Genomic DNA, 52,110 nt, shown 5'->3' on the forward strand with positions numbered 1-52,110 from the left:
GAGACCAGTGCGCGGCGCAGCAGGACCGCACCCGGATCGTCGGCCCGGCCCATCTGGCCCATCAGCGTCGTCCATTCCTCGTCGCTGGCCGTATCGGCATAGTCCGCGACGCACTCGGCCGCATAGATGCCGGCGGAGACATCCAAGACGAGCCTGGCCGCGTAGGTCGGCGTGCCGCCCTGTTCCGCAAAGGCGATCAGTCTCTATACCACCTCGTGGTCATCGGCCGCGGCGCGCGGACGCCAGACATGCACGGTGAAGTGGTTCGGCGCATGGGCAGTCTCATCGCCATGAAGCACCCCCGCAAGACTAGAAATCGGCCAGTCCGTCGGCTCCGGAGAGAAGGCGCTGGTTTCGGTCGAGATGCCACCGATGAATACCCGTGCCACGTGTCGTCTTCGAGCTTCCGTGCCGCCGGGACCGCATCCGACACCATTGCAAATGCCAACTGCACATCCGACAGCTGAGAATTCAAAACGACCCGCAAACCCATTCATCCAGGGAATGTCACGGCGCCAAGTCGATCCCGAACTTCGCCAGGCCCATTGTGCACAGCACTCCTATCATAACATTGGATTATCAAGTTCGGCATCCTTTGAATTTGCCAAGCCTGCCCTGTCACCGGACTGTCGCCGTGCTGCGGTCTCGCGCGGCGCCAGACCAGACGGAGGGACACATGAAGCGCTTGCTCTGTTCGATCGCACTCGTGGCCACGAGTTCATTGGCCGCTCAGGCGGACGTCATTCATGCGACCTGGGGCGGTGGCGGCGCACTGACGCTGCGCGAACACATGCAGGCCCCGTTCACGCAGCGCACGAACATTCCGGCTCGCGTCGTGGAAGTCCCGAACACCGCCGGCGCAGTGCGCTCGCCGACCGCATCGCAGTACAGCGTCGTCGACCTCACCTACTTCGAGGCCGTGGGCCTCGCGCGGACCAATCTCGTTGAGACGTTCGAGGATTCCGAATTCCCGGCACTGACCAGCATTTCGCCCGAACTGATCGTGCGCAACCGGCAGGGCAAGATCGTCGGACTATCGACCCATTTCGCCTACTATGCCATCGCGTTCAACACGACGCTCGCCAAGGCCTCAGATTTCGCGTCCTGGAATGATCTGGGCGATCCCCGTTGGAAGGGGAAGCTGGCCGTGACGCGACCGATCTACGCCTCGTCCTACGATCTGACGATCCTGGCACGCGCCAATGGCGGGGACGCGCGCAACATCACGCCGGGCCTCGAGCCGCTGCGCCGGGTGATCGGCAATGCTCTGACAACCTACACGTCGCTTGCGCACATGAACACGCTGCTTGCCCGTGCCGAGGTTGCCGCGGTTCCCTTCTACTCAACCCGGGTCTGGCACCTGCGCAGGCAAGGGCAGACGAATATCGACATGGTCATTCCGCGCGAGGGTGCGCTGATGCTGCCCTATGTTGTGATGGTACCGAAGGGGTCCGCGAACCGTGCCCAGACGGTCGCCTATCTCAACGAACTGATCGACGCCCAGGCCCAGACACGCCTCTCGGCCCATACCGGTTCCATTCCTTCGAACAACCAGGCGGCGTTGCCGAAAGAGATCGAGGAAAGCGTCGGCATGACCCGCGCCCAACTGATGGAGCGCATGTACGTGCCCGACTGGAACGTCATCGTCACCAGCCACGAGGACCGCATCAACCAGATCGAGCAGATGGTGGCGGCCTCCCGCCGCTAACCCTCGCAACCCTCAGATCGCCGTCAGGAATAGTCTCGACCCGTGAGCATCGCCGTGACCATGCCCGCACCTGCACGCCTTCCGGGGCGTGATGCATCGGCCCTGGGCCAAATCGACATTGCCGGAGTATCGAAACGCTACGGTAATGCCGAGGTGCTCTCGAATGTCTCACTGACGATCGAGCCCGGCAGCTTCCTGACACTGCTCGGCCCGTCGGGGTGCGGGAAGACGACGCTGTTGCGGCTGATCGCCGGTTTCATCCAGCCCGATGGGGGCAAGATCCTCATCGACGGCCGCGACATGACCGGCCTTGCGCCCCAGCAGCGGCCGATCGGCATGGTGTTCCAGAACCTCGCCTTGTTCCCGCATTTCTCGGTTGCGGAGAACGTGGCCTACGGGCTGAAGCTGCGCCGTCTCGACCGGCGGGAGATCGACATCAAGGTCGAGCGCTTCCTCGATCTCGTCGATCTCGCAGGCCTCGGCGACCGCCGAGTCTCGCAGCTTTCCGGCGGCCAGAAGCAACGGGTGGCGCTGGCGCGCTCGCTCGTTCTCGAACCGTCCATCCTGCTGCTCGACGAGCCGCTCTCCGCCCTCGACCTGCAACTGCGCAAGCAGCTTCAGGTCGGCCTGAAGGACATCCAGAAGGCGCTGAAGACGACCTTCGTCTTCGTCACGCACGATCAGGAAGAAGCGACCCTGATGTCTGACAAGGTCGTGGTCATGAGCGCGGGCAATATCCAGCAGGCCGGCGCACCGCACGACATCTACCTCAGGCCGGGAAACCTGTTCGTCGCCAAGTTCATCGGCGATCTCAACGAGGTGCCGGCGAAGGTCGTCGCAGCCACGGGCGCGCGGGTTCAACTGGAAACGGGGCTCGGCACGCTCGACCTTCCCCGGTCCGCGGTACGCGGATTCGAACCCGGCGACGGCAAGCCTTGCAGCCTTTGCCTTCGCCCCGAAGTCATCGAGGTCCAGCAGAACTCTGCCGCGGCCGGTCCCGGCGCCGTCTCGATGCCGGCGACGGTCATCGACCGGTTCGCGGTGGCGGGCGTGACGCGCCTGCTGCTCGGCTGCGGCGAGCGGCGCCTCACGGCGGTGGCGATGACCCACGCGTCCGTATATCTGCCCCAGCCCGGAGATGCCTGCACAGTGAGCTTCCGTGCCGACCACGCTCAAATCTTCGAGCCGCTCGGCGCCGACATGGCGAAAGCCTTCGGGGAACGCTCGTGACCGCGCAGGAAAAGGCCCCCCGCGGCGCGGTGCTGCTCATCCTGCCGGTGCTGATCCTGCTCGTGTTGTTCTTCGGCTCGGTCATCCACCTGTTCAGCAACGGCTTTTACGACGACGGCGAGTTCTCGACGCGCTACTTCCGGCAGATCGTCGACCGCTCCGACTACCACATTGTCTTCCTGCGAACGGTAGTGTCGTCGCTGGTCGTCGCCGTGCTCTCGGTCGTCCTCTCCTATCCGATCGCGCTGCTGCTCTGGCGCTCCGACCGCTGGCGCAACACTCTGCTGATCGTCGTCTTGGTCCCATGGCTGGTGAGCCTCGTGGTGCGTACCTATGGCTGGATCGTGCTCCTGGGGCCGCGCGGGGTGATCAACGAGTTCCTCGCCTGGCTCGGGCTCATCGAAGCGCCGGTCAAGCTGATGTTCAACGATCTCGGCATCATCATCGGCCTGACGCACGTGCTCGTGCCCTTCGCGGTGATCTCCATTCTCGCCTCGTTGCTGGAGATCGAGAGCAATCTGGAGGAAGCGTCCGGCGTGCTCGGCGCAAGCTGGTTCCAGACCTTCCGCCATATCGTCTGGCCGCTGTCGCTGCCGGGCGCCTTCACTGCCCTGATGGTGATCTATCTCGCCTGCATCGGGGCGATCGTGACGCCGATCCTGCTCGGCGGAATGACCCATAATTTCGTCGGCTCACAAATCTACCAGGAGGTAATGTACACCTTCAACATGAGCAAGGCGGCGACCTGGTCGATCTGCCTGCTGGGACTGAGCTTCGTGTCCCTGCTGCTGTTCAAGGCGATCGAGCGCCGGCTGCTGAAGGGGCGGAGCTGATCATGACCCAGCGCAACAGCACGATGCGGCTTCTGGGCGTCGCCCTGCTCCTGTCGCTTCCCGCCCCGATCGTCATCGTCGCGGGCGCCTCGTTCAACGGCGGCGGCTACATCCAGTTTCCGCCCGACACCTACAGCCTGCGCTGGTATGTCGAGACCTTCACCGATCCGCGCTGGCCCAAGGCCTTCGCGGTCAGTCTCGGCATCGCCGCCGCCACCGCGGTCATCATCTCGGCGGTCAACTTCATGGCTGCGTACTACGTCGTGCGCTATGCGCCGCGGATCGCGTCGGCGCTCGAACTGGCGATCTTCTCGCCGCTGTTCTTCCCGCACGCGGCCATGGGCGTCGCGATGGTGGCGATGGTCGGCCAGTTCGGCCTGCTCGGCACGGCGCCGGGCATCATCCTCGCCCACCTCGTGATCACCCTGCCGTTCTCCTACCGGCCCATCCACATCGCGATGCGCAGCATCGATCCCGACCTGATCAGGGCGGCCAATGTCATGGGCGCGAGCGAGTGGCAGGCGCTCAAGGACGTGGTCCTGCCGCTATGCCGCTCGGGAATCCTGACCTCGCTCCTGTTCGCCGGCATCATCTCCTTCGACGAGGTGACCGTGACCATGTTCCTGATCGGGCCGAACATCACGACCCTGCCCGTGCAGATCTTCGCCTTCGTGCAGGATTCGGCCTCGCCGGTCCTCGCGGCGATATCGACCATCAGCGTGCTCGTGACCTTCGCGGCCGTCCTCCTGCTCGACCGGTTCGCCGGGCTGACCTTCTTCGCGCGGCGAGACGCTGCCTGAGACCGTCCTCTGGCACGACCTCAGGCGAGGCGCATTCTCAGGCTGGGGCCGGCGCGCGGATCGTCGCCCGCAGCCAGCGCCGCGATACGGCCGCGCAGATGGTCGAGGAACGTGTCGGTCAGGGCTGAACGCTGCCGGGCGCGCGGCAGGATCGCGTTGTAGGTGAACTCGATCGTCGGCTCGAACCTCTTGGCGCAGAGATTCGGCCAGAAGCCCTGATGCACGCTCATCGGCTCGACGATGGCGGCGCCCATGCCGCGCGCGACGAGCGCGTTGGCCTCGACCGAGGAGAACACCTCGCAGTTCATGCGCCGCATGATGCGCTGCTGCTCGAACACCGCATCGGTCAGGTGGCGCATGCGGCTGTTGCGTGTGAACGAGATGAAGTCCATGCCCTCCAGAGCCTGCGCCGTGACCACGTCGCGCTCGGCCAGCGCATGACCCCGGTGCACGACGCAGACGGCCTCGGCATGGAACAGCGGGAAGGTCGTCAGTGCCGGATGCTGGAAATGCGTGACTGAGAAGCCGACGTCGATGTTCTGGCCGAGCACGTCGTTGCCGACTGAACTGGAGACGTTGAGCGAGATCGCGACGGTCGGATGGGCCTCGGCGAAATCGGCAACGGCATCGGCGACGAGCGTGTGCCCGAGCGAGGCCGCCGACACGATCCTGAGTTCGCCCGAGCGCAGGTTCCGGAGATCCTTGGCGAAGCGCTCGACATCCGTCAGCGATTCGAACAGCCGCTTGACCTCCTTGTGCAGGAGGTGCGCTTCGTGGGTCGGAAGCAGGCGCTTCCGCTGCCGCTGAAAAAGCTTCAGGCCCAGGTCGAGCTCGAGGCCCGCGAGAATCTTGCTCATGGCGGGTTGAGACAGGCCCATGCGCTCCGCGGCGGCCGTGACGGTGCCCGTCTCCATGAACAGATTATAGGCTTCCAGCTGGCGATGGGTGATGCGCATGCGAAGGCCCCGCGACGGATAAGCCCACATATAACAGCAGCGAATGAAATGAGCCGAAAAAGAAATTTGCGGCTGGGGAGCGGGAGCGGGATGATCCTGGGCGTCTGGTGCCAAGTGCCAGATGCAACATGCCTCAAGGCCTTTCTTCCGGCTCCGTCAGCCGCTCGCTCCGGCGCCGTTCTGGATCATAACCTCTGGCATGTTCCTGAGCATTGCTGACTGGACCGGGTCGAATGGATAAGCAGACGCAAGCCTCCCTGCCGCTTTGGCCGGATCGATATGTAGCGAAGCTCGCGGCCCTGACGGTGGCCGAGCGCCACAAGGAGATGGAGGCTTTCGCGTTTCCGCAGAACATTCACGCGCTGCTGTGCCAGGCGGCGGACGAATGCCCTCAGACCCTTGCGTGGAACTTCTTCGAGACCGGGCAGACGATCACCTATGCCGAGCTGCGCCGTCAGGTCGACCGGCTCGCGGAAGCGCTGGTGCGCTTCGGCATAGGCCAGAGATCGCGCGTCGGGGTGATGCTGCCGAACTGCCCGGAAATGCCGCTGGTCTGGCTGTCGCTCGCGCGGATCGGCGCCGTCATGGTGCCGGTCAACCTGCGCTATACCGGCCGTGAGCTCGCCTATGAGCTGCTGATCAGAGCGCTCGCCTATGCCATCCAGGAGAAGGCCTTCGGTGGATTGTCGCTTGCTGCAACCAAGCGCTTGCAGGCCATCGCACGGGACGCCAAGGCGTCAAAGGCAAGCACGGCAAGCGAGGCGCGATCCTCGCAGCCACGGCGGCGGCTGATGCCGGGCACGCGGCTGATCCGCGAGTGGCAGGGCGTCATGCATGAGGTGATCGTCATTCCCGACGGTTTCCTCTGGCAGGGTGCGACCTACGCCTCGCTCTCGACGGTCGCCAAGGCCATCACCGGCACGAGCTGGAACGGCTGGGTGTTCTTCGGTGCGAAGCCCCCGCCAAAGAAGCCCAAGCGGACAGGCACGGATCCGAGCCCGTCAGGACTCACCAGTGTCGATGCTGGCGCCAGCGTGACCTTGAGCGGGAGCGACGCCCATGCGTGACGCTCGCTCCGCAACGCGATCCAATACCAGCAAGCCTCACGGTGCGGGTGCGAAGCGCTGCGCGATCTATACCCGCAAGTCGAGCGAGGAAGGTCTCGAACAGGACTTCAACTCGCTCCATGCCCAACGTGAAGCCTGCGAGGCCTATATAGCCTCGCAGCGGCATGAAGGCTGGTCGCTTGTTCCAACCCACTACGATGATGGCGGCTACTCGGGTGGGTCGATGGAGCGACCGGGGCTTGCCGCACTGATGGCCGATGTCGAGGCGGGCCGCATCGACATCGTCGTCGTCTACAAGGTCGATCGCCTGACGCGCTCGCTCGCCGACTTCGCCAAGATCGTCGAGCGCTTCGATGCCCGGGGCATATCCTTCGTCTCGGTGACGCAGGCGTTCAACACGACCTCGTCGATGGGGCGATTGACCCTCAACGTCCTGCTCTCCTTCGCGCAGTTCGAGCGGGAAGTCACCGCCGAGCGCATCCGCGACAAGATCGCGGCATCCAAACGCAAGGGCCTTTGGATGGGTGGCAACCTGCCCTTTGGGTATCGGGTGGAAAACCGGAAGCTGGTTCCCGATGAGATTGAAGCTGAACAGATCCGCGCGATCTTTGACCTCTATCTTGAACTGGGTTCCATCGGGGCGCTGAAGAAGGAGCTCGACCGACGAGGTAACCGAACGCGTGTCCGTTCGCTCGCGAGCGGCGCGGTCGTGGGCGGCATCCCGTTCGGGATCGGACCGCTACAGGCGATCCTCCGCAATCGGGTCTATGTCGGGGAGCTCGTCCATCGCGGCGTCCATCATGGAGGCGAGCACGCGCCGGTCGTCGACGGGACCACGTTCGACGAGGTGCAGCAACGACTGGATTCTCGACGCGGAGCCAAACGCGAGCGGGCCATGAATGGTGGTTCGCTGCTCGGAGGGCTGCTGTTTGACTCCAAGGGCAACAGGATGTCGCCGAGCCATTCCCGCAAAGATGGCGTCCGCTACACCTACTACGTGTCCCGCGCCCTGCTCGACCATCGGGCGAGCGAGGCGGGCGCCATCAGCCGCGTGTCGATGCCGGCGATCGACAATGCGGTGATCGCGGAGTGTGTGGCCAGGATATCCGCAAACCCAAGAGATCCGACTGAGCGACACTTACGTGTCAGGTCCACCATCGAACGTGTCGAGGTCCACTCCGACCATCTGGCCCTGGTGCTCAGGGCCGATCATCTGCAACAGCAGGATCGCGTCTCGAACGATGCGGCGATGGAGACGATCTCCGTTCCCTGGCGACCGGCATTCAGCCGACCGGCGAAGACGATCGTGGATGCAGCGACCAGCGGTCTCGAAGGTTCGTCGTCGCGCGAGAAGGATCGAGATCGGCTTCTGACGACGATCGCTCGTTCGCGCAATTGGATGGTCGAGTTGCTGAGTGGGCGATCGCCGGACCTCAAGGCCATCGCGCAGCGCGATGGCTTGTCCGTCCGGGGCGTGCGGTTGATGCTGAACCTTGCCTTCGTCTCCCCCCGCCTCATCGAAGCAGCGATGCAGGATCGCTGGCCAGCCGGGATCACGGCGTCGGATTTGGCGCGCGACCTGCCGGCTGCATGGGGAGAGCAGCTTCGGCTAGTCGGTCTGCCGTCCGCCTGAGCCTCTCAAGAACTAACGGCGCGTTCAGCATCGAGCCGCGAGGGCGTGGTAGGGCGACTATCGACGCGTTGTTCCAACCGCTCTGCACCGGCGGTCGAAACCGTCTCCTGCAATTGGCGCGGCGCTATCTCGGAAACGGCCAATCGCGCACGGAGAATGGCGCGTATCGCAGGCCACAGAATACGCACACTCTGTTCGTGCGCAGACGCCTGATCTGCCGTTCGTCGGGCTAAGTCGCGGAGGTCGCGCGACAAAATAAAAGCCCGGTCAATGGACCGGGCTCAGGCAGTGCGGGCTGGTGGAGCTAGGGGGATTCGAACCCCCGACCTCTGCAGTGCGATTGCAGCGCTCTCCCATCTGAGCTACAGCCCCGCCCGCGAGCGCGCCTTTTAGGGCGTCCCCCGGCAGCGGTCAAGACAAAGCGCGCGTCGTCAGGCCGCAAACCGCCGGATGCAGGCGCGATCTCTCGCGACCCTATCCCCGCTGATAGTCCCGCCCCTTGACCAGCCGCGCCGGCGAATAGATCATCACCGTCTCGCCACGCTGGTTCACGATGCGGTTGGCGGTCTTCACCATGCCCCGTCCGGGCTTGCTGGTGGCACGCGATTCCACCACTTCGCATTCGACGTGGATCGTGTCGCCGGCAAAGGTCGGCGCCTCCACCTTCAGGTCCATGCCGAGGAAGGACAGGCCGACGCCCTGCACTGCCGACTGCATGAGCAGCCCCTCGGCGAAGCAATAGACCAGCGCGCCCGGCGCCAGACGCTTGCCCGCGAACAGCGATTCCTTCTCAAGATAGTCGAGATTGGTGAACAGCACCTCGACCATGCCTGTCACCCCGACGAAGGCGGTGATGTCGGCGTCCGTCACCGTGCGGCCGATGGTCCTGAAGCGGAAGCCGACGGGAGTATCCTCCCATCGGAATCCGAGGCCGACCGTCGGCATGGCTTCGCTCGCCGTCATGAACCGCTCCCTTGAATCCGTTCCCCGACGCCGCTCACGGCGCATGGGCCGCCATCATGGCGGCGCGGGGCTCATCGGCAAGCGGGCCGACAGGCGCATGCCGGTGATCGCCACAAGCAGCGTGAACCAGATCGGATCGGCGCGCAGGAAGAAGAAACTCTCCATGCAGCCGAGATAGATGCCGAACATCCAGAGCTGCAGCCAGAGCGTGCGCGTCGCCGGATCGGCGCCGATGCGCCGCGCCTGCCCGTCGTCGCGAAACGGCTGGATCACCACATAGGCGACGGTGAGGACGAGGCCGATCAGGCCGAGGTTCAGCGCGGTATCAAGGAAGCTGTTGTGGCCGTTGGCGGCGCTGCCCGCCCATTGCTCGCTGTCCTCGACGCCGAACCGCGTGCTCTCCAGCGTCCAGAACGACTGGAAACCGAAGCCGGTCCACGGCCGCTCCGCGAATTTCTCCAGCGCGAAGGCCCAGACATCGGCGCGGCCGGTGAACGAGGCATCGACCGGCAGGGCCGCCACGAAGGCGCTGACCGCCGGGCTGAGCACGGAGCCGACGCCGATGGTGAGCAGGCCAACAAGCGGCGAATAGACGATGACCGCGCGCAGGAAGGCCGAACGGATGCCGCTGGCGAGTCCGCTGAGCAGCAACACCCCCGCAATGATGATGATCGAGCTCTTCGCGCCGGTCATGACCACGAAGGCCAGCGAGAGAATGGCGAGCAGCCCACCCGCGACCGGCAATCCCGCGCGCATTCCGAAAATGCCGATGAACACCATCGACGAGAACACGCCGCCGGCAATGTTCTTGTGGCCGAACACGCCGCGCCAGTCGCCGGCGAGCCGCTGCTCGACCAGATCGGTCGCCTGGTGAACCGTCAGCTCCGGAACGAGCAGCACGCCGGCATAGGACAGGACGACCACGAACAGGGCGGTGCCCACGATCAGCCTGGCGAAATCGTCCCGGTCGCGCGGCAGCAGGCAGACGAGGGCTGCGACCACCAGCACGGCGCATGACAGGACGAACCGCCGGAGCGAGGCGGAGAAGTCGACGGAGACGAGAACGTTGAGCGCGATATAGCCGAGAAGGACGATCAGCACGGGATCGAGGAAGACCGTCCAGAACGCCCGCCGGCGGGCATAGGCGCCGGCCGCGACGAGGGCTGCCGCAAGGCCGAACAACACGTAGGTCCAGAAATCGTTGCCGCTGGTCAGCGCGAGCAGATCGTTGCTGGACAGGTTGCCGAAAGCTTCGAGTCCGATCCAGACGAGGCACCAGATCGCCACGAACAGCACCGAGCGCAGCGCGCGCAGCAGCCCGTCCAGGCCGGCCAGCGGCGGAACGGCGAAGGCTTGCGGCAGCGTTCGATCGGTCGGCACGACAATGGGTCCTGAACCCGCACGCGGGCGGCAGCAGGCCGAGAGGTAGGGGCAGCCGCCGCGCCGGGCAAGCAAATGCTGCGCCTATGGTGAAGCGCCCGCCGTACCGGGTATTGCGAGAGCGCGGCGCGCGAGGGAACGGTCGCCCCCGAAACCGGGACGAATTCTCCCGCGTGTCTGGCGCAATTGCAGGCCCCGCCGCCATCCCGCCGCCAGGGGCGCGCGGGTCGAGCTGAGTTGTCGAAAATATTTACGACTGCGGTGCCATGGTGCCGTTCGCAACCGTCGATTGTCGCGGGGAAGGTCGCTGATGCAGGACGAGCATTCAGTCAGCCATGACCGGACAGGTCGCCAGGTCGATGGCGTCCTGATCGCGGCGCTCGAGCAGTCGATCGACGCCGTGGTGATCATCGACGGGCGCAACGAGGTCTCCTTCTTCAACGCCGCCGCCGAGCGACTGTGGGGCCGCGACCGGAACGAGGTCCTCGGCCAGAACGTCCGCATGCTGGTGCCCGAGGCGGTCCGGCCGCACCATGACGGCTACGTCAACGCCAATCGCGGCGGCGCTTCCGACAAGCTGGTCGGGACGATCGTCGAGGTGCCGATACACCGCCCGGACGGCACCAGGCGCGTCGGCTCGCTGTCGCTGTCGCGCATCAGAGCCGACGGCGAGATCCACTATGCGGCCTTCGTCAAGGACATGACCGACGATGTCCGGCGGCGTGAGGATCTCTACCTCCTGTCGCTGGTCGCCAACGAGACCGACCGGGCGGTGATCATCACCGACGAGCGCCAGAAGATCGTCTATTGCAATGCGGCCTTCACGCAGCTCTTCGGTTATCAGCGCGACGAGGTGATGGGCCGCATGCCGGTGGCCCTGCTCGCCGGTCGCCATAGCGATCGCGAAGTGGTGAGGCAGCTGAACCGGGTCGCCCGGAACCAGCACGGCATGACGCTGGAGACGATCAGCTACGGCAAGGATGGCCGCGAGATCTGGATTTCCGTCACCGTCAATCCCGTGTTCGACGCGGGCGGCGTGTTCCGCCACGCCGTCTCGGTGATCGCCAACGTCACCGAGACGCGGCAGACGCAGGTCCTGCAGCAGACCGTTCTGGAAGCGGTCGCCAAGGACCAGACCCTCCCCGAGATCGCGACGCTGATCTGCCAGCAGGTCGAGGCCATCGCGCCGGGCGTCATGTGCTCGGTGCTGCGCGTCGACCGCGACGGCATCATTCACCCCCTCGCCTCGCCGAGCCTGCCTGAGCACTACTCGCAGGCGCTGGAAGGCCTGATCGTCGGACCGCAAACCGGCTCCTGCGGCACCAAGGCGTCGGCCGGTGACGCGGCCTGCTCGCTGATCGTCGGACCGCAAACCGGCTCCTGCGGCACCGCCGCCTGGCGCGGCGAGCCCGTCGTGGTCGAGGACATCGCCACCGATCCCCTCTGGACGCCCTACAAGGAACTCGCCCTGCCGCTCGGCCTCGCCGCCTGCTGGTCGACGCCGATCAAGCTGAAGGACGGCCGCGTCGCCGGCACCTTCGCCTTCTATTTTCGCGAGAAGCGGGGGCCGAGCGCCTGGCACGAGCGCCTCGTGGAGGCCTGCGTCCATCTCTGCGCCCTGGCCATCGAGCGCCACGAGGAGAAGGCCCATATCGCGCAGCTCGCCTATTTCGACACGCTGACCGGCCTGCCGAACCGCACCCGGCTCGGCGGCGAGATCGACGAGTGCATCGCGCGCGCGGCCAACGAGAACCGGCGGATGGCGGTGCTCTTCCTCGACGTCGACCATTTCAAGGACGTCAACGACACGCTCGGGCACTCGGCCGGCGACGCGCTGCTCGTCGAGATCGCCCGGCGGCTGCAGAAGCAGCTGCGCGCCGGAGACATCGTCAGCCGGCTCGGCGGCGACGAGTTCGTGATCATCCTCGACGATTGCGAGGCGACCCATGCCTCGGCGGTAGCCGACCGCATCCTGGCAGCGCTTGCTCAGCCGATCGAGATCGACACCATGGCCCTGCCGGTCTCGGCGAGCATCGGCATCAGCCTGTTCCCCGAGGACGGTGGCGATCGCGAGGCGCTGCTCAAACACGCCGACACCGCGATGTACGAGGCCAAGAACGCCGGGCGGGGCACGCATCGCTTCTTCTCGCCGGAGATGAACCGGATCGCGCAGGAACGCCTGCTGATGGGCGCCGCTCTCAGCGAATCGCTCGCGCTCGGTCTGCTGGAGCTGCACTACCAGCCGCAGGTCGAAGCAGACAGCGGCGCGATCCACGGCGTCGAGGCCCTGGCCCGCTGGCGGCATCCGGCCTTCGGCGACGTGTCGCCGGCGCGCTTCATCGCCGTCGCCGAGGAATGCGGGCTGATCGAGGCGATCGGCGAATGGGCGCTGCGCGAAGCCTGCCGCCAGATGGCGGAGTGGCGCCGCCGCGGCCTCGAAATCCCCACCGTCTCCGTCAATCTGTCGCCGCTGCATTTCCGCAACCGCCGCCTGCCCGAGCTCATCGTCGAGGCGACGTCTAACGTCGGCCTGCCGGCCGGCGTGCTGACCGTGGAGATCACGGAAGGCATCATGATGGACGATTGCCCGTCGACCGCCGCCACCATCGAACAGGTCGCGGGTCTCGGCGTGCGCCTGTCGCTCGACGATTTCGGCACGGGCTATTCCAGCCTCGCCTCGATCTCCACTTTGCCGATCGAGGAGATCAAGCTCGACCGCAGCTTCATGCGCGATCTCGGCACCGACAAGAACGCCCGCGCCGTCGCCTCGGCGGTGGTGCGCATCGGACGCAGCCTGGGACTGACGGTGGTTGCCGAGGGCGTCGAGACCGAGGCGCAGCGCCGCTTCCTGCAGGGCCTGCGCTGCCACGTGCTCCAGGGCTATCTGTTCGCCCCCGCGATGCGGGCCGGAGAGCTTGAATCCTGGTTGGCCGGGCGCCGTGGCAACGTCGAGCACCAGGTCGCCTGAAGCGGGTCAGATCTCGATCCGGGCGGGCTCCATCACCGCCGCCGCCACGTAGCCGCGGCAGATGCATCCAGACCCGAGAGGGCATGTCTCGGCGTCGGCGCGCTCCAGCCGCACCCCGCAGATCATCCGCGCCAGTGCGCTCTCGCCCTTAAGGCCGAGGACCTCGCCCCTGACCCGGCTGGCGCGCGGCACCGGGCCGAAGAACAGGTGCGTGCGCACGAAGGGACGCGGCCGGCTCAGCACGGCCTCCGCGCGGGATCGCAGCGTCTTCATGCTGAACGGCCGCGCCACATATTCATGGACGCCGGCCGTCACCGCGCCGAGCACCGAGGATTGCGTGGTGCGTCCGCTGACGAGGATGACTGGCGTGAACTGGACACCGTTCGATGAGCGGCGGAGCAGTTGCGTCACTTCCGCGCCGTCGAGGCCGACCAGTCGCGAGCCGACGATCAGAAGGTTCGGCCGCTGCCGCTCGACCATTTCCAGCGCCTCGTAGCCTGTCCGGCACTCGATCACCTTGCCGAGGCCGCTCAGCGACGACCTGATCAGCCGGCGCGAGAAGGCCTGATCGTCGGCGACGACGATCGTGGTGGCTGTTGGACGCGGCAGGCCGGACACGGAACGCAAGGGAGACATGACCCAACGGAAGGTTCTGCCCGTTCTATGCGCCGAGGACCTTAATGACGGCTTAAGCCGCCCTCACTCGGCCGGCGTCTCCACAGCCTTGGCCTCTTCGGTCGCGGCTTTGCGGCGCGGCGTCACCAGCTTGAAGAACAGCGGGATGAAGATGATGGCGATGGCGGTCGCCGCCAGCATGCCGCCGATCACGCCGGTTCCGATCGAATGCCGGCTCGCCGAGCCCGCGCCGGTCGAGCGCGCCAGCGGCAGCACGCCGAGGATGAAGGCGAGCGAGGTCATGATGATCGGCCGGAAGCGCAGCTTCGCCGCGTCCATCGCCGCCTCGTAGGCATCCAGCCCCTGCTGGTATCGCTGCGAGGCGAATTCGACGATGAGGATGGCGTTCTTGGCGGAAAGCCCGATCAGCGTGACGAGGCCGATCTGGAAATAGACGTCGTTCTCCAGCCCGCGCAGCCAGACCGCGAGAAGCGCCCCGAACACCGCGAAGGGGACGGCGGTGATGACGGCGAGCGGCAGCGACCAGCGTTCGTACTGGGCGGCAAGGATCAGGAACACCATGATGATGCCGAACAGGAAGCCCTGATAGCCGGTGCCGGCCGTCGAAAGCTCCTGATAGGCCGAGCCGGTCCAGCCGATCGTATATTCCGACGGCAGGGTCGCCGCGACGACCTCCTGCATCGCGGCGATCGCCTGCCCCGAGGAGAAGCCCGGAGCCGGCTGTCCCATGATCTTGGCGGAGGGGAAGATGTTGAAGCGGTCGACCTGATCCGGCCCGATGACGCGCGTCACGGTCACCAGCTCGTTGAGCGGCACCATGGAGCTGGTCGACGAGCGGACGAAGACGTGCCGGAGGTCGTCCGGCGTCATGCGGAAATCGGCTTCCGACGACAGGCTGACGCGATAGGTGCGGCCGAACAGTGCGAAATCGTTGACGTAGAGACTGCCGAACGACGACTGCATCGTCTCGAAAATGGTCGAGATCGGGATGCCGATGGACTTCGCCTTGTCGATGTCGACGTCGATCCGGTACTGCGGCACCGAGGTCGAGAACAGATTCTGCACGCCGGCAAGCTCGCGCCGCTGGCTGGCCGCCTGCACGACGCGGTTCGCGGCCTCCGCGAGGTTGGCGAGCGAGCCGCCGGTGCGATCCTGAAGGTAGAGCTCGAAGCCGCCCGTGGTGCTCATGCCCTGGATAGGCGGCGGGTTGAAGCCGATGACCACGCCGTCGCGGAACTTGGCGTTGATCGCGCCCAGTTGCGGCGCGAGGTTGCGCGCATCCTGGGAGGGCGCGCGGCGCTCCGACCAGTCCTTGAGCGTCAGGAACGAGATGCCGGCATTGGTCCTCTGGCCGCCCGACAGAAGGTCGAAGCCGGCGAAGGTCACCACATGGGCGACGGCCGGATTGCGCGCGGCCTCGGCGCTCGCGACGCTGGTGACGTCGCGAGTGCGCGCGACGGACGCCGCCGGCGGCAGCACCGTGACGAGGAAGACGTAGCCCTGGTCCTCGTTGGGAACCAGCGACGCCGGCACGCGCTGGAACAGCACATACAGGCTGCCGAGAAGGCAGATGAACACCGCGATGCCGAGGAAGGCGCGCTTGAGGAAGAACGACACGCTGCCGGTATAGCGCAGCGTCACCCATTCGAAGCCGCGGTTGAACCAGCGGAACGGCAGCGCCGGCTCGTGATGGCCGGGCTTCAGGATCAGCGCGCAGAGCGCCGGCGTCAGAGTTAGCGCGACGATGCCGGAGATCACCACCGAAATGGAGATCGTCACCGCGAACTGCCGGTAGAGCTCGCCGGCGAGACCGCCGAGGAACGACACCGGGATGAACACCGCGCAGAGAGTCAGCACGATGGCGACGACCGGCCCGGACACCTCCTCCATGGCCTTGATCGCTGCCTCTCGCGGCGGCTTCTTCTCCTGTGTCATGATGCGCTCGACATTTTCGAGCACGATGATGGCGTCGTCGACCACGATGCCGATCGCCAGCACCATGCCGAACAGGGTCAGGAGGTTGATGGAAAATCCGAGCAGATACATGCCGGCGAAAGTGCCGATCAGCGACACGGGCACGGCGATGACGGGGATCAGCGTCGCGCGCAGGCTCTGCAGGAAGATGAACACGACCAGCGTGACGAGCAGGATCGCCTCGATGAAGGTCTTGATGACCTCCTGGATCGACACCTCGACGAAGCGCGTCGTGTTGAACGGGATGTCGTAGCGCATGCCTTCGGGAAAGCGCCGCGCGACGGCGTCCATCGTCGACCTCACGGATTCCGCGACCTGCAGGGCGTTGGCCCCCGGCTGGAGGAAGATGCCGAGCGGCACGGCGGGCGCGCCGTTGAACGTGCCGGTGAAGCCGTAGGTCAGCGCGCCGAGCTCGACCCGCGCGACATCCTTCAGTCGCAGCGCGCCACCGTTCTCGTCGGAGCGTATGATGATGTTCTCGAACTGGGCGGGATCGACCAGCCGCCCCGGCGTCGTCGCCGAATAGGTGAAGTCCTGGAACTGCTGCATCGGCTCTTCGGAGAAGCGGCCGGCGGCATATTGCGAGTTCTGCTCGCGGATGGCCGAGGCGATGTCGCTGGGCGTCAGGTTGTACTGCGCCACCTTGTCCGGCCGCAGCCAGACACGCATCGAATAGTCCGAGGCGCCGAACAACTGCGCATCACCGACGCCCGGCACGCGCCGGAGCTCGTCGAGAATGTTGATGAGCGCGTAGTTGGACATGAAGATCGGGTCGTAGCGCGCACCCGGCGACGACAGCGTGATAACCTGCAGGATCGACGACGAGCGCTTCTGGACAGTCACGCCCTGACGCGTCACCTCGGAAGGCAAGAGCGGCTGCGCGCGCTGTACGCGGTTGTTGACATTGATCGCCGCCTGGTCGGGGTTGGTGCCGATCTGGAAGGTCACGGTCAGGCTCATCGAGCCGGCGCCCGACGAGGTCGAGCGCATGTAGAGCATGCGTTCGACGCCGTTGATCTGCTGTTCCAGCGGCGCCGCCACCGTGGCTGCGATGGTCTCGGCCGTCGCGCCTGGATAGTTCGCCGAAATGACGACTTCCGGCGGCACGATCTCGGGATATTGCGCAATCGGCAGCGCACGCATGGACAGAAGTCCTGCGAGCACGATGACAATGGAGAGGACGGTCGCGAAGACCGGCCGGTCGATGAAGAACCTGGAGATCACGGCCGGGCTCCGCTCGTCGATGCCTGCGGCCGCGGCTGTGCCGGCACCGGCCGGACGGGGCCGTTCGGCCGGACGCGGATGACGCCGTCGACGATCACCCTGTCGCCGTCGGCAAGTCCCTCGCGGATGATCCAGACATCGTTCAGCTCGCGGTCGAGCCGGACGGGTCGCACCTGCGCGTTCGACTGGGCGTCGACGACATAGACGAAGGGTCCCTGCGGCCCCTGATTGATCGCGCGCTTGGGGATCACCACCGCCTTCGGCATGGTCACGCCCTGCAGGTTGATGCGCACGAACTGTCCGGGCAGCAGGCCGCCCTCGGGATTGGGGAAGATCGCGCGGATCTGGATCGTGCCGGTGCGCGGGTCGACGGTGCGCGAGTAGGCATCGGGTTTTCCGATGCGGGAATAGACCGTGCCGTCGCCGAACTGGATCTGCACACCGATGGTCTCCCAGTCGAGTGGTTTGTCCCGTTGGCGGTCCATCTCCTGGAATTCACGCAGCTCCCGCTCCGTGGCCGAATAGTTCACATAAGCCGGGTCGAGCTGGGTGATGGTGGTCAGCAAGGTCTGCTGGGCCTGGATCAGCGTGCCCTCCGGCGGCACACCGATCGCTGTCGGCCCTGCGACCGATGCCTTGATCACGGTATATTCGAGATTGAGCTTGGCGGTGGACAGGTCGGCCTCGGCCGCCTGAAGCGTCGCGCGGGCCTGGTCGCGCGCGGCGGTGGCGTCGTCCAGCTGCCGCGGCGTCGCGATGCCGCGCTGGTTGAGCTGCTCGGCGCGGCCGAAATTCTCCTCCGCCAGCCTCAGGGCCGCCTGCGCCTGCGCCACCTGCGCATTGGCGCGGGCGAGCGTCGCCTCATAAGGGCGCGGATCGATGCGGAACAGCACGTCGCCGACCTTGACCGCAGCGCCTTCGGTGAATTCCCGCTTGAGCAGGATGCCGCCGACCTGGGCGCGCACCTCCACCACGCGGAAACCCGCCACCCTGCCGGCATATTGCAGCGGCAGCGGCGTATCGGCCGCCTTCACCTCGACCACCGTCACTTCCGGCGGCGGTGCGCCTGCCGGTTGCGCGGCGGCAGGCGACGGCTGCCCGCCGGCAAACCACCATCCTGCCGCAGCTCCTGCGGCCAGGACGACAGCGACGGCGAGAACCCGGCCAGTGGGTCGGCTCATGGGATGATCTCCATGGTCTCCGGCGAGACCCAGCGGCAGCGAAGCACGGTCAGGCCGTTACGGGGGCACAGGCATTACATCGTCGCGCGCCGGCTCGACGGGCGACAAGGCGTTTCCGCGCAACCTGCCCGCCTGTCACGATTGTCATGCAGCGGGCGCGCCGCAATGGGGCGCAAGTCCGGTCCGCCCCAGCAAGGGCGCGGGAACGCAACCGCGACAATGACTTTGCGCGCAGCGATCCGCAACCCTCGGCGGCGGGGGCGCCACGCGGCCGAGCAATGCGGCAGGGGAGCTTGCGCTCGCCGCGAACTTCCCTAACGGAATTCGAGCAGGCCGACCTTGGCCAGCCGGCGGCAGAAGGCGAGCGCGGCCTCCCCGCCCAGCGATGACGGCGTCGCGCCCTCGCTCAGCCGTTCCAGCCAGCCGAGCTCGACCGAGGTCAGGCGCTCCGCCTCGCCGGCCCAGCGCAGTTCCGCGCCATCGCCGACCGGCACGACGTGGTGGTGCACCGCATCGGCCAGCACGAGCATATCCTCCGGCCCCGGCGCGGGCGTCACGAGGCCGCGCGCGGCCATGGGCATGCGGTCCGAGGCGAGTTGCTGCAGGAACTGCATGGCGACGAGGTCCATGGCCTCCTCGCTCGCGATGGCCGAAAGCCTGTCCCGCGCGGCCTGGACCAGCCCGGCCCGCACGGTCTCGTCGCCGATGCGCCAGGTGCGGAACGACCGCCTCAGGCCGGCGTCGCGCGCCTCCATCTGGTCGATGGCCGCGCGCAGGGCGTCAGCCCAGCTCGGCTCCAGAAGACCGATGGTCGCGTGTAGCGAGGGCTCGCCACCCTCCTGCACCGAGGCGTCATGCAGAACGCCGCGTGGCACGTAGAGCACGTCGCCGGCATTCAGGATGACTTCCTTGCCGCCCGCCGGATCGTGCCGGTGCAGCTTGGCGTCCCAACGCGTCTGGCGCGTCGCATTCGGCACGATGGCATCGTCCCACACGCGCCAGCGCTTGGCTCCCGACACCTGCAGCACCAGCACGTCGTGGGTGTCGAAATGGGTCCTGAACCCCTGCGCGCCCGGCGGGGTCAGGTAGATATTGGCCTGAACGGCATGCAGGAACAGCTTCTCCAGCCCCCGGCAGAAATCGGCCAGCGGGCGGTGGAGCTCGTGGAACTGCGAGACAACCAGCGTCGCGCCGCCGTCGAACAGCGGGAACAGGCGCGAGGGATCGACCTTGCCGTCGGAATAGGTGAACTCGTCGTCCGGAACCCCGGCGCTGCCGTTGCGGCCGCTATCAGCGAGGCTGACGCGCGGCACCTGCGCGCCATCGGTGCGCAGGAAGGCGTCGAGGTCGGCGATCGACAGAAGCCGGCCGAACCGCGCGGGATCCTCGCCCTTGAAGTGCCGCGCCCGGCCGTCCTCGCGCAGTGCGAAGGCCTGATCGGCGGACAGCGCTCCAAAGGCGAGCGCGAAGGCATCCGCCGCAAGCGTCATGGCATTCCCCGGGAAATGAGGTTTCGGCTACCAGCCGCGTCCGCCGCCGCGCGGATCGCGCGGGTCGTTGTCGGTGACGCGCACGCGCCGCCGGTAGGTTCGAACGCGGCCACGGCCCTCGGCGTCATAGGGGTCGTTGTCCGTGCCGCGCCGGCGCACGTAGCGGCCCCGGCCGCGTCCCTCGCGGTCGTAGGGGTCGCTGTCGGTAACGCGCAGGCGCTGCGCTTCGGCCGGCGTGGATGTCGTCACCGTGGCGGCGGTCGTCACCACGGCGGCGCCGAGCAGCGTCTTGAACATGAACAGGCGCCGGTCGAGGGGATCCCGGGCCGGCGCGTCGCCGCCTGCGCCCGCAAGGTCGTTGTCGATGTCAGCCACTCACGCCTCCCACCTGACCGCTGCCGTCACCGGACAATTGAACGGTTCTAGTCGTGACAGATTGCCACAGGCGACGGAGGTCACTCAAGGGCAATTTACGTTTGGTCAGGGGAGCGCCCGGAGTGGAGGGGAGGAGACCGCGCTCAAGGGGTCGCAGATTGCGGTCCCCTCCCGTCCGAGCCAGTGAGCCGGCAACGCAAGATACCTGACGCCGGTTCGCGATCACCAGTGCACGGCCGATGCCACCGCCATCAGCACCGCAGCGAACCAATATCTGGTACCCGTTCGGGATATTGCCACAAGATGCAGGGTCGGGTTCCGACGAGTCCCTGCCACCCCTCCCGGAATGGCTCTTGCGTTCTGCAAGACCCCTCGCAGATTGCGAGACTGTCACGGCAAAATCGCGCCGTCGTGCCAGTTGCGCGCTTTCCGTTGCGCTCGGCGGCTCGGTCCTATAGATGCACCGCAACACAATTTCATGCGGGTCCGCGTTTCCAACCGGGACCCGCTTTTTGTATTTGCCGACCGGACGCACCCCCATGAGCATGCGAAACATCGCCATTATTGCCCACGTCGACCACGGCAAGACCACGCTCGTCGACAAGCTCCTCCAGCAATCGGGCTCGTTCCGCGAGAACCAGCGCGTCGCCGAGCGCGTCATGGATTCCAACGACCTCGAGAAGGAGCGCGGCATCACCATCCTCGCCAAGGCGACCTCGGTCGTCTGGAAGGACACGCGCATCAACATCGTCGACACGCCCGGCCACGCCGATTTCGGCGGCGAGGTGGAGCGCATCCTGTCCATGGTGGACGGCGCCATCGTGCTGGTCGATGCCGCCGAGGGCCCGATGCCGCAGACCAAGTTCGTGGTCGGCAAGGCGCTGAAGATCGGCCTGAAGCCGATCGTCGCCATCAACAAGATCGACCGCCCCGACGCCCGCCACATCGAGGTCATCAACGAGGTCTTCGACCTGTTCGCCGCCCTCGACGCCACCGACGAGCAGCTCGACTTCCCGATCCTCTACGGGTCCGGCCGCGAGGGCTGGATGGCCGAGAAGCCGGAAGGCCCGATCGACCAGGGCCTCGCGCCCCTGTTCGACCTCGTCCTGCGTCACGTGCCGGCGCCGAAGGTCGACCCGCAGCCGTTCCGCATGCTCGGCACGCTGCTGGAGGCCAACCCCTTCCTCGGCCGCATGATCACCGGCCGCATCGCCTCCGGCACCGTCAAGCCGAACCAGGCGGTGAAGGTGCTCTCGCGCGACGGCACCGTCGTCGAGACCGGCCGCGTCTCCAAGATCCTCGCCTTCCGCGGCATCGAGCGCCAGCCGATCGACGAGGGCGTCGCCGGCGACATCGTTGCGATCGCCGGCCTGTCCAAGGGCTCGGTCGCCGACACCTTCTGCGATCCCGTCGTGGAGACCCCGATCCAGGCCCAGCCGATCGATCCGCCGACCGTCATGATGGGCTTCATCGTCAACGACAGTCCGCTGGCCGGCACCGAGGGCGACAAGGTCACCAGCCGCATGATCCGCGACCGCCTGTTCAAGGAGGCCGAGGGCAACGTCACGCTGAAGATCGAGGAGAGCCCCGACAAGGATACGTTCTTCGTTTCCGGTCGCGGCGAACTGCAGCTCGCCATCCTCATCGAGACCATGCGCCGCGAAGGCTTTGAACTCGCCGTCTCGCGTCCGCGCGTCGTTTTCCAGAAGGGCGAGAACGGCGAGACGCTCGAGCCGATCGAGGAAGTACTGATCGACGTGGACGAGGAGCATTCCGGCGTCGTCGTCCAGAAGATGAGCGAGCGCCGCGCCGAGATGGTCGAGATGAAGCCCTCGGGCGGCAACCGCCTGCGGCTCGTCTTCCACGCCCCGACCCGCGGCCTGATCGGCTACCAGTCGGAGCTTTTGACCGACACGCGCGGCACCGCGATCATGAACCGCCTGTTCAAGGCCTACGAGCCCTACAAGGGCGAGATCCCCGGCCGCGTCAACGGCGTGCTGATCTCCAACGACATCGGCGAGGCCGTGGCCTATGCCATGTGGAACCTCGAGGATCGCGGCCCGATGATCATCGACCCGGGCGTCCGCATCTATCGCGGCATGATCATCGGCATCCACAACCGCGACAACGACCTCGAAGTGAACGTGCTGAAGGGCAAGAAGCTCACCAATATCCGCACGACGTCGAAGGACGAGGCCGTCCGCCTCACCCCGCCGATCCGCATGACGCTGGAAAAGGCGCTGGCCTGGATCCAGGACGACGAGCTGGTCGAGGTGACGCCGAAGTCGATCCGCGTCCGCAAGACCCATCTCGACCCGAACGACCGCAAGCGCGCCGAGAAGTCCAGGGAAGCGGTGGCGTAGTCAAGCCATCGCCTGATCAAGCGGCGGCTCAGGCAGGCGGCGGGCCAGTATCGCCGCCCGCCGCACGTGCCGCGACCCGGCGCAGCATGTCGCCCTCCGCCGGCTCTACCCGCAGGATCATCCCATCCCTGACGGACTTGCGAAGCCCGTCCGTGGGCGCGAGCTGTCCGCTTTGGGCGAACCTCGCGAGCGCGCTGCGCGACAGGCCGAGTTCTCCCGCCAGCAGCCGGTCGAGGCGCACCGGAACGGGGTGGGGCGCCAGCACGCCGATCTCCAGCGCGGGAACACACGCGGGCTCGTCGCCAACGACAAGGCGGCTCACGCCGAAATCAGCCGCCTGATCGATCCTCCGCGAGTCCATCCGAAGGGTCGCGACATCACAGGCGATGCGCTCGGCGAGCGCAGCGTTGTTGTCCTGAAGAGCCGCCATCATGGCCGGGTCGATATCGCCTGCCGGCCGTCGCTCGAAGATCGTCCGGTTCCAGGTGCCCTCGCAGGCCACGCATCGATAGATGAGCCAGGCATCGAGCCGCCTGCCATTGGCATTAAGCCTGAATTTTCCGCTGCACCGGAATGGCCGCTGCGTCCGGCACTGGCTGCAGTTCCGCCATGGCTGAGGCGTGGACAAGGGTTTGATGGTCCATTGGACGATGAGCCGTCGCGACATGTCGGTGGGTACTTCCCGGTGGGAAGTCCGTCGTCATGGCGGGATGCGAAGGCGCCTGGGGCGCGTGCGGCGAGGCGATGATCGAAGCGGTCCGGTCGAAGCGCGCGGCGTTCGACATTGGCAAGCTCACCAAGCCGGCCTCGGACCGCCACGCAGACGAACGCAATTCATTCAGGCGACGCGAGGCGCCACCTTGCGAAATCTGGTGAGACGGAGAGACCGGCGATTACGAAGGCAAAGTGCGACGCCTGCGATGTGAACAGCCGCCGTTTCTTACGCGAGCCGAGACCGGTGGGGCAAGCAGCAGGTGGCCGTGCGCGGCTTTGCCGCAACAGCGGTCAGCCGCCGAAGCGCTCCGCCGCGAACGGCGCCGTCGGGATCGACGTCGCCTCGCCCGCGATGATCTCCGCCACCACCTTGCCGGTGATCGGCCCGGTCGACAGGCCGATATGACCGTGGCCGAAGGCGAGGACGACATGCGGATGGCGCGGCGCGCGGCCGATCACCGGCAGGCCGTCCGGCGTCGAGGGCCGCGATCCGTGCCACGGGCCCGGTTCGACGGCGTCGCCGACCGCCAGCGTCTCGCGCGCTTCCGCTTCCACCGCGTCGATCTGCGCGAGATTCGGCGGCGCATCGCGGCGCGCCAGCTCCACGCCCGACAGCACCCGCAGCCCCGCATTCATCGGCGAGACGATGTAGCTGCCGCCGGTGTCGTAGATCGGCCGCGACAGCCTGTGCTCGCCGGCATCCGCGAAGTGGCGGTGGTAGCCGCGCTCGGCCGCCAGCGGCAGGCGATAGCCCATGGCGCGCGTCAGGTCGTGCGAGGCGGCGCCCGTCGCGACCACCACGGTCGCGGCCCTGATCTCGCCGCCGCCCTCGAGCAGCACTTTCGCGCCGTCGCCGTCCTCGACGACATTCGCTGCCCTGGCGGACACGAAGGCGATGCCCCGGCCGCGCGCGGCGCTCTCGTAGGCTTGCACCAACCCGCCGGGATCGAGCACCGAGCCCGTCTCCGTGTGCCAGATCGCCTTGGCGAAGCGCCGCTTCAACGCCGGTTCGAACTGCGGCAGTTCGGCGCCGTCGATCACCTCGAACCCGACGCGATACTGCGTCAGAAGCTCTCGCTCCAGCACCGTGCCGGCGAAGGCCTCCTCGGTGCGGTAGAGCTTCATCCAGCCGCGCCGGATGATCAGGTCGCGGACGCCGATCTCGTCGGCAATGCGCCAGTGCTCGTCGTAGGCGGCGGCGCAGAGCGGATCGAGCGCGGCGGCAGCCTCCCGCCACGACGCCTCGTTGCAGCGCCTCAGAAAAGCGAGGAGCCAGGGCGCGAAGGCGAGGAGCGAACCGTAATCGACCCGGATCGCGTTCTCGCGGTTCAGCGCATAGCGCGGCAGTTTCCTGAGCAGCCCCGGCGCCGCCACCGGGAACAGCGAGCCGCGCGAGATGACGCCGGCATTGCCGTAGCTCGTCGCATTGCGGATGCCGCCGGGATCGATGACGGTGACATCGAGCCCGCGCGCCCGGCAGGCAAGCGCCGTCGCAAGCCCGACAATGCCGCCGCCGACGATGGCGACACCGCCTGCCGGGGCCGCGATCACCTGACGACCTTGGGATGCGTGCCCTCGCCGAGATCCCAGTAGAGCCCGGCCATCAGGCCGATCGCCTCGCGCACCAGCGCGCTCGGCACGTGCTCGTTCGGCGCATGCTGCGAGCAGCCGGGATAGGAGTGCGGCACCCAGATCGTCGGCATGCCGAGGATTTCCGCGAAAACGTCGTTCGGCAGCGATCCGCCGGCATTCGGGATCACCGCCGGCTTCTTGTTGGTGGTGAGCGCGATGGAACTCGCCGCCCACTGCACCCAGGGATGGTCGGGGTCCGTGCGCGTCGCCTTGAACGACGCGTCGCGGCCGCTCGTCACCTCGACGTCGGAGAAGCCGTGGCGCGCGAGGTGCCGCCGGATCGCCGGGATGAAGCCGTCGGGGTCGGAGCCGACCACGGTGCGGATCTGGCAGGTGGCCTTGGCCGAGGGCGGCACGGCGTTCTGCGGATTGCCGATATCGCCCGCGCCGAAGGCGAGAATCTCGAACGTGTTCCAGCCATAGACCTTCTCGGCCGGCGTGAAGCCGATCTCGCCCCACCAGGGCTCGATCTGCGGTCCGCCGGGAATGCTGGCGGGTTCGATGTCGGCGAGCGCCCGACGCACCGAATCCGGTAGCGACGCCGGCAGCAGTTCATGAACCAGCACCTGTCCGGTCGAGCTGATGATGGTCGCCAGCGCATGGGCGAGACGCACCGCCGGGTTCGACAGGAGCCCGCCCCAGTTGCCGGAATGATGGCCGCCCTCGCGGGCGTTGATCGCAAAGTCGATGCGGTAGCCGCCGCGCGAGCCGAGACAGAGCGTCGGCCGGTCGGCGGTGAGGCGCGGTCCGTCCGAGCCGATCAGGATATCGGCCTTGAACAGGTGCCCGTGCTCGCGCGCGAGATCGTGCAGGCCGGCCGACCCGACCTCCTCGCCCATCTCGATCAGGTAGCGGATGTTGAAGCCGAGTTTGCCGCGCGTCGCGATGACCGCCCGCAGCGCCTCGATATTGATGGCGTGCTGGCCCTTGTTGTCGACCACGCCACGGCCATACCAGCGCTCGCCGGTATCATCGAGCGTCCAGGGGTCGCGGCCTTCCTGCCATTGCCCCTCCATGCCGGCGACGACGTCGCCATGGCCGTAGCCGAGCACCGTGACCAGCGCCGGGTCCTCGATCCGCTCGGCCAGCAGGAACGGCCCCTTCGCTTTCGGATGGGTCAGCGTGCGGCAGGTGAAGCCGAGCGCCTCCAGCGAAGGCTGCATCTCCTCGGCGAGGTAGCGGGCAAGGTCCGGCGCGCGGGCCGGGTTCTGGCTCTCCGTGGGGATCGCGATGCGCCGGGCGAAGATCGCCTTCAGGCTGCCGTCGTCGAACATCCGGTGCGCGGCGGCAATGGCGGTGGAGCGGGTCATGAGGGCCTCTGGCGGATTTGCACCGATTCATAACGCAACTCGGCGCGAGCCAGGCAGCGGCAGGACTGCATGACTGCGCGCCGAGCCCTGCTTTCGTCAGCTATGGCTCTTCGGTGCCGTGACGTCGCGCAGGCCGTCGCCGATCATGTTGATGGCGAGCACCAGCAGCGCCAGCGCCGCGCCAGGAATGGCGATCAGCCAGAACGAGAAGAACATGAAGTTCTTCGCTTCCGAGATCATCAGGCCCCAGGACGGCAGCGGCGGCTGGACGCCGAGCCCGAGGAAGGACAAGGCGGCCTCGAGGAGGATGGCGCTGGCCGCCTCGACCGTGCCGACCACGATGAGATGCGGCAGCACGTTGGGCAGCACCTCGCGCAGGATGATGCGGAGCTGGCTTGAGCCGCCGGCGCGCGCCGCTTCCACATAGTCCAGCGAGCGCACCTGCTGCGTCGCCGAACGCATGACGACGGCGAAGCGGTCCCATTTGAGCAGGCCGAGCACCGCGATGACGATGCCGAGCGTGCCGCCGACCATCGCGACCACCGCGAGCGCGACCAGCACCACCGGCAGCGCCAGCCGCGTCGTGATGATGAAGGTGATCGCCATGTCGATCCGGCCGCCGAAATAGCCGGCCGCGAGGCCGAGGGCGGTGCCGATCGTCCCCGAGATCAGCATCACAGCGAGGCCGATCAGCAGCGAGATCTGCGCGCCGTAGAGCGTGCGCGACAGGTAGTCCCGGCCGAGATTGTCGGTGCCGAGAATATGGGTCCAGGTGCCCCGCTCGTACCAGATCGGCGGCACGAGCCGGTTGTTGAGGTCCTGCGCATAGGGATCGTGCGGCGCGATCAGTGGCGCCAGCAGCGCGATCAGGACGATGATGCCGAACACGGCGCTGCCGAACAGCAGGCCCTTGTGACCCATCACCCGCCGCATCAGGCGCGAGGGTTCGGCGGTGGCGACGACGGGCGCGTCGGTGTGGGCGATGTCGCTCATGTCAGCCCACCCTGATCCTGGGATCGAGCCACGCATTGACCAGATCGGCGCCGAGCGTCAGCAGCACATAGGCCACCGACAGCATCAGCAGCACCGCCTGGATCACCGGGAAATCCTTCTGCGCGATGGCCTGGTAGGCGAGGTAGCCGAGCCCGTCGAGCGCGAAGACCGTCTCGATGACGATGGAGCCGCCGAGCAGGAAGCCGAGCTGCACCGCCGTCAGGGCGACGACCGGCACCAGCGCGTTGCGCAGCGCATGGCGCAGCACCACGGTCGCCGGCGGCAGGCCCTTGGCGCGCGCGGTGCGGATGTAGTCGGCGTTCAGCACCTCGATCATGCCGGCCCGGACGAGGCGCATGAAAGGCGGCGTCACGTAGTAGCCGAGCGCGACGGTGGGCATGATGAAGTGCCACCAGCTGTCGGCGCCCGAGACCGGCAGCCAGCCGAGGCCGATGGAGAAGACCATGATCAGGCACAGGGCGAAGAAGAAATTGGGCAGCGCCTGACCCGCGACCGCCAGGCCGAGGCAGAGCCGGTCGATCCAGGAATTCTGCCAGACCGCCGCCATGACGCCGAGCGGGATCGACAGGATCAGCGCGAAGGCGATCGACAGCAGCGCGAGGACGGCGGTGGTCTGGATCTTGTCGCCGATCAGTTCGGTCACCGGCGTCTTGAAATAGAGCGACTGGCCGAAATCGCCCTTCAGGGTGCGCCCGAGCCACTCGACATATTGCACCACCAGCGGACGGTCGAGGCCGTATTGCTGGCGGACGGCGGCGATGTCATCGGCGCGCGCGCCCTCACCGGCGATGGCGATGGCGACATCACCCGTCAGCCGGACCAGCACGAAGGCCAGCACCGACACGGCGAACGCGACGAGGGCGGCCAGAGCCAGCCGCTTGAGCGTGTAGATAAACATTCAGTCATGCGCCTTGGAATTGACCGCCGCCACGATCCCTAACGGACCGGGCGGCAGCATGCCATCATTTCCAGCGCATTTCCCAGAACCGCGGAAGCTCGTCCGGATAGGCGTTGAATTCCAGGTCCTTGGAGGCGGCGTAGAAGGTGACGAGGTTGTAGAGCGGCACCGAATAGGCCTGTTCGGTGATGATCGCGTGGGCCTGCCGATAGGCGGCGAGGCGCTGCTGCGGATCGGTCACGGTGTCGCCGCGCTCCAGGAGCTCGATCACCTTGGGGTCGCGCGAAATGTCGTCGTCGAGGCCCTTGTAGTAGACCGGCGTCGAGGCCGACACGTCGTTGATCGAGAACGAGCCCCAGGTCTGGTGCGCCATGGCGGCCCGGCCCGCGCGGATCTGGTCGCGCATGGCCGCGTACTGGCCGAAGCGCAGCGTCGCGCGGATGCCGACGGCGCGCAGATAGTTGATCATCGCCTCGGCCTGGTTCCGCTCGCGATAGGAATGGAACTCGACCTCGAAACCGTTCGGGAAGCCGGCCTCGGCGAGCAGCTGGCGCGCCTTGGCGGGGTCATAGTTGTAGACCGCCGCCTGCGAGGCGTCGCAGCCGAACTGCGCAGGGAAGCAGATGGCGTTGATGAGCTGCGAGCCCGGCCCGACCAGCTGCGTCGCCATCGTCTGGCGATCGATGGCATGGGCGATGGCGCGGCGCACGCGCACGTCGCGCAGCGGCGGCGACGGCGAGCGCTCGGTCGTCGCCATGTTGAGGAAGACGATGCGCATGGTGCCGCCCGAGACGATCTGCAGCGTCGGCACGACGCGCATCTGCTGGGCCTGGTCGGGCGCGACGTTCATGACGAAGTCGAGGCCGCCCGACAGCATCTCCGCGACCTGCGTCTGGCGGTCGGGGATGAAGCGGATGACGATGCGCTGGATGGTCGGCTGCGGCTTCGGACCGTCGCGGAAGTAGTCGGGATTGCGCTCGAGCGTGATCGAGCGGCCGATCTGGTGCTCGACGACCCGATACGGACCCGAGCCGACCGGCTTCTCGTTCATGCCCTTCGGGCCGACCTGCTCGTAATAGGCGGCGGGGTGGATGACGATGGGGCCGGCGAGATATTCGATGGCCGCCGGGAACGGCCGCTTGGTGATGATGCGGACCTTGTGGGAATCGACTTTCTCGACGCGGTCGATCCAGTTGACGTTCGACTGGGTGGTCGAGCGGTTCGCCGGATTGGCGACGTAGTTCAGCGTATAGACCACGTCGTCGGCGGTGAACTCGGCGCCGTTGTGGAACTTCACGCCGCGCCTGAGGTCGAGCTCCAGCGTCTTCTCGTCGATCCAGCGCCAGGCGGTCGCCAGCTGCCCCTTGTACTCGTTGGTCTTGGGGTCGCGGTAGATCAGGTTGTCCCAGACCTGATGGGCGATGATCACGCCGATACGAACGTTGTTGAAGAACGGATCGACGTTCTCCGGCACCTGGTCATAGGCGAAGCGGAGCGTGTTCCGCGCCTTCTGCGCGTCCGCCGATCCCGCAAGGCCCGCCGCGAGCACGACGCCCATCGCCAGCGCCGCAAGGCCGCGCATGGCCGACCGCTTCAAAGACCAGCCCATGGCCCGTTCCCCCATTCGCCAAGTTCAGGAAAGCGCGGATCGTCGCGCGCGCCGTTCGAGCATGTCAAGGCGGCAGGCCTTGAGTCCGATCCGCCGCTCAGGTCGTGCGGAAGGCCACGAAACGCGCTGTGGCAGCCAGCGTGCCGGCCCGTTCGCCGAAAGCTGCCAGCTTCGCCTCCGCATCGCTGACGAGGCGCGTCAGTTCGTCGCGCGCCCACATCGTACCGTTCAGCGATACGAGCGTTCCCTTTCCACGGGCCGCATCCTTGCCGGTCGCTTTGCCGGCCCGGGCCGCGTCGCCCTCGACATCGATCAGGTCGTCGGCGATCTGGAAGGCCAGCCCCACCGTCTCGCCATAGGCCACGAGCGCCGCGCGCTGGGGCGCGGAGGCGCCGCCGAGCACCGCCCCGGCCTCGCAGGCGAAGCGGATCAGCGCGCCGGTCTTCATCGCCTGCAGGCGGCGGATTTCGGCATCGGCGAGCGACAGGGGGCGGCCGTCGGCGAAACGCCCCTCCGCCGCCAGGTCCAGCACCTGCCCGCCGGCCATGCCGCCGACGCCGGCCGCACGCGCCAGCATGACGACGAGTTCCGCGCGAACGGCCGGATCGGCATGGGTTTGCGGCGAAGCCATCGCGTCGAAGGCCAGCGTCAGCAGGGCATCGCCGGCAAGAATGGCGGAGGCTTCGTCATAGGCCTTGTGGACGGTCGGGCGGCCACGCCTGACATCGTCGTCGTCCATCGCCGGCAGATCGTCGTGGATGAGCGAATAGCAGTGGACGAGTTCGAGCGCCGCGGCGGCGCGCACCGCCGCCTCGGGCGGAAGCCCGAACAGCGCCGCGCTCTCCATGACGAGAAACGGCCGCAGCCGCTTGCCGCCCGCGAGCACGCCATGGCGCATGGCGGCGATCAGGCGCTCCGGCCGGGCGGTCTCGCCGGCCGCCGCATCGCCGGACAGCAGCATCGCCAGCGCCGCCTCGACATGACCGGCGGCGGCGGCAAGACGGGTCTCGAAGGCGGTATCGGCGGCGATGGCGACGGGCATGGCCGAGCCGTGGCGGACACGGCCGCGCCCGTCAAGCCCGAAAGGCGCTCAGTCCGCGCGCGGGCAATCAGTGCGCCCGATAAAGCACGCGGAACTGCGCCGGCGCCGCCGTCATGAGCGTCTGCGCCGCCACCGGCAGGATCGAGATGATCCGCTCGGCATCGATGCCGCGATCGGCGAGCGCCGCGTTGAGGGCCGAGACATTGGCCTCGGTGACGATCTCGCCGACGGCATCGGCGCGGTTGGAATGCAGGGCTTGGGCAACGGCCATCTGAATATCTCCTTTCGGGTGAAACGGGTGGACGGGAAACCGGCCTCGGGGGCGCCGGCTTCCCGTCTGGCGGCGGCGCCTTACTCGGCGGCCACCGCATGCGGCAGGTCGGTCACCGACAGACCCATGCGGGTGGCGACGCCGATGCCGTAATCCGGGTCGCAGCGGTAGAAGTGGACGACCTGCCGGCGGACGATCTCGACCGGCACGCCCTGCATGGCGGCGGCGATATTGTCCATCAGCTGACCCTGCTGGTCCGGCGTCATCAGGCGGAACAGATCGCCCGGCTGGCGGTAGTCGTCATTGCCGTCGCGGTGGTTGTAGCGGGCGGCCGCGCCGTCGAGCGCCAGCGGCGGCTCGTTGAAGCGCGGATCGTCCACCGGGCCACCCATCGTGTTCGGCTGGTAATAGGCGTTGGGGTTGGCATTGCCGGCGAGCCGCATCGCGCCGTCGGCGTGGTAATGATGCACCGGGCAGCGCGGCTGGTTCACCGGCAGCTGGTGGTGGTTGATGCCGACGCGGTAGCGATGCGCATCGGCGTAGGAGAAGATGCGCGCCTGCAGCATCTTGTCCGGCGAGTGGCCGATGCCCGGCACGATGTTCGAGGGCGCCAGCGCCGCCTGCTCGACCTCGGCGAAATAGTTCTCGGGGTTGCGGTTCAGTTCGAGCTCGCCGACCTCGATCAGCGGATAGTCGCCATGCGGCCAGACCTTGGTCAGGTCGAAGGGGTTGTACCAGTGCTTGGCCGTCTCGGCCTCCGGCATGATCTGGACGTAGAACGTCCATGTCGGAAAGTCGCCCTTCTCGATCGCCTCGTAGAGGTCGCGCTGCGCCGACTCGCGGTCATCGGCGATGACCTTCGCGCCCTCGGCATTGGTCCAGTTGCGGATGCCCTGCTTCGTCTTGAAGTGGAACTTCACCCAGAAGCGCTCGTTGGCCGCATTGATGAACGAATAGGTGTGCGAGCCGAAACCGTCGACGTGGCGATAGGACTGCGGCAGGCCGCGATCCGACATCAGGATCGTCACCTGATGCAGGCTCTCCGGCGACAGCGACCAGAAATCCCACATCGCCGTCGGCGAGCGCAGGTTGGAGCGCGGGTGGCGCTTCTGCGTGTGGATGAAGTCCGGGAACTTCAGCGGATCGCGGATGAAGAAGACCGGCGTGTTGTTGCCGACGATGTCCCAGTTGCCCTCGCTCGTGTAGAAGCGCAGCGCGAAGCCGCGCACGTCGCGCTCGGCATCCGCCGCGCCGCGCTCGCCGGCCACCGTCGAGAAGCGCAGGAAGGCTTCCGTCACCGCGCCCGGCTGAAGCGCCGCCGCCTTGGTGTATTGCGAGATGTCCTTGGTCACGGTCAGCTTGCCATAGGCGCCCGAGCCCTTGGCGTGGACGGTGCGCTCGGGAATGCGCTCGCGGTTCTGATGGGCGAGCTTCTCCAGCAGGTGGAAGTCCTGCATCAGCAGCGGCCCGCGCGGACCCGCGCTCAGCGAATTCTGGTTGTCGCCGACGGGCGCGCCGCCCGCCGTTGTCATAATGGTCTTGTCGGCCATGGGAATGCTCCGGGCTGGCTGCCGCAGTTCAGGATGGAACCGTTCTAGGCGGAGCTTCACGATCACGGCCAATCGTATTATATTGGCCTCTCAATCAGATTTTCTGATCGCCAATCCATGCTCACGTTCAAGCAGCTCCGCTATTTCGATGCCGTCGCGCGGCTTGGCCATTTCGGCCGCGCGGCCGACCATTGCGCCGTCACCCAGCCGGCGCTCTCGATGCAGATCCAGGACCTTGAGGCCGAGCTCGGGCTTCAACTCCTCGAACGCCGACGCTCGGGCGTCCGGCTGACCGAGGACGGCCGCGAGATCGCCCGCCGCGCCGCCCGCATCCTCGCCGACATCCGCGACCTCAAGGACTATGCCGTTCATCGCGGCGAGCGGCTGGCCGGCACGCTGCAGCTCGGCGTCATCCCCTCCGTCGCGCCCTATATCCTGCCGCGCTTCCTGCCGGCGATGCGCCAGCGCTTCCCCGACCTCGACATCCATATCCGCGAGACGCAGACCCACCAGCTCACCCGCGAGCTGATCGACGGCGCGCTCGACCTCCTGCTCGTCGCCCTGCCGGTGGAGCATCCCGATATCGAGACCATCCGCCTGTTCGAGGACCGCTTCCTGCTGGCCCTGCCGCCGGACCGGCGCATCGACAGCCGCGTGCGGGCGACACCCGACATCCTCAAGGACGACCGCCTGCTGCTGCTGGAGGAAGGCCACTGCCTGCGCGATCAGGCGCTGACCTTCTGCAGCCTGCGCCGCGTCGAGAGCATCGACACGTTCGGCGCCTCGTCGCTGACGACGCTGGTGCAGATGGTCTCCAACGGCCTCGGCCTGACCCTGCTGCCGGAGATCTGCCTCGACGTGGAGGCGCGCGCCGGCGCGCTCAACGTCATGCGCTTCGCCGATCCCGAGCCGAGCCGCACGCTCGGCCTCGCCTGGCGGGCGACATCGCCGCGCAAGCGCGATTTCGTCGAGCTGGGCCAGCTGATCGCGGCGTCGCGGCCGAATGTCCCCGCGTCCTGACCCGGCATCGCGCGCCATTGCCAATTGACCAGCCCCGGATCATCTTCGCGCATCCTGATCCTGCCGCGACTCGCCCGATGCGCCCTCTCCGCTCCCTGCTGACAGCCGCCGCGCTCGTCCTCGCCGCGGCACCGGCCGCGGCGCAGTCGATCCCGCCTGCCGCGCAGGGCGTCGCGCACGGCGATTACCATCTCGGCCTGCTCAACGATTCCCAGCGCGCCGACCTGATGCGCCGCCTCGACAGCTATGCCGTGGTCGAGGTGTTCCTGCGCGCCTGTGGCCGGCCGCCGGCGCTGGAGCGCCGCATCCGCCACATCGTCTCGGGCTGCATCCGGCCGGACTCGATCGAGACCCTCGCCGGCCACTATCGCCGCGCCGTCGCCTCGCGCGAGAACCTGCGCTGGGACTGCGTCAGCACCGGCGGGCGCCAGATGATCGAGAAATCCGAGACCGCCATCCGCCTGACGGTGGCCGACCTCACGCGGCTCTGCCGGCGCGAGTGATCAGTCGTCCAGCTTGCGCGCGATGATCGAGAAGTCGAGGTTCGACAGTTTCAGCTCGTATTTCTGCCCGTCGGCCCCGACCGCATCGTCGACCTCGAAACGGCCGTCGTCGAACGCGACCTTGCCCCAGCGGGTGAAGCCCTCGCGCTGGAGCGTGTCGGCGATCTGGCGCATCTCCTCGGGCGTCACCGGGCGGTCGGCCGCATGTGCGGAGATGAATGACGCCGGCAGGAACGGCGCGCCCGCGAACGCGGTCACGAGGATGCGGCGGGTCTGGTCGAAAGGCAAAGGTCTTCTCCCTGATCGGACGGGCAGGTCGGAATGCGCGGGAACCATCGCCAATGCAGGTGGCATGATTTTGTTGCGTTGCAGCGGCCAATCGCCGCGTGCCCGTCCGCCGCTTGTCAGGGCGGCGGCAAGGCCGGCAGGTGATCCTTCCACGTCGCCAGCGCCGCATGGCCTGAATCCGTGAGGGCATAGACGCCCCGTTCCGCCCGTTCGAACCAGCCGTAGACATTGCGGCTGAGGATCGCCAGCGCGTCGGGGGCCAGTTCCCTGAGATCGCGCGGACGCAGCGGCCCCGCCGCCAAGGCCTGCGCCATGGCCAGCGTCCGCTGCCGGTAGGCGGTCATGATCGGCCGGCGCGTCGAGCCGCCGGCGGCCGGATCGCCCTTGCGGCGGCGATGCTCCGCGACGATCCGCGAGCGACGCTTGCCGTCATGGCGCGGCTTCCACGGCACCGGCTCGACAATCACCTCCACGCCGCCCATCGGCAGCACCGACAACAGCCCGAAGCCGCAGAGCCGGCAGAGCTTCTTGACCCGTGAATCGTGCTCCCTGCCGCGACCCCGCGCGGAAGCCTTCACCGCCAGCCACACTTCGTCCGCCGCCGCCGAGCGGTCGACCCCCTGCAGCACCAGTTCCAGCGTGAAGGCGAGCTTCAGTTCGCCGATCACCACGGCTTCCGGCTCGCCGTCCTTCAGCGCGACGAGGTCGCAGCCCGTGATCTCGCCCTTGACCGCGAAACCGAGGTCTTCGAGGAAGGTTTTGACGGGGAGGTAGAGCGAGGTTTCCAAGGAAGGCCGTTGGCGCGAGTGTCGAATCCAGCGGCATATTGTGCGGGTTGCAGCCTCGTTACAAATGGCGGCATGCTCGCGCCATTCTGCGACTGATTTTTGCACGGACGCCCATGTTTCCCGATCCCGACCTCGAGTGGCACGCCTATCCTTCGATCATCGATGGGATCAAATCGCCGTTTGCCATCAACAAAGGACAATGGGAGGGAAAGCTGCACCTTCTCGTCGTCGATAACTCGACGACGCCAACGGGCATGGCTGCTCGATCCCGTCTTAGGCCGCCAGCATTCGGTATCTCGATCAAATGTGAAATCTATCTGGCTGTTGAGGAGGTGCTATACTGCACTGCGGGGCATGGCGACGGCTGGACCAGGAGCTACATCAAGGAGGCGCGCAACTCGCGGCTGATCGCCGCCATATCGGCCCACGACCCCATCACGCGCTCTTTGCATCCAAACACGAGGGTTCCGCGCCACTTCTGTTTCGAAGGGTACGATTATTGCTACGAGACGGTTGGCTTCCACGAGCCGGCCATCCGGCCATTCATAACCGTTGATGCCGGTTATGCATGGGTTCCGGGCAACAATGATTGACTGCGAGCCTCAGTCGTTCCTGATTGCCTTTCCTTGACTTTCCGCCGCTTTCCCTCTATCCGCGCCCCACTCTCGACGTTCCGAGACCCAGCCCGCCGACCGGGGCCATGACCCCGGAGGCTCCCGCCCGACAGCGCATGGTGCGCCCTCGGGCGCGAAATGCGTTGCGGTTCCGGTGACCAGAGACCATTTTCGGGGCTCCCCGGAAATGACCTTGCTGGAGCATCCATGTTCGAAGGCCTGTCGACACGACTGTCCGGCATCCTCGATCGCCTCAAGGGCCGCGGCGCGCTGAGCGAGGCCGACGTGCAGGAGGCGATGCGCGAGGTGCGCCGCGCCCTGCTCGAGGCCGACGTCGCGCTCGAGGTCGTGCGCTCCTTCACCGACAAGGTCCGCGACCGCGCCGTCGGCGCCGAGGTCCTGAAATCGGTGACCCCCGGCCAGATGGTCGTCAAGATCGTCCACGACACGCTGGTCGACACGCTCGGCAGCGAGGGCGTCGCCATCGACCTTCAGGCCGTGCCGCCGGTGCCGATCATGATGGTCGGCCTGCAGGGCTCGGGCAAGACCACCACCACGGCCAAGCTCGCCAAGCGCCTCTTCGAACGCCAGAAGAAGAAGGTGCTGATGGCCTCGCTCGATACGCGCCGCCCGGCCGCGATGGAGCAGCTCGCCGTCCTCGGCAAGCAGATCGGCGTCGATACCCTCCCCATCGTCGTGGGCCAGTCGCCGGTGCAGATCGCCCGCCGCGCCATCGAGGCCGGCAAGCTCGGCGGCTACGACGTGGTGATGCTGGATACCGCCGGCCGCACCCATGTCGACGAAGCGCTGATGATCGAGGTGGCGGAGGTCGAGGCCGCCGCCCGCCCGCACGAAACCCTTCTCGTCGTCGACAGTCTGACCGGTCAGGACGCCGTCAATGTCGCCCGCTCCTTCACGGCCCGCGTCAATGTCACCGGCGTCGCGCTGACCCGCGTCGACGGCGATGGACGCGGCGGCGCCGCGCTCTCCATGCGCGCCGTCACCGGCAAGCCGATCAAGCTGCTCGGCACCTCGGAAAAGATGGACGGGCTGGAGGAGTTCCATCCCTCCCGCGTCGCCAATCGCATTCTCGGCATGGGCGACATCGTCTCCCTCGTCGAGAAGGCCGCCGAGACGATCGATGCCGAAAAGGGCATGGCGATCGCCAAGCGCATGCAGGCCGGCCAGTTCAATCTGGACGACATGGGCGACCAGCTCGACCAGATGATGAAGCTCGGCGGCATGCAGAGCCTGATGGGCATGATCCCCGGCATGAAGGCGATGCAGGGCAAGATCGCCGGCATGGGCGACGACAAGATGTTCAAGCGCCAGCGCGCCATCATCTTCGCCATGACGCCGTGGGAACGCCGCAACCCCAAGGAGATCGACGGCAAGCGCCGCCGCCGCATCGCCCGTGGCTCCGGCACGCAGCCGGAAGACGTCAACAAGCTCCTGAAGATGCATCGCGGCATGGCCGACATGATGAAGTCCATGGGCGGCGCGGGAGCCAAGCGCGGTCCCATGGCGGGCCTTGCCAACATGTTCGGGCTCGGCGGCGGGGGCGGCATACCCCAGCCGACGCCGGAGATGATCGCCGAGATGCAGAAGAAACTGCCGGGCGGATTGTCGGGAGGTCTTCCCGACAAGATGCCGGCGCTGCCCCCCGGTGGCCTGCCTCCCGGCTTTCCGGGCCTCGGCGGCGGCAGGCTCCCCGGCCTTCCCGGCTTTCCGTTCGGCAAGAAGAAATAGCCGGCTCAGTTCATCCGCATCGCATTCAGCTCAATCCAGAACGACACATCACGGAGTAACCCATGTCGCTCAAGATCCGCCTCGCCCGCCGCGGCACCAAGAAGCGCCCCTTCTACCAGATCGTCGTCGCCGACTCGCGTTCGCCGCGCGACGGCCGCTTCATCGAGAAGATCGGCATCTACAACCCGATGCTCGCCAAGGACCAGAAGCGCTACGAGGTCGATGTCGAGAAGGCCAAGGCCTGGATCGCCAAGGGCGCCACGCCGTCGGACCGCGTCGCCCGCTTCCTCGACGCCGAGGGCCTGATGAAGCGCACCGCCACCAACAACCCCGAGAAGGCCGTGCCCGGCAAGAAGGCCGAGGAGCGCGCCGCTTCGAAGGCCGCCAAGGCCGCGAAGGGTGCCGAGGCTCCGGCCGAGGGCTGAGAACCGCGTGCTGACCCTCTCCCTTGACGGGAGAGGGTGGCGTGCCCCCGCGAACCCTCTCCCCTTGCGGGAGAGGGTGGGTCCGGCAGGACCCGGGTGAGGGGCATGCGCTGATCGAAGCAGATGCCCCGCGTCACACGGGCTTCCCGTCCGGCGCCCGCATCCCTCATCCGCCCGCTGACGCGGGCACCCTCTTCCACAAGGGGAGAGGGTTAGCGGAAGGCTCCCCATGTCCTCCGATCTCGTCCTCGTCGCGAAATTCGGTGCGCCGCACGGCGTCAGGGGCGAGGTGCGCGTGAAGTCCTTCACGCAGGATCCGGCCGCCATCGCCGATTATTCCCCCCTCGCCTCCCGCGACGGCCGCCTCTTCACCGTTCAGAGCCTGCGCCCGGCGGGCGAGGTCATGGTCGCCCGCATCGCCGAGCTGAAGACCCGCGACGATGCCGAGGCCGTCACCAATCTCCAGCTCTTCGTGCCGCGCGAGCGCATTCCCGCAGCCGACGAGGCCGAGGACGAATTCCTTCACGCCGACCTGATCGGCCTCAAGGTCGAATCCCTGACTGGCGAACTCATCGGCACCATTACCGCCGTCTATGATTTCGGCGCGGGCGACATGCTCGACGTCGCGCGCCGGGCGCGGAAATCGGTGATGATCCCGTTCACCAAAGCCGTCGTGCCGACCGTCGACATCAGGGGCGGGCGCGTCGTCGTCGATCCGCCCGAGGGCCTGCTGGAGGACACTCCGCGCGGCCCCGAAGATCGCGACTGAGACCGGGCCGATGTTCCGCGCCTCGGTGCTGACCCTCTATCCCGAGATGTTCCCCGGCCCCCTCGGCGTCTCGCTTGCCGGGCGCGCCATGGGCGGAGCCTGGACCCTCGACACCCATCTCATCCGCGACTTCGCCACCGGCAAGCACCGCGCCGTGGACGATACGCCGGCCGGCGGCGGCCCCGGCATGGTGATGAAGCCCGACGTGCTCGCCCGCGCCATCGACCATGTCGCGCCCGAAGGCGATCCGCGCCCGCGCCTCTACATGTCGCCGCGCGGGCGTCCGCTGACGCAGGAACGTGTCCGCGCGCTCGCCGCCGGTCCTGGCGTGGTCATCCTCTGCGGCCGGTTCGAGGGCGTCGACGAGCGCATCATCGAGGCGCGCGCGCTGGAGGAGGTCTCCATCGGCGACTACGTGCTCTCGGGCGGCGAACTCGCCGCCATGGTGCTGGTCGATGCAGTCGTCCGTCTCCTGCCCGGCGTCATGGGCCATGATGATTCCGGCACCGAGGAGAGCTTCGAAGCCGGCCTGCTCGAATATCCGCACTATACCCGCCCGCAGGTCTTCGAGGACCGGACGATCCCCGATATCCTCGTCTCCGGCGACCACGCGAAGGTCGCGAAGTGGCGGCGTGCCGAGGCCGAGCGCCTCACCCGCGAGCGGCGACCGGACCTCTGGGCCAAATATCAGCCCCGAAAGGGGTGACAAACCCGCCGCGTTCCAGTAAGGAGCCGCGTCCGCTGGCAGCAGGGCGTCCACAAGGTCGCCGATCACGCTGCCATCGGCCGCTCGGGCGCCCCCGGTGCCCGTCCCCAGAACCAAGACCAACAAGATGCCCTGCCGCTCAAGGCCAGGGGCCACAAGGATCAGAGCCATGAACCTCATCCAGACCATCGAGGCCGAAGAGGCCGCCCGCGTCCTCGGCGACAAGAAGATCCCGGACTTCCAGCCCGGCGATACCGTCATCGTCAACGTCAAGGTCCGCGAAGGCGAGCGCTCGCGCGTTCAGGCCTACGAGGGCGTCGTCATCGCCCGTTCCGGCGGCGGCCTGATGGAGAGCTTCACCGTCCGCAAGATTTCCTACGGCGAGGGCGTCGAGCGCGTCTTCCCGATCTATTCCCCCATCATCGACTCGGTGAAGGTGGTTCGCCGCGGCAAGGTCCGTCGCGCGAAGCTCTATTACCTGCGCGATCGTCGCGGCAAGTCGGCGCGCATCGCCGAGCGCACCGAGCGCGCCAGCGACAAGGCCTGATCCATCTCGGGTCGCGCATAAGGGAACGGGGCCTCACGGCCCCGTTTTTCGTTTCAGCCGTTGCCGACCGTGAAGCCAAAGGCAAGCGTCGTCATCAGCACCTTGCCGGCCCGCCCGCCCTCGCCGGCCGCGCTCATCGCACGCTTGGCCTCGGCCATCGGAATGAGCTCGGCGACCGGCGTCGTCAGCGTGCCGTCCGCCATGCCCTTCGCAATGGTGGCGTAGGTCTCCGCCAGACGCTCGCGCCCGGCTTCCTGGAACCAGTGGATCAGCCAGAAGCCCTTGAGCGTCACTTTGCGGAAGATCAGGTGCTGGGCGTCGATCCGGCACTGCTCGCCGGATAGCAGGCCGTAATTGACGATCGTGCCGCCGTCGGCGAGCGCATTGGCCATGACCCCGGTCGCCGCCCCGCCGATGGCGTCGATGGCGAGCTTGACGTCGGCGCCACCGGTCGCCTCGCGCACCCGCTTGCGGAAGGCGCGCGCATCATCCAGCGCATCCGCGAGAACAGCCGTGCCGCCGGCGGCCTTCACGCCCTCGACCGCGCTGTCGCGCCTGACGACGTTGAGCGTGTTGATGCCGCGCTGCGCGGCGAGCTTGACGAGGAAGGTGCCGACAGCGGAATTGGCGGCATTCTGCATCAGCCAGTCGCCGGGCTTCAGCACCACCTGATCGTTGAGCAGCGCGACCGCCGTCGCCGGATTGCCCTTCAGCATCGACGCCTGTTTGAGATCGATGCCCGCCGGCAGCTTCATGGCGAGCGAGGACTTGATGTTCACCCGCTCCACCCAGCAATTGAGGATCATCGGCGAGACGATATCGCCGACGGCGAGCCCCTTCACGCCCTCGCCCACCGCTGATACGCGCCCGACCGCCTCGCCGCCCGGAATGAACGGCAGCGGCGGCTTCGACACGCCGTAGAGTCCCTGGATCTGCAACAGGTCGGACGGGTTGATGTTGAGCACCAGCATCTCGACCGTCACCTCGCCGGCGGCGGGAGGCGGCGGCTCCGGCATATCCTTCAGCTGGATCGTGTCGGCGGGGTCGCCGAAGCCCTCGATGACGATGGCCTTCATGGGGTGTCCTCCGGTCCCGTCTCGCGCGGGTTCGGCGCGACTATAGCAGGCCCCGCGCAACCGGCGAGACGCCGCGCCCTATTCTGAAAAGCCGAGGAAGCGGTGGTCGGGCGAGGATGTATTGTGCCGGCTCGGCTGGTTGCGGCCGAGGCGCATCTCGATGCCCTCGCCGCCCTTGAAGTCCATGACCGGGCTCTCGTGCCAGCGGTTCTCGGCCCTCGCACGCCATTCGACGCGCGCGCCGTCGGCATTGGTCTCGGTCACATACATGGAGCGCAGACCCGCGAAGGGACCGCCCGGAACCGCCCGCTCCAGCGCCACGTCGAGCGCGACGCGCGCACGGTCGATGGCATCGACCTTGACCGTCGCCGTGCCGCCGGCCCGGAAGGTCAGGCTGAACGTCATGGTCGCCGGATCGAAGGCGATGGCCGAGAGATTCACCACCGGCCGCTGCATCATCTCGATAGGCCCGAGCAGTACCGACGTTCCGTAGGCGATGTCGGTGAGATGCCGGGGCGGACGCGGCTTGATCCGCCAGTAGCCGTCCACGGGATAGAGGACGAGAAACTCGTACGGCGCCGAGCCCCGCTCCTTCCAGAACAGCTGGAGCAGGTGGAAGCCCTCCTCGCGCCGCGCACCCACCGTCACCGGCACGCGCTCGGGCCGCCAGAACTTGTCGAAGGTGATGCCGACGACGCGCAGGCGCTGATCCTCGTGCATCACCACGCGGCGCGGCGTGAAGCGGAAATCCGCCTTGTCGGTGATGGTGCAGTCGGTGAAGTCCGGCGCGGTGGAATCGCGGACGATGGAGCCGATCACGGCGGGGTGCACCGCCTCGACGCGGAAGCGGCGCACGGACGGCGCGTGCAGGCGCAGGTCGACATTGTCCTCCTCGGCGCAGAGCGTCGGCACGCTGTCATTGCTGATGCGGACGGTGGCCGGCTGGGCCTGCGCCGCCAGCGGCGACAGAGCGAGCGCGATTGCGGCAAGGACGAGCGAACGGACCATGCAAATCTCCTGCGGGTTCATCCGGCGTAGCAGCATGTGCCCGGCCAGAGAAGCCGCATCGAGTTCAAAGATGATCAGGAAGACGCCGCCATATCGCCGCGGCCGGGTCTTACGACATCGCTTCGGTAGCGAACCCGGCTGGCGAGCGCCGGACGCAGTTGTCGAACATGCCTGAAACGTACCCGACCAGCGTAACGCTGTCAAGGATAAAAATCCTACCCCGCTACTTGGCCAGGCAGCTTCGACGCGTCGCCGGCCGGTGCATCGGTCCTATTGTCAGGGCTCAACGGGGGGCCGCTAACCCTTCAGCCCGACCGACCTTCTCAGCGCCTCGTTCATCCGCGACTGCCAGCCGGGCCCCCCTGCCTTGAACCTGCTGATCACCTCGGCATCCAGCCTGAGCGAAACCGCCTGCTTCGGGTTATCGGAGCGTGGACGCCCACCGAGGTTCTTCCGCATCGCCGCCGCAAGGTCGGGCAGAACTTCCGCAAGCGGACGAGCCTGCGCCAGTTCCTCGTCGGTCCATTCCGGGTTGTCAGGATCAGCCTCAATCTGCCGCTGAATGATCGTCTCCTCGGCGTCGGAGAGAGCTCGCATCTTCTTCGCGGTCATGTCTGCCTCCGTTCCTTGCGGCTTGCCGGCCGCATGGAGATCACCGAGAGGGCCTCCGTCCCGAGCGGGCGAAAGACCACGGCGACAACCATCTCGCCATTGAACTCTCCAAGAGCCTTGAAACGCCCGTCCTTCGCGGCAACGACATTGGCGTCGAGGAAGAATTCAAGCGTCAGATCGGCGAAGTCCAGGCCGTGCTTGGTCAGGTTCGCGAGGCGCTTCGCTTCGTCCCAGACGATCATCGATTAATGTATATACGAAAACGTCGGTCGTGCCAAGGTAGCAGGATCGGAACGCGCGCCCCGCTCAGTTCCGGTCGTCCGGCAGCACGGGCAGCGGATGGAACTCGATGCCCTCGTCGTGCAGTTCCTTCGCCTCCTCGGGCGTCGCCGATCCGTGAATCGAGCGATGCTCGGTCTCGCCATAGTGGATCTTGCGCGCTTCCTCCGCGAACTTGTCGCCGACATGGTCGGAGTTCTTCGTGAGGTGTTCGCGCAGTTCCCTGATCTTGGCGCGCAGCTCCTGCTCGGCCGGCGAAACCATGGCGACCGGCGCCTCGGCAGCCGGAGCAGGCATCGCGACAGGCGTCTCCGGCGCGCGGTCCTTGCGGGCCACCTGCGGAGCCATCAGCGCCTTGTCGATCCTGTGCGAGCCGCAGACCGGGCACGTCACCAGCCTGCGCTTGCGCTGCTCGTCATAGCTGGCGGCGGAGGGAAACCAGCTCTCGAACGCGTGGGCCTTGTCGCAGTGGAGGGCGTATCTGATCATGACGCGGTGACGCTGGACATGTCGGGCAGGCTGAACACGCGGCCATTGGCGAGCGAGGGAATCCGGCCACGCGTCTCGTTCACCTTCGCCATGTCGATCTCGGCGAGGATGACGCCCGGCTCGTCGTGGTCGGCCTCGGCAAGGATGGCACCCCAGGGGTCAACGATCAGGCTGTGGCCGTAGGTTTCGCGGCCGCAGGCATGCTTGCCGCCCTGTGCCGCTGCAATCACGAAAGCGCCGTTCTCGATGGCTCGGGCGCGCATCAGGACATGCCAGTGCGCCTGCCCCGTCGGCACCGTGAAGGAGGAGGGGATCGCCAGAACGCCCGCGCCCTGCTCGGCCAGCGAGCGGTAGAGGTGCGGGAAGCGCAGGTCGTAGCAGATGGTGACGCCGAGCCTTGCCCAGGGCAGGTCCGCGACAACAGCCGCATCGCCCGGCGCATAGGCGGCGGATTCGCGATAGGTCTGGCCGTTCGGCAGCGTCACGTCGAACATGTGGATCTTGTCGTAGGCCGCCACCACCTCGCCGTCCGGCGAGATGACATAGCCGCGGTTCGCCGCCTGTTTCTCGCCGATGCGGATGGCGAGCGAGCCGACATGCAGCCAGATGCCGAGCGTCATCGCTTCCGCCTGGAACAGCGGGATAGATGCGTCCTCGGCCTCGGTGCGGATGGCCTCGAAGAATTTCGGCCGGTCCGGCTGAAGGATATTGGTCATTTCCGGCGTCTGGACATAGGTCGCGCCGGCGCGCGCGGCCTCGCGGATCAGCGCGATCGCCTGATCCGTGCTGGCCTTCACGTCCACGTCCGCGCGCATCTGCACGCAGGCGGCGGTGAATGTCGCGCTCATCGCCCCGCTCGCCTCTCAGGCCGCCAGCAAGGCGTCGAGCTTGCCGGCATCGTCCAATGCGTGGATGTCGTCGGAACCGCCGACATGCCGGCCCGCGATGAATATCTGCGGCACGGAAGTGCGCCCGCCGGCCTTGTCGATCATCTCCGCCCGGCGCTCGGGATGCTTCATCAGGTCGATCTCGGTGAAGGCCGCGCCCTTCGCGGTCAAGAGGCTCTTCGCCGACTGGCAATAGGGGCACCAGTCCTTGGTGTAGATGACGATTTCGGGCATCGCGGCTTCCGGCGGCTACGGGGTCCAGGAGGTCAGATATGGACCGCGAAGGGGCCGTCCACAACCCTTGCGCCGGTGAGCACGTCCACGCGCGCGGCCCCTGCCCTGCGCAGCACGCGCGCGCAGGCCTCGATGGTCGCCCCGGTCGTATAGACATCGTCCACCAGCACCAGCCGCTTGCCGCGCACCCAGCCCTTGCGGTCCTCGGCGATGCGGAAGGCGCCGGTGACGTTCTCGGCTCTTTGCGCCCGGGTCAGCCCCACCTGATGGGCGGTCCGGCGCACCCGCTGCAGAACCAATGGCTCGTTGGCGATACCCGTGAGGGCGGCCAGATGGCGCGTCAGCTCCGCCGACTGGTTGAAGCGCCGGCCGACCAGGCGCGTCCAGTGCAGCGGCACGGGAACGAACGCGTCCGCGTCGGACAGCACATCCCGCCCGGCCCGCGCCATCCATCCGGCGAGCGGCGCGGCGATCTCCAGCCTGTCGCCATATTTCAGCGCGTGAACAAGCGCCCGGCCGACATCGTCGAAACGGAAGGCCGCACGGGCGCGGTCGAAAACCGGCGGATTGGCGATGGCGGCGGGCGACAGGGCTCCCGGCCCGAGATCGAAGGGCAGCGGCGTGCCGAGCCGGTCGCAGACGGGAGCGGAAATGAAGGCGACGCGGCTCCAGCAGGCCGGGCACAGCGCGCCATGGTCGCCGACCGGATTGCGGCAGGCGAGGCAGAGCGGTGGCAGCAGCCAGTCGAGCACACGGCCACCGGCCGCGCCCAGCCGCTGCCTCAGCGGCCTTCGCGGGACGGTTGCCTTGGCTTCGGTCTCCATCGGGCGATGCTATCGCCGCGATCAAGCCCCGAAAGCCGGAACATCCCGCATCCGCAAACGAAAAAGCCGCCGTTTCCGGCGGCTCGTCCGTGCAGGGATGGCTATGCCGGTCAGGCGTGGCCTGAAATCCACTGCTTGAGGGCGGCCTGAGGCGCCGCGCCGGTCTTGCGATCGACGAGCTGGCCGCCCTTGAAGATCATCAGGGTCGGGATGGACATGATGCCGTAGTTCGACGCGATCTTGGGATTCTCGTCGACATTCACCTTCACGATCTTCACCTTGTCGCCCATCTCGGCCGAGATGGCGTCGAGGGCCGGCGCGATCATGCGGCAGGGGCCGCACCAGGGCGCCCAGAAGTCGACGACGACCGGAGCGTCCGACTTGATGACGTCGGTATCGAAGGTGGCATCGGTGGTGGCGGCAACGGCGCCCATGGCCTTATCTCCAGCTCAGTTGGAGGAATCGGGTGATGGTACCAAAGGTAGGCAAGCCCCCCCGAAGGTCAAGGCGAGGAGCACCGATGTTCACCGCCTCGTGACGGTCATCCACCCTTCCGCCATGCCTGCCATGCCTTTTCGACGGCCAGCGCCAGAAGGCCGATCAGGAGCCCCCAGAAGGCCGCGCCGACGCCCCCCATGGTGACGCCCGAAGCCGCCACCGCGAAGGTGAGAAGGGCCGGGAACCGCGTGCGCTCGTCGCCCATCGCGACAGTGAGTGAGCCCATCAGCGCGCCGGTGAGGGCAAGGCCCGCGACCGTCGCGACAAGCGCCTTGGGCATGGCTGCGAACAGCGCGACGAAGAAGCCGGCAAAGGCGGCGATGCCGATGAAGGCGAGCCCGTAGACGATGCCGGCCGGCCAGCGCTTCGCCGGATCGGGGTGCGAATCCGGCCCTGCCGCGATAGCCGCGGTGATCGCCGCGAGATTGGAGGGATGCGCACCGAAGAAGGCCGAAACAAGCGAGCCGAGGCCGGTGGTGGCGATGATCGGCCCGACCTTGGGGTCGTAGCCCGACGCCCGCAACACGGCGATGCCCGGCAGGTTCTGCCCCGCCATGGTGACGAGGTAGAGCGGCAGGCCGAGGCCGATCAGCACCGAGGGCACGAAGACCGGCGTCACCCATTCGAGGCGGGCAAGGCCCGCATCGGTCGGCAGCGGGCCGGCGAGCCCCAGCGCATAGGTCAGTGCGACGCCCGCCACCACCACGACCAGCATGGCGCTGGCGGCATGGGCGAGCCGCATGACGAGGAAGATCGCGACCAGCGGCAGGACCAGCCAGGGCGCGCCCGGCACCGCCAGCGCGACATCCATGACGAACTTGATGAGGATGCCGGCCAGCATGGCCGAGGCGATGGATGCGGGCAGCCGCGCGACGAAATCGCCCAGCGGCCGGATCAGGCCGGTCAGGATGATCAGCGCCGAGGCGACGACGAAGGCCCCCACCGCCTCCGGAAAGGCGATGCCGGTCGAGGCCCCGATCAGCGCCGCGCCGGGCGTCGACCACGCGAGCACGATGGGGATGCGGTAGCGCCAGGTCAGCGCCATGCCGCCGAGCGCCTTGGCGAGCGAGATCGCCGCGAGCCACGAGATCGTCTGCCCCGCCGTCGCTCCCAACGCCTGCGCCGCCGCGATCACCAGCGCCACCGTGCTGGCCGTGCCGACCAGCGGCGCGATGATGCCGGCGGTGAAAGTGGAGAGCGTCAGGGGCATGGCGGTCGTCGTCCGTGGCTGTGCGGCCCGGCCGCCCGAAACAGAAAAGGCCCGGCGGTGAGCCGGGCCTTCCTGATCGCAGAGCCTGAACGGCCGATCAATAGCGGTAGTGGTCCGGCTTGAACGGGCCCTTCTCGGGCACGCCGATATAATCGGCCTGTTCCTTCGACATCTTGGTCAGCTTCACGCCGAGCTTCTCGAGGTGGAGCGCCGCGACCTTCTCGTCGAGCAGCTTGGGCAGCGTGTAGACCTTCTTCTCGTACTTGCCGGGGTTCGCCCACAGCTCGATCTGCGCCAGCGTCTGGTTCGAGAACGACGACGACATGACGAAGCTCGGATGGCCCATGGCATTGCCGAGGTTCACGAGACGGCCCTCCGACAGGAGGATGATGCGGTTGCCGCCCGGGAACTCGATCTCGTCCACCTGCGGCTTGATGTTGACCCACTTGAAGTTCTTCAGGCCGGCGACCTGAATCTCGTTGTCGAAGTGGCCTATATTGCAGACGATGGCCCGGTCCTTCATCTGCCGCATGTGCTCGACGGTGATGATGTCCTTATTGCCGGTCGCGGTGACGTAGATGTCGGCTCGCGAGAAGGCGTCCTCGATGGTCGCGACCTCGTAGCCCTCCATGGAGGCCTGCAGGGCGCAGATCGGGTCGATCTCCGAGACAATGACGCGGGCGCCGGCCTGGCGGAGCGAAGCCGCCGAGCCCTTGCCGACATCGCCGAAGCCGGCGACGAAGGCGACCTTGCCGGCCAGCATCACGTCGGTGCCGCGGCGGATGGCGTCGACCAGCGATTCACGGCAGCCGTAGAGATTGTCGAACTTCGACTTGGTGACGCTGTCGTTGACGTTGATCGCCGGGAACAGCAGCTTGCCTTCCTCGGCCAGCTTGTAGAGGCGGTGGACACCCGTGGTGGTCTCTTCCGAGACGCCCTTGATCGCCTTGGCGACCTCGGCGAACCAGCCCTTCGGCTTGCTCGCAAGCAGCTTCCGGATCAGCGCGAAGAAGATCACTTCCTCATCCGAGCCCGGCTTGTCGAGGAAGGCGGTGTCGCCGCCCTCGGCCTTCAGGCCGTAATGGACGAGCATGGTGGCGTCGCCGCCGTCGTCAAGGATCATGTTCGGCGTGCCGCCACCGTGCCAGTCGAACAGGCGGGCGGTGTAGTCCCAGTATTCCTCGAGGCTCTCGCCCTTGTAGGCGAAGACCGGGATGCCGGCGGCCGCGATGGCGGCGGCGGCGTGGTCCTGGGTCGAGAAGATGTTGCAGGACACCCAGCGGATGTCGGCGCCGAGAGCCTTCAGCGTCTCGATCAGCACCGCCGTCTGGATGGTCATGTGCAGCGAGCCGGCAATGCGCGCGCCCTTCAGCGGCTGCGACGGGCCGTACTCGGCGCGGATGGACATGAGGCCCGGCATTTCGGTTTCGGCCAGCTCGATCTCCTTGCGGCCGAAGGGAGCGAGCGAGATGTCCTTGACGATGAAGTCCTTGCCTTGGTCGAGCGCCATGGGTTCCTCAGGGATTGCGCGCGGCCGAAGGGATATCCGGCCTGTCGGCGGGCGATCTAGCATGCGCGGCCGGGGGAGACAATAAAGACATAAAGATTTCTTTATGTGCCTACGCATTAGCGGCGCCATTCTCAGGCGCGGCAGGCTCACTGCGGCGATATCAAGCCGCCGCACAGAATGCGGGTACCCATTATTCCCTAGGTGAATTGGACCATCGGGTGCATAATCCCGACTTATGGAGCGCGCCCGGTGCTCCGCTGTTCGTCCTGACGCATCGCAACGCAGTTTCTGTCGCGACGGGACGCCCCCACGAGACTGACGCCCGGCACTGCCGACACAACCGTTCCTGCGGGGCGGTTGCTTACGCCGATCCGGCCTGCCCTCCAAATATCTCACGTTCTGGTCGCTCGATCCGCGCCATCGCGCGGCGTCCGGCTCGTTCCGGTGCCCCAGGGCACGAAAGGAAATGACCATGTTGACCTCCACCGACCGCCGGCCTTCATCCGCGCAACGCAGCGTGATCGAGACGGCCGAGAAGGTTTTCTCGCCGCGCGTCAATGCCGCCCGCGACCACAAGCCGTCCTGCCCGGCCTGTGGTCGCCGGCATCCCATCGCCCCTGTACTGTCGCGCCATCGCCCGCCGGCTTCGGCCGAGCACGACTGGCGGTGCTCCGGATGCGGCCATGCCTGGACCACGGTCGCGATCATGACCCCGCCTGTCGCCGCAGCCGGCCACGGCCACCGCTTCCCGGTCGGCTCGCAGGTCCGGCTCATCGTGAAATACGGATCGCGGCCGCCGGCCTCCGGCACGTTCACTGTGGTGGCGCTGCGTCCATCGGAGAACGGCGACATCCAGTATCGGATCAAGAGCCCGTCGGAGGGTTTCGAGCGTGTCGTCCGCGATGGCGAGCTTGCGGCCGTCAAGCCGGACGGGGACCGCTAGACATGGCCGCCTCTCTTGCACGCACGGCACTGCTCGCCCTCGCCGTGGCTACGTCCTCGCCGGCACGCGCCGACGAGGCGCTCTCACGCTCCCCGACTCCGGAAGAGGGCCGGATGATGACCCTCCAGCTCAAGGCGGCCGGTTTCAGCCCCTGTTCGCAGGTGACGCTGGTCGACGGCCGCTGGTCCTGTCGCGCGCAGGACGCGGCCGGCCAAATGCACCAGCTCTCCCTCAGCAATTTCGACTTCGCAGTGATCGGGCGCCAGCCTCTCCGCTAGGCCCACCGCTTTCCCGGCTCTCCCGAGACTTCCGGCACGCTGCGCAGCCCATATCGGGGCGGCGCTGCCGGCGCACGCCTGTCAGTGCGCCCTCCGCAGCACCTTGGTGAAGCCGTCCTGCGCGCAGGTGACCGGCGCGGCCAAGGCGGGGGTGGCAAGGCCGGTGGCGACAAGGAACGCCGGCAGGGCGGGGCGGAGGAAGGTCATGGTCCGAAGATCCCGCCTCAGCGGGCGGCGCGGCGGAAGGTGCGCGGGTTGAAGTCGGGGCAGGTCAGGACGAAGCGGTCGCTGGCGGTGACGCGCAGGGCGCAGGCCGGGCCGGTGCCGTTGGCGCCGTTCTCGCACGTGCTGCGCTGGTCGAGCGAGGCGCTGCGGCGGGCAGGATCGAAGGTCCCGGACAGGGTCTGGGTGCAGATCGTGCCGTCGGTGCGCCACCGCCGCACCACCGCGATCCCAGCGCCCTCGGTGCGGATCTCCATGCCGCGCTCGTCACGCGTGTCGGAAGTCCAGCGTCCCGCGAGGTCGGCGGCAGCGCCGGGCGTCTGGGCAGAGGCGGCGGGAGCAATGGCAGCGAGCGCCAGGGCGGCGAGGAGAGAGGCGAGAAGCGGGCGGGACATGGTGGGGTTCCGGTGGGTCGGAGACCTCTGGGTCGCACGGTGAGGCGAAAAGGTTCAGGTGATCGTGAACATGCTGCGGCCAAGCCCTACCCCCTCCACCCCTTCCCCGGCTTACCCCCGCCCTTCTTCCTCGCCACCGCGCCGGCCGGCACTTCCCTGTCAGTCCCCGGCCCCATCGAGTCCAGATCAGGCCGCGCCGCCCGTGACGTCGGCGGCAGGTTCCCCCGCGCGCCGTACTTCTTCGCGCCCCTGAACCCGCCGGTCCGGTCCTCCACGCTCTCCTGCCGCGCCATGGGGTCGTCGAGCACGGCGAGTTCGGTCTCGCGCAGGCGCTTGAGTTCGTCGCGCAGGCGCGCGGCCTCCTCGAAGCGCAGGTCCGCGGCCGCCTCGCGCATCCGCTTCTCGATATCGCCGATCACAGCCGCGAGGTTGTGGCCGACCGTCGCGCCCACCTTCGCGAGACCGGCATCCACGGTGACGTGGTCCTTCTCGTAGACGCTGTCGAGGATCTGGGCGATCTGCCGCCTGATGGTCTGCGGCGTGATGCCGTTCGCCTCGTTATAGGCCGTCTGCTTCTCGCGGCGGCGATTGGTCTCGGCCAGCGCGCGCTCCATCGAGCCGGTCATCTGGTCGGCATAGAGCAGCACGCGGCCGTCGACGTTGCGGGCGGCGCGGCCGATGGTCTGGATGAGGGACGTTTCGCTGCGCAGAAAACCCTCTTTATCGGCGTCAAGGATGGCGACCAGCGCGCATTCCGGGATGTCGAGGCCCTCGCGCAGCAGGTTGATGCCGACCAGCACGTCGAAGGCGCCGAGGCGCAGGTCGCGGATGATCTCGATCCGCTCCAGCGTCTCGACGTCCGAATGGACGTAGCGGACCTTGACGCCTGCCTCGTGCATGTACTCGGTCAGGGCCTCGGCCATCTTCTTGGTGAGGACGGTCACCAGCACGCGCTGGCCCTTGGCTGCGCAGGCCTTGCACTCGGCGATCACGTCGTCGACCTGGTGCTCGGTCGGCCGCACCTCGACCACCGGATCGATCAGCCCGGTCGGACGCACCACCTGCTCGGTGAACACGCCACCGGTGCGCTCGAGCTCCCACTTGCCGGGCGTCGCCGAGACGAAGATCGTCTGCGGCCGCATCGCCTCCCACTCCTCGAACTTGAGCGGACGGTTGTCGATGCAGGACGGCAGGCGGAAGCCGTACTCGGAAAGCGTGAATTTGCGATTGTAGTCGCCGCGGAACATGCCGCCGATCTGCGGCACGGTGACGTGGCTCTCGTCGACGACCAGCAGCGAGTCCGGCGGCAGGTACTCGAACAGCGTCGGCGGCGGCTCGCCCGGCTTGCGGCCGGTGAAATAGCGCGAATAGTTCTCGATGCCGGCGCAGGAACCAGTCGCCGCCATCATCTCGAG

The 52,110-nt window shown here is 67.2% G+C and carries 51 protein-coding genes and 1 tRNA gene; 18 read left to right on the forward strand and 34 right to left on the reverse strand.

Features of this window, described 5'->3' with window-relative positions; all coding sequences use genetic code 11:
- The first annotated feature begins 601 nt into the window (after nt 1–601).
- The 4 genes from JNK84_RS20205 to JNK84_RS20220 are packed head-to-tail and all read left to right on the forward strand — an operon-like array spanning nt 602 to nt 4,571.
- On the forward strand, nt 602–1,708 hold the full coding sequence (locus JNK84_RS20205; RefSeq protein ID WP_293427477.1) for an extracellular solute-binding protein: 1,107 nt from the start codon (nt 602–604) through the stop codon (nt 1,706–1,708).
- 42 nt (nt 1,709–1,750) lie between these two features.
- Nucleotides 1,751–2,938, forward strand: coding sequence for an ABC transporter ATP-binding protein (locus JNK84_RS20210; protein WP_293427479.1), 1,188 nt, complete (start codon nt 1,751–1,753; stop codon nt 2,936–2,938).
- Nucleotides 2,935–3,771 carry an ABC transporter permease gene (locus JNK84_RS20215; RefSeq protein ID WP_293427482.1) on the forward strand — a complete coding sequence of 279 codons (837 nt, stop codon included), beginning with the start codon at nt 2,935–2,937 and terminating at the stop codon, nt 3,769–3,771. Before JNK84_RS20210 ends, JNK84_RS20215 begins: the two co-directional genes overlap by 4 nt.
- 2 nt (nt 3,772–3,773) lie before the next feature.
- The gene (locus tag JNK84_RS20220) at nt 3,774–4,571 is read left to right on the forward strand and encodes an ABC transporter permease (protein WP_293427484.1); all 798 of its coding nucleotides are present in this window, start codon (nt 3,774–3,776) and stop codon (nt 4,569–4,571) included.
- A 20-nt stretch (nt 4,572–4,591) separates the two neighbouring features.
- Here the strand turns inward: JNK84_RS20220 and JNK84_RS20225 are convergent, their stop codons facing one another.
- Nucleotides 4,592–5,527, reverse strand: coding sequence for a LysR substrate-binding domain-containing protein (locus JNK84_RS20225; RefSeq protein ID WP_293427486.1), 936 nt, complete (start codon nt 5,525–5,527; stop codon nt 4,592–4,594).
- A 233-nt stretch (nt 5,528–5,760) separates the two neighbouring features.
- On the opposite strand from JNK84_RS20225, the gene JNK84_RS20230 reads away from it, so the two are divergent.
- Both JNK84_RS20230 and JNK84_RS20235 read left to right on the forward strand, forming a co-directional pair.
- Complete coding sequence (locus JNK84_RS20230; RefSeq protein ID WP_293427488.1) at nt 5,761–6,594, forward strand: DUF2924 domain-containing protein; 834 nt, start codon at nt 5,761–5,763, stop codon at nt 6,592–6,594.
- Complete coding sequence (locus tag JNK84_RS20235; protein ID WP_293427490.1) at nt 6,587–8,227, forward strand: recombinase family protein; 1,641 nt, start codon at nt 6,587–6,589, stop codon at nt 8,225–8,227. The genes JNK84_RS20230 and JNK84_RS20235 overlap by 8 nt, the downstream gene beginning before the upstream one ends.
- Nucleotides 8,228–8,523: 296 nt before the next feature.
- Here the strand turns inward: JNK84_RS20235 and JNK84_RS20240 are convergent.
- The 3 genes from JNK84_RS20240 to JNK84_RS20250 form a co-directional block, all read right to left on the reverse strand.
- Nucleotides 8,524–8,599, reverse strand: a tRNA-Ala gene (locus JNK84_RS20240).
- Between the two features lie 102 nt (nt 8,600–8,701).
- Nucleotides 8,702–9,190 carry an FAS1-like dehydratase domain-containing protein gene (locus tag JNK84_RS20245; protein ID WP_293427492.1) on the reverse strand — a complete coding sequence of 163 codons (489 nt, stop codon included), beginning with the start codon at nt 9,188–9,190 and terminating at the stop codon, nt 8,702–8,704.
- Between the two features lie 54 nt (nt 9,191–9,244).
- Nucleotides 9,245–10,570: an O-antigen ligase family protein gene (locus JNK84_RS20250; RefSeq protein ID WP_293427494.1), complete on the reverse strand. Its 1,326-nt coding sequence runs from the start codon at nt 10,568–10,570 to the stop codon at nt 9,245–9,247.
- 310 nt (nt 10,571–10,880) lie between these two features.
- Here JNK84_RS20250 and JNK84_RS20255 point away from each other — a divergent pair, with 310 nt between their 5' ends.
- Nucleotides 10,881–13,538: an EAL domain-containing protein gene (locus tag JNK84_RS20255; RefSeq protein ID WP_293427496.1), complete on the forward strand. Its 2,658-nt coding sequence runs from the start codon at nt 10,881–10,883 to the stop codon at nt 13,536–13,538.
- A gap of 6 nt (nt 13,539–13,544) precedes the next feature.
- Here JNK84_RS20255 and JNK84_RS20260 read toward each other — a convergent pair whose 3' ends face one another.
- The 5 genes from JNK84_RS20260 to JNK84_RS20280 all read right to left on the reverse strand — a co-directional run bounded on the left by JNK84_RS20260 (nt 13,545) and on the right by JNK84_RS20280 (nt 20,418).
- The gene (locus JNK84_RS20260; protein WP_293427602.1) at nt 13,545–14,156 is read right to left on the reverse strand and encodes a response regulator; all 612 of its coding nucleotides are present in this window, start codon (nt 14,154–14,156) and stop codon (nt 13,545–13,547) included.
- Between the two features lie 81 nt (nt 14,157–14,237).
- Nucleotides 14,238–17,369, reverse strand: coding sequence for an efflux RND transporter permease subunit (locus JNK84_RS20265; RefSeq protein WP_293427605.1), 3,132 nt, complete (start codon nt 17,367–17,369; stop codon nt 14,238–14,240).
- Nucleotides 17,369–18,553, reverse strand: coding sequence for an efflux RND transporter periplasmic adaptor subunit (locus tag JNK84_RS20270; protein WP_293427499.1), 1,185 nt, complete (start codon nt 18,551–18,553; stop codon nt 17,369–17,371). Before JNK84_RS20270 ends, JNK84_RS20265 begins: the two co-directional genes overlap by 1 nt.
- A 314-nt stretch (nt 18,554–18,867) precedes the next feature.
- Nucleotides 18,868–20,043 carry a cupin domain-containing protein gene (locus JNK84_RS20275; protein WP_293427503.1) on the reverse strand — a complete coding sequence of 392 codons (1,176 nt, stop codon included), beginning with the start codon at nt 20,041–20,043 and terminating at the stop codon, nt 18,868–18,870.
- A gap of 27 nt (nt 20,044–20,070) precedes the next feature.
- A complete protein-coding gene (locus JNK84_RS20280) occupies nt 20,071–20,418 on the reverse strand; it encodes a hypothetical protein (RefSeq protein ID WP_293427506.1) in 348 nt (115 codons plus the stop codon).
- 539 nt (nt 20,419–20,957) lie between these two features.
- On the opposite strand from JNK84_RS20280, the gene typA reads away from it, so the two are divergent.
- The gene (gene typA, locus JNK84_RS20285) at nt 20,958–22,781 is read left to right on the forward strand and encodes a translational GTPase TypA (RefSeq protein ID WP_293427509.1); all 1,824 of its coding nucleotides are present in this window, start codon (nt 20,958–20,960) and stop codon (nt 22,779–22,781) included.
- 28 nt (nt 22,782–22,809) lie between these two features.
- Here typA and JNK84_RS20290 read toward each other — a convergent pair whose 3' ends face one another.
- The 9 genes from JNK84_RS20290 to JNK84_RS20330 form a co-directional block, all read right to left on the reverse strand.
- Complete coding sequence (locus tag JNK84_RS20290; protein ID WP_293427511.1) at nt 22,810–23,448, reverse strand: DUF1062 domain-containing protein; 639 nt, start codon at nt 23,446–23,448, stop codon at nt 22,810–22,812.
- Between the two features lie 338 nt (nt 23,449–23,786).
- The gene (locus JNK84_RS20295; RefSeq protein ID WP_293427513.1) at nt 23,787–25,046 is read right to left on the reverse strand and encodes an NAD(P)/FAD-dependent oxidoreductase; all 1,260 of its coding nucleotides are present in this window, start codon (nt 25,044–25,046) and stop codon (nt 23,787–23,789) included.
- On the reverse strand, nt 25,043–26,437 hold the full coding sequence (locus JNK84_RS20300; protein WP_293427516.1) for a M20 family metallopeptidase: 1,395 nt from the start codon (nt 26,435–26,437) through the stop codon (nt 25,043–25,045). The genes JNK84_RS20295 and JNK84_RS20300 overlap by 4 nt, the downstream gene beginning before the upstream one ends.
- 96 nt (nt 26,438–26,533) lie before the next feature.
- Nucleotides 26,534–27,430, reverse strand: a complete 897-nt coding sequence (locus tag JNK84_RS20305; protein ID WP_293427518.1) for an ABC transporter permease — start codon at nt 27,428–27,430, stop codon at nt 26,534–26,536.
- A 1-nt stretch (nt 27,431) separates the two neighbouring features.
- Nucleotides 27,432–28,349: an ABC transporter permease gene (locus tag JNK84_RS20310; RefSeq protein WP_293427521.1), complete on the reverse strand. Its 918-nt coding sequence runs from the start codon at nt 28,347–28,349 to the stop codon at nt 27,432–27,434.
- Nucleotides 28,350–28,413: 64 nt separating this feature from the next.
- On the reverse strand, nt 28,414–29,958 hold the full coding sequence (locus JNK84_RS20315) for an ABC transporter substrate-binding protein (protein WP_293427524.1): 1,545 nt from the start codon (nt 29,956–29,958) through the stop codon (nt 28,414–28,416).
- 97 nt (nt 29,959–30,055) lie between these two features.
- Nucleotides 30,056–31,000 carry a polyprenyl synthetase family protein gene (locus JNK84_RS20320; RefSeq protein ID WP_441343279.1) on the reverse strand — a complete coding sequence of 315 codons (945 nt, stop codon included), beginning with the start codon at nt 30,998–31,000 and terminating at the stop codon, nt 30,056–30,058.
- 67 nt (nt 31,001–31,067) lie between these two features.
- Nucleotides 31,068–31,271 carry a hypothetical protein gene (locus tag JNK84_RS20325; protein ID WP_293427527.1) on the reverse strand — a complete coding sequence of 68 codons (204 nt, stop codon included), beginning with the start codon at nt 31,269–31,271 and terminating at the stop codon, nt 31,068–31,070.
- An 80-nt stretch (nt 31,272–31,351) separates the two neighbouring features.
- Nucleotides 31,352–32,821, reverse strand: coding sequence for a catalase (locus JNK84_RS20330; protein WP_293427530.1), 1,470 nt, complete (start codon nt 32,819–32,821; stop codon nt 31,352–31,354).
- A 117-nt stretch (nt 32,822–32,938) separates the two neighbouring features.
- Between JNK84_RS20330 and JNK84_RS20335 the strand changes: the two genes are divergently transcribed.
- Both JNK84_RS20335 and JNK84_RS20340 read left to right on the forward strand, forming a co-directional pair.
- A complete protein-coding gene (locus JNK84_RS20335; RefSeq protein ID WP_293427533.1) occupies nt 32,939–33,841 on the forward strand; it encodes a hydrogen peroxide-inducible genes activator in 903 nt (300 codons plus the stop codon).
- Between the two features lie 77 nt (nt 33,842–33,918).
- Entirely contained in the window at nt 33,919–34,344 is a 426-nt protein-coding gene (locus tag JNK84_RS20340; RefSeq protein ID WP_293427536.1) for a hypothetical protein, read from the forward strand.
- Here the strand turns inward: JNK84_RS20340 and JNK84_RS20345 are convergent, their stop codons facing one another.
- Together JNK84_RS20345 and JNK84_RS20350 are read right to left on the reverse strand one after the other, a co-directional pair.
- Nucleotides 34,345–34,632: a PepSY domain-containing protein gene (locus JNK84_RS20345; RefSeq protein WP_293427539.1), complete on the reverse strand. Its 288-nt coding sequence runs from the start codon at nt 34,630–34,632 to the stop codon at nt 34,345–34,347.
- Nucleotides 34,633–34,748: 116 nt separating this feature from the next.
- On the reverse strand, nt 34,749–35,420 hold the full coding sequence (locus JNK84_RS20350) for a DUF2161 domain-containing phosphodiesterase (protein WP_293427542.1): 672 nt from the start codon (nt 35,418–35,420) through the stop codon (nt 34,749–34,751).
- Nucleotides 35,421–35,533: 113 nt separating this feature from the next.
- Between JNK84_RS20350 and JNK84_RS20355 the strand changes: the two genes are divergently transcribed.
- The 6 genes from JNK84_RS20355 to rplS all read left to right on the forward strand — a co-directional run bounded on the left by JNK84_RS20355 (nt 35,534) and on the right by rplS (nt 40,230).
- The gene (locus tag JNK84_RS20355) at nt 35,534–36,013 is read left to right on the forward strand and encodes a hypothetical protein (protein WP_293427544.1); all 480 of its coding nucleotides are present in this window, start codon (nt 35,534–35,536) and stop codon (nt 36,011–36,013) included.
- Nucleotides 36,014–36,241: 228 nt separating this feature from the next.
- Nucleotides 36,242–37,783 (forward strand): signal recognition particle protein, encoded by a 1,542-nt coding sequence (ffh, locus tag JNK84_RS20360; RefSeq protein ID WP_293427546.1) that lies wholly within the window; start codon nt 36,242–36,244, stop codon nt 37,781–37,783.
- A 62-nt stretch (nt 37,784–37,845) separates the two neighbouring features.
- Complete coding sequence (gene rpsP, locus JNK84_RS20365) at nt 37,846–38,208, forward strand: 30S ribosomal protein S16 (protein ID WP_293427548.1); 363 nt, start codon at nt 37,846–37,848, stop codon at nt 38,206–38,208.
- A 229-nt stretch (nt 38,209–38,437) separates the two neighbouring features.
- The gene (gene rimM, locus JNK84_RS20370; RefSeq protein ID WP_293427551.1) at nt 38,438–38,977 is read left to right on the forward strand and encodes a ribosome maturation factor RimM; all 540 of its coding nucleotides are present in this window, start codon (nt 38,438–38,440) and stop codon (nt 38,975–38,977) included.
- Nucleotides 38,978–38,987: 10 nt separating this feature from the next.
- Nucleotides 38,988–39,683: a tRNA (guanosine(37)-N1)-methyltransferase TrmD gene (trmD, locus tag JNK84_RS20375; protein WP_293427554.1), complete on the forward strand. Its 696-nt coding sequence runs from the start codon at nt 38,988–38,990 to the stop codon at nt 39,681–39,683.
- Nucleotides 39,684–39,852: 169 nt separating this feature from the next.
- Nucleotides 39,853–40,230: a 50S ribosomal protein L19 gene (rplS, locus tag JNK84_RS20380; RefSeq protein ID WP_293427557.1), complete on the forward strand. Its 378-nt coding sequence runs from the start codon at nt 39,853–39,855 to the stop codon at nt 40,228–40,230.
- A gap of 53 nt (nt 40,231–40,283) precedes the next feature.
- Here the strand turns inward: rplS and JNK84_RS20385 are convergent, their stop codons facing one another.
- The 11 genes from JNK84_RS20385 to ahcY all read right to left on the reverse strand — a co-directional run bounded on the left by JNK84_RS20385 (nt 40,284) and on the right by ahcY (nt 48,857).
- Nucleotides 40,284–41,306: a zinc-dependent alcohol dehydrogenase family protein gene (locus JNK84_RS20385; protein ID WP_293427560.1), complete on the reverse strand. Its 1,023-nt coding sequence runs from the start codon at nt 41,304–41,306 to the stop codon at nt 40,284–40,286.
- Between the two features lie 78 nt (nt 41,307–41,384).
- On the reverse strand, nt 41,385–42,314 hold the full coding sequence (locus JNK84_RS20390; RefSeq protein ID WP_293427563.1) for a hypothetical protein: 930 nt from the start codon (nt 42,312–42,314) through the stop codon (nt 41,385–41,387).
- Nucleotides 42,315–42,611: 297 nt separating this feature from the next.
- The gene (locus tag JNK84_RS20395; RefSeq protein WP_293427566.1) at nt 42,612–42,926 is read right to left on the reverse strand and encodes a BrnA antitoxin family protein; all 315 of its coding nucleotides are present in this window, start codon (nt 42,924–42,926) and stop codon (nt 42,612–42,614) included.
- Nucleotides 42,923–43,168, reverse strand: coding sequence for a BrnT family toxin (locus JNK84_RS20400; protein WP_293427569.1), 246 nt, complete (start codon nt 43,166–43,168; stop codon nt 42,923–42,925). Before JNK84_RS20400 ends, JNK84_RS20395 begins: the two co-directional genes overlap by 4 nt.
- Before the next feature lie 64 nt (nt 43,169–43,232).
- Nucleotides 43,233–43,694: a DUF1178 family protein gene (locus tag JNK84_RS20405; protein WP_293427571.1), complete on the reverse strand. Its 462-nt coding sequence runs from the start codon at nt 43,692–43,694 to the stop codon at nt 43,233–43,235.
- Nucleotides 43,691–44,542: a carbon-nitrogen hydrolase family protein gene (locus JNK84_RS20410; protein WP_293427573.1), complete on the reverse strand. Its 852-nt coding sequence runs from the start codon at nt 44,540–44,542 to the stop codon at nt 43,691–43,693. Before JNK84_RS20410 ends, JNK84_RS20405 begins: the two co-directional genes overlap by 4 nt.
- Before the next feature lie 15 nt (nt 44,543–44,557).
- Nucleotides 44,558–44,815, reverse strand: coding sequence for a glutaredoxin 3 (grxC, locus tag JNK84_RS20415; RefSeq protein WP_293427575.1), 258 nt, complete (start codon nt 44,813–44,815; stop codon nt 44,558–44,560).
- Between the two features lie 32 nt (nt 44,816–44,847).
- Nucleotides 44,848–45,639, reverse strand: a complete 792-nt coding sequence (locus tag JNK84_RS20420) for a ComF family protein (protein ID WP_293427577.1) — start codon at nt 45,637–45,639, stop codon at nt 44,848–44,850.
- Between the two features lie 110 nt (nt 45,640–45,749).
- Nucleotides 45,750–46,073 (reverse strand): thioredoxin, encoded by a 324-nt coding sequence (gene trxA / locus JNK84_RS20425; RefSeq protein ID WP_293427579.1) that lies wholly within the window; start codon nt 46,071–46,073, stop codon nt 45,750–45,752.
- Nucleotides 46,074–46,180: 107 nt separating this feature from the next.
- Nucleotides 46,181–47,347 carry a benzoate/H(+) symporter BenE family transporter gene (locus tag JNK84_RS20430; protein ID WP_293427582.1) on the reverse strand — a complete coding sequence of 389 codons (1,167 nt, stop codon included), beginning with the start codon at nt 47,345–47,347 and terminating at the stop codon, nt 46,181–46,183.
- A gap of 97 nt (nt 47,348–47,444) precedes the next feature.
- A complete protein-coding gene (gene ahcY / locus JNK84_RS20435) occupies nt 47,445–48,857 on the reverse strand; it encodes an adenosylhomocysteinase (protein WP_293427585.1) in 1,413 nt (470 codons plus the stop codon).
- Nucleotides 48,858–49,329: 472 nt separating this feature from the next.
- On the opposite strand from ahcY, the gene JNK84_RS20440 reads away from it, so the two are divergent.
- Both JNK84_RS20440 and JNK84_RS20445 read left to right on the forward strand, forming a co-directional pair.
- A complete protein-coding gene (locus tag JNK84_RS20440; RefSeq protein WP_293427588.1) occupies nt 49,330–49,800 on the forward strand; it encodes a hypothetical protein in 471 nt (156 codons plus the stop codon).
- Between the two features lie 2 nt (nt 49,801–49,802).
- A complete protein-coding gene (locus JNK84_RS20445; RefSeq protein WP_293427591.1) occupies nt 49,803–50,078 on the forward strand; it encodes a hypothetical protein in 276 nt (91 codons plus the stop codon).
- A gap of 81 nt (nt 50,079–50,159) precedes the next feature.
- Here JNK84_RS20445 and JNK84_RS20450 read toward each other — a convergent pair whose 3' ends face one another.
- From JNK84_RS20450 to JNK84_RS20460, 3 genes are all read right to left on the reverse strand, one after another.
- A complete protein-coding gene (locus JNK84_RS20450; RefSeq protein WP_293427594.1) occupies nt 50,160–50,285 on the reverse strand; it encodes a hypothetical protein in 126 nt (41 codons plus the stop codon).
- Nucleotides 50,286–50,302: 17 nt separating this feature from the next.
- Nucleotides 50,303–50,695, reverse strand: a complete 393-nt coding sequence (locus JNK84_RS20455) for a hypothetical protein (RefSeq protein WP_293427596.1) — start codon at nt 50,693–50,695, stop codon at nt 50,303–50,305.
- A gap of 86 nt (nt 50,696–50,781) precedes the next feature.
- The coding region (locus tag JNK84_RS20460) for a helicase-related protein (protein WP_293427599.1) at nt 50,782–52,110 on the reverse strand (1,329 nt) is incomplete at its 5' end.

It is taken from the genome of Phreatobacter sp. (assembly GCF_016793595.1).
In the GTDB taxonomy this organism is placed as follows: Bacteria; Pseudomonadota; Alphaproteobacteria; order Rhizobiales; family Phreatobacteraceae; genus Phreatobacter.

Excerpts from the sequence above, each read along its gene's own strand:
- JNK84_RS20320 (WP_441343279.1), bottom strand. The coding sequence starts at position 31,000 with ATGCCCGTCGCCATCGCCGCCGATACCGCCTTCGAGACCCGTCTTGCC.
- JNK84_RS20355 (WP_293427544.1), top strand. The coding sequence starts at position 35,534 with ATGTTTCCCGATCCCGACCTCGAGTGGCACGCCTATCCTTCGATCATC.
- JNK84_RS20255 (WP_293427496.1), top strand. The coding sequence starts at position 10,881 with ATGCAGGACGAGCATTCAGTCAGCCATGACCGGACAGGTCGCCAGGTC.
- JNK84_RS20410 (WP_293427573.1), bottom strand. The coding sequence starts at position 44,542 with ATGAGCGCGACATTCACCGCCGCCTGCGTGCAGATGCGCGCGGACGTG.
- trxA (WP_293427579.1), bottom strand. The coding sequence starts at position 46,073 with ATGGGCGCCGTTGCCGCCACCACCGATGCCACCTTCGATACCGACGTC.
- JNK84_RS20440 (WP_293427588.1), top strand. The coding sequence starts at position 49,330 with ATGTTGACCTCCACCGACCGCCGGCCTTCATCCGCGCAACGCAGCGTG.
- JNK84_RS20400 (WP_293427569.1), bottom strand. The coding sequence starts at position 43,168 with ATGATCGTCTGGGACGAAGCGAAGCGCCTCGCGAACCTGACCAAGCAC.
- ffh (WP_293427546.1), top strand. The coding sequence starts at position 36,242 with ATGTTCGAAGGCCTGTCGACACGACTGTCCGGCATCCTCGATCGCCTC.
- rimM (WP_293427551.1), top strand. The coding sequence starts at position 38,438 with ATGTCCTCCGATCTCGTCCTCGTCGCGAAATTCGGTGCGCCGCACGGC.
- JNK84_RS20335 (WP_293427533.1), top strand. The coding sequence starts at position 32,939 with ATGCTCACGTTCAAGCAGCTCCGCTATTTCGATGCCGTCGCGCGGCTT.
- rpsP (WP_293427548.1), top strand. The coding sequence starts at position 37,846 with ATGTCGCTCAAGATCCGCCTCGCCCGCCGCGGCACCAAGAAGCGCCCC.
- trmD (WP_293427554.1), top strand. The coding sequence starts at position 38,988 with ATGTTCCGCGCCTCGGTGCTGACCCTCTATCCCGAGATGTTCCCCGGC.
- JNK84_RS20270 (WP_293427499.1), bottom strand. The coding sequence starts at position 18,553 with ATGAGCCGACCCACTGGCCGGGTTCTCGCCGTCGCTGTCGTCCTGGCC.
- JNK84_RS20385 (WP_293427560.1), bottom strand. The coding sequence starts at position 41,306 with ATGAAGGCCATCGTCATCGAGGGCTTCGGCGACCCCGCCGACACGATC.
- JNK84_RS20395 (WP_293427566.1), bottom strand. The coding sequence starts at position 42,926 with ATGACCGCGAAGAAGATGCGAGCTCTCTCCGACGCCGAGGAGACGATC.
- rplS (WP_293427557.1), top strand. The coding sequence starts at position 39,853 with ATGAACCTCATCCAGACCATCGAGGCCGAAGAGGCCGCCCGCGTCCTC.
- grxC (WP_293427575.1), bottom strand. The coding sequence starts at position 44,815 with ATGCCCGAAATCGTCATCTACACCAAGGACTGGTGCCCCTATTGCCAG.
- JNK84_RS20225 (WP_293427486.1), bottom strand. The coding sequence starts at position 5,527 with ATGCGCATCACCCATCGCCAGCTGGAAGCCTATAATCTGTTCATGGAG.
- JNK84_RS20220 (WP_293427484.1), top strand. The coding sequence starts at position 3,774 with ATGACCCAGCGCAACAGCACGATGCGGCTTCTGGGCGTCGCCCTGCTC.
- JNK84_RS20245 (WP_293427492.1), bottom strand. The coding sequence starts at position 9,190 with ATGACGGCGAGCGAAGCCATGCCGACGGTCGGCCTCGGATTCCGATGG.
- typA (WP_293427509.1), top strand. The coding sequence starts at position 20,958 with ATGAGCATGCGAAACATCGCCATTATTGCCCACGTCGACCACGGCAAG.
- JNK84_RS20340 (WP_293427536.1), top strand. The coding sequence starts at position 33,919 with ATGCGCCCTCTCCGCTCCCTGCTGACAGCCGCCGCGCTCGTCCTCGCC.
- JNK84_RS20235 (WP_293427490.1), top strand. The coding sequence starts at position 6,587 with ATGCGTGACGCTCGCTCCGCAACGCGATCCAATACCAGCAAGCCTCAC.
- JNK84_RS20455 (WP_293427596.1), bottom strand. The coding sequence starts at position 50,695 with ATGTCCCGCCCGCTTCTCGCCTCTCTCCTCGCCGCCCTGGCGCTCGCT.
- JNK84_RS20290 (WP_293427511.1), bottom strand. The coding sequence starts at position 23,448 with ATGTCGCGACGGCTCATCGTCCAATGGACCATCAAACCCTTGTCCACG.
- JNK84_RS20275 (WP_293427503.1), bottom strand. The coding sequence starts at position 20,043 with ATGACGCTTGCGGCGGATGCCTTCGCGCTCGCCTTTGGAGCGCTGTCC.
- JNK84_RS20450 (WP_293427594.1), bottom strand. The coding sequence starts at position 50,285 with ATGACCTTCCTCCGCCCCGCCCTGCCGGCGTTCCTTGTCGCCACCGGC.
- JNK84_RS20300 (WP_293427516.1), bottom strand. The coding sequence starts at position 26,437 with ATGACCCGCTCCACCGCCATTGCCGCCGCGCACCGGATGTTCGACGAC.
- JNK84_RS20405 (WP_293427571.1), bottom strand. The coding sequence starts at position 43,694 with ATGATCAGATACGCCCTCCACTGCGACAAGGCCCACGCGTTCGAGAGC.
- JNK84_RS20445 (WP_293427591.1), top strand. The coding sequence starts at position 49,803 with ATGGCCGCCTCTCTTGCACGCACGGCACTGCTCGCCCTCGCCGTGGCT.
- JNK84_RS20310 (WP_293427521.1), bottom strand. The coding sequence starts at position 28,349 with ATGTTTATCTACACGCTCAAGCGGCTGGCTCTGGCCGCCCTCGTCGCG.
- JNK84_RS20420 (WP_293427577.1), bottom strand. The coding sequence starts at position 45,639 with ATGGAGACCGAAGCCAAGGCAACCGTCCCGCGAAGGCCGCTGAGGCAG.
- JNK84_RS20390 (WP_293427563.1), bottom strand. The coding sequence starts at position 42,314 with ATGGTCCGTTCGCTCGTCCTTGCCGCAATCGCGCTCGCTCTGTCGCCG.
- JNK84_RS20230 (WP_293427488.1), top strand. The coding sequence starts at position 5,761 with ATGGATAAGCAGACGCAAGCCTCCCTGCCGCTTTGGCCGGATCGATAT.
- JNK84_RS20315 (WP_293427524.1), bottom strand. The coding sequence starts at position 29,958 with ATGGGCTGGTCTTTGAAGCGGTCGGCCATGCGCGGCCTTGCGGCGCTG.
- JNK84_RS20330 (WP_293427530.1), bottom strand. The coding sequence starts at position 32,821 with ATGGCCGACAAGACCATTATGACAACGGCGGGCGGCGCGCCCGTCGGC.
- ahcY (WP_293427585.1), bottom strand. The coding sequence starts at position 48,857 with ATGGCGCTCGACCAAGGCAAGGACTTCATCGTCAAGGACATCTCGCTC.
- JNK84_RS20305 (WP_293427518.1), bottom strand. The coding sequence starts at position 27,430 with ATGAGCGACATCGCCCACACCGACGCGCCCGTCGTCGCCACCGCCGAA.
- JNK84_RS20430 (WP_293427582.1), bottom strand. The coding sequence starts at position 47,347 with ATGCCCCTGACGCTCTCCACTTTCACCGCCGGCATCATCGCGCCGCTG.
- JNK84_RS20325 (WP_293427527.1), bottom strand. The coding sequence starts at position 31,271 with ATGGCCGTTGCCCAAGCCCTGCATTCCAACCGCGCCGATGCCGTCGGC.